This window comes from Tenacibaculum sp. (assembly GCF_050290165.1).
Classification (GTDB): Bacteria; Bacteroidota; Bacteroidia; order Flavobacteriales; family Flavobacteriaceae; genus Polaribacter.
In genome coordinates, this window is sequence record NZ_JBNKHD010000015.1 from 1 (window position 1) to 57,671 (window position 57,671).

Consider the following 57,671-nt stretch of genomic DNA (forward strand, 5'->3'; position numbering starts at 1 on the left):
TGAAATATACTGCAACGATTTAAGGTGATTATCGCAATGGGGCTCACCTCTTACCATTCCGAACAGAGAAGTTAAGCCCATTAGCGCCGATGGTACTGCCACTGGTGGGAGAGTAGGTCGTTGCCTTTCTTTTAAACCTCATTACTAATACAGTAATGAGGTTTTTTTTTATCCATACTTCATGAATTATTAAACCTCGTTGGTTTTAATCCTTTTCCCGTTATTTTTATAATTTTAAAAGAAGTAATTTTGCCTCAAAAGCAAAGAATATGAATAAAGCTATTTATATCGCTGCAAGTGATGCAAACTCAGGAAAGTCTATGTTGAGCTTGGGGCTGATGCAACTGTTACTTCGTGAAAAACCTAAAGTGGGGTATTTTAGACCCATAATTGACAATCCAATAGGTAATAAGAGAGATAATCACATAAACACAGTTCTTAATTATTTTAATTTAAAGAGTAACTATGAAGATTGTTATGCTTTTACACGTTCAGAACTGATTAGAAAGTTGAATGATAATCAAGAAGATGAGATTATCAATAAAATTATTGAAAAGTATAAGAAGTTAGAAGAAGAAAATGATTTTGTGATTATAGAAGGTACAGATTTTTCTGATCATGGAGCTGTCATAGAGATGGATCTGAATGTACTTATAGCGAAAAATATTGGTACACCAGTAATCATAGTTTCAGGAGGAGTGAATAAATCACTTGAGGATTTTATTCAGAGCTTGCGATTAACGTATGATTCTTTTGTAAATAAAGATGTACAAGTTATTGCAGTTGTAGCAAATAAAGTGCAAGAAAATAACATTCCAATTATAGTGAAAGAGGTAGGGGGTAATTTACCAAAGTCAGTTTCTATAAATGCCATTCCTATTGATCAAAAGTTAAACAACCCAACAATTAAGGAGTTTTTAAAGGAGATTGGTGGAAAAGTTTTATTTGGAGAAGAGTACCTAAATAATACTACAGGCGATATTAAAGTTGGAGCAATGCAGCTATCCCACTTTTTGCATCATTTAGGAGATGAAAGTGTGGTTGTAACACCAGCCGATAGATCAGATATATTGTTAGGTACTTTACAAGCGAATATTTCTAGTAATTATCCGTCTGTAGCTGGAATTATTCTTACAGGTGGAATGGAATTAAATTCTTCCATTATTAAATTAATTGAAGGTTTAGAAAAAGTAGTACCTATTCTTTGGGTTAAAGATGGAACATTTAGTGTAGCATCAAGATTAGGGGCTGTTCGTTCTCATATTTATGCTGAGAATGTTGATAAAATAAAAATGTCTATCAGCATGTTTGAAAAATATGTTGATGTTGCAAGCTTGAATGAAAAGCTAGTTAGTTATAAAGGATCAGAAGCATTAACACCGAGAATGTTTCAGTATAATTTATTAAAAAAGGCTAAGGAAGTTCGTAAGCATATAGTATTACCAGAAGGGAATGATGATAGAATTTTAATAGCAGCTTCTCAACTACAAAAAGCCGATGTTGTTAAGTTAACGATATTAGGTAAAAGAGTAAATATAGAAGCTTCAGTTAAGCGATTAAATATTCCTTTTGATTTTGATAAAACTGAAATTATCAACCCAATAGAATCTAAATACTTTGCAGATTTTTCTAATACTTTATATGAATTAAGAAAACATAAGGGATTAAGTCCTGCGATGGCAGAAGATTTGATGGGTGATGTTTCTTATTTTGGAACGATGATGGTATATAAAGGAATTGCAGATGGAATGGTTTCTGGAGCAGCACATACCACACAGCATACGATTAAACCAGCTTTACAATTTGTAAAAACTAAACCAGGTTTTTCAGTAGTTTCATCAATTTTCTTTATGTGTTTAGAAGATAGAGTTTCTGTATTTGGTGATTGTGCTATTAATCCAAATCCTACAGCAGAAGAATTAGCTGAAATCGCAATTTCTTCAGCTGATTCAAGTATTGCTTTTGGTATAGATCCTAAAATAGCTATGTTATCATATTCATCAGGAACTTCAGGAAAAGGAGAAGATGTAGATACTGTTAGAAGAGCGACAGAAATAGTGAAAGAAAAACGTCCAGATTTAAAAGTAGAAGGACCAATTCAGTACGATGCAGCGGTTGATCCTTCCGTGGGAAAAAAGAAATTACCAACTTCAGAAGTTGCAGGTCAAGCAAATGTGTTAATTTTCCCTGATTTGAATACAGGAAATAATACCTACAAAGCTGTACAACGTGAAACAGGAGCTTTGGCAATCGGACCAATGTTACAAGGGTTAAATAAACCTGTAAACGATTTAAGTAGAGGTTGTACTGTTGATGATATTTTTAACACCGTAATTTTAACAGCAATTCAAGCGCAAGAATAACTTGCGTATTAATATAAAAAACATGAAAGTTTTAGTAATAAATTCAGGAAGTTCCTCAATAAAATATCAATTATTTGAAATGCCTCAGCAAGAAGTGCTTTGTTCAGGATTGATAGAAAGAATTGGTTTAGAAATAGGAAAAGTTCACTATAAATCAAACAACAATAAAGTTGAAGAAGAAGTAGCTATTAAAGATCATAAATCAGGATTAGAAAGAGTAGTTGATTTATTATTGGATGATAAAGTAGGAGTGATTTCCTCTACTGATGAAATTAAAGTTGTTGGACACCGAGTAGTGCATGGAGGTAGTACATTTACTAAAACTACTAAAGTAACAGAGGAAGTTAAAAAGAAAATAGAATCGCTATTTACGTTAGCACCTCTACATAATCCTGCAAATTTAGAAGGAATTACAGTATCTGAATCTATTTTTAAAAATGCACAACAAGTAGTTGTTTTTGATACAGCATTTCATCAAACCATACCTGTTGAAGCTTATAAATATGCGATTCCTAATAAATTCTTAGATGAATATAGAATTCGCTTGTACGGTTTTCATGGAACTAGCCATAAATACGTATCGGAAAAAGCGAATGAATATCTTCAAAAAGAAAACTCGAAAATTATTACCATCCATTTAGGAAATGGGTGTAGCATTACTGCGGTTGAAAATGGAAAAAGTATTGATCACAGTTTAGGGTTTGGTCCAGTTACGGGTTTAATTATGGGGACACGCTCTGGAGATATAGATCATTCATTAATTTTCTATTTGATTAATAATCTAGGATACGATGCCAATTATATAAATGACATGCTGCAAAAAGAAAGTGGGATGTTAGGCTTAACAGGTTTTAGTGATTTACGAGATATCGAAGCAGCTGCAGCAAAAGGAGATAAAAATTGTCAGTTAGCATTGGATATGAACGCTTATAGAATAAAAAAATATATAGGTTCATACGTAGCAGCAATGAATGGTTTAGACGCGATTGTATTTACAGCTGGGATTGGTGAAAATTCTGATGTGATTAGAAGATTAGTCTGTACAGATATGGAATATTTGGGAATCGAAATGGATGCTGAAAAAAATGCTATTCGAGCTAAACAGTTCACTGAAATACATAAAAAAACTTCCAAAGTAAAAGTATTGGTAATTCCGACAAATGAAGAGTTGGAAATCGCAAAACAATCGTACGAGTTATTATAGTATGAATTATAAGTATGCTTATTTAGTAGAGTTTCAATATTTAGGATTTCGTTTACACGGTTGGCAAAAACAACCTAATTTAAAAACAGTTCACTTTTTTGTTGATAAGACACTAAAATTTGTTTGTAAAGGAATTCGATGTAAGTCGGTGGGAGTTGGGAGAACGGATGCAAAAGTTTCCTCGACTGATTATTATTTCCAGTTGTTTATTGATGAAAAATTAGATGAATCTTTTTTTATTGAGGATTTTAATCGCAATTCACCTTCTGATATTCGAGTGTTGACCGTGGAGCAACTTCATGATGAAGAGTTCAATATTATTCAACATCCGAAAGTAAAAGAGTATCGTTATTACTTTTCTTTTGGAGAGAAAAATCATCCCTATTGTGCCCCTTTTTTAACTGGATATTTAGATGAATTGGATGTAGAGTTAATGAAAGAAGGAGCACAGTTGTTTGAAGGGTTTCATAATTTTAAGCATTATTGTACGAAGCCATCAGTAGAAACTAGAGTTGAGCGTACCATTGATGTATGTAAAATAGAAGAAAATACTGAATTATCAGCTTCTTTTTTTCCAGAGAAAAGCTATGTTTTAATTATTAGAGGAAGTGGGTTTTTACGTAATCAAATCCGTTTGATTATGGGAGCTCTAGCCGAATTAGGTAAAGGAAATTATGATTTGGATTTCATTAAAAAAAGTTTGAGTCCTGAAAATAGTGATATAGCCTTTATGAAAACCATTGCACCAGCTTCTGGATTACATTTACATGGGGTTGAGTTTGAAAAAGAATAGTAAATTTTGCTAAGATTTTTTCGGAGCTATTTTTAATAAATAAGCATCACCTAACTTAGAATTTCTCGTTTTTGGGTTTAAAAATTTTAAGCTAAGTCTAGTTACTCTAAAATGATCAACTTTGTATTTTTTTTCAATAGTAAATCCTTCTTTTTCAATTCTTTCAAGGGGAATATTACGGATAACAATCCAAACATCTTTATCAATACTTTTTAATTCTCCTTTTGTAATATGCGGAGTGTTTCTTTGTGTATAAAAATCTAAAGGCCAAGAATAATCATTCTCATATAAAAACACATTGTTAACATCAATAGAATTATTTTCATTAATGATTTTAGCAATTTGTAAGCCTCCTTGGTACTGCAATAACTCAGGATAGAAGTAAGCATTGAGTACTACATTCACAAACACCATTAGTAATACAGAATTAACTATTATCTTTTTACTAAAATCTTCTTTTTGAGTTAAATTAATGAGTAATATTAATGATAGAATAGCACTAAACACTAAAATTAAAATAGAAGGAGTGTTAAAAGTGGAACATAAAATTAAAATAACTGCAATAGTTAATACTGTAACCATAAAATAAACAACACCTAAGAACACTTTTAATGTTTTTTGTTGATTGTCTTTTTGAAGATTGTATAAAACTCCAGCAGTAAAAACAGATAATAAAGCTAATAATGGATTTAAATAATGAGGTAATTTAAATTTTGAAAAACTAATAATAAATAATGTAAGTAATACTCCACCTATAGTTAATAGCTCTATACTTTGTACAGGTTTAAATTTGTTTACAATTAACTTTTTTATTTGATAATATAAGCCATAGTACATTAAAAAAGCCCATGGCAAAAAAGTCCAAAGTAATGAGTGAAAAAAGAAAAAATAATCAGGACTATTTTGTGTAAATCCAGTAGCTGTAATTCTTTCCATATTTTGATTCCAAAGAATAAATTTCACTCCATCCATTCCAAATTGAATATAATAAGCATAAACTACAGGAGCAATGGAGAGTAAGAAAGTAACTAGACCGATAAGTATTTTGAAGGAAAATAATGTACTAAATTTTCTAGTATAAATTATATGAGAAAACAGAGCAAAACAAATAATACCTACTCCATAAAATCCTTTGGTAGAAAAAGATATTCCCATACCAATGGCCCCAAGAATAATAGAAATTAGTTTTTTGGTTGAAACATATTCAAATAATTGCCAAATAGCAAAAATAGTAGCGCCAGTTAAAACAGCATCAGTACGAACATCATGGTTGGCTAAAATAATAGATTGACTAGTTAAAAAGATAAGAGAACCAAAGTTAGCAACACTTTTATCATATAGTTTTTTTGTCAATTCATAAACTGAATAAGCTCCTAATAGAGTAAATAGTAAAGAAGGAAGTCGGTAAGCCCATTCATGTAATCCAAATAATTTAAACGAAATAGCAGATAACCAAAAATGCATATGAGGTTTATCTAAATAAGGATTTGGACCTTTTAGCAATTCAAAAAAGTTATCGCTTAAATACATACGCATTGCTATTGTGGCATGTTGTGCAGAATCGTTAGCCATTAAAGGAATGAATAACCCTATAATGTAGACAATTGCAACTAGAAAGTAGAGATATTTAATGTTCTTTTGATGGTAGAAAAAATCCATAAATTATTTGTTAGGTGAAATAATTGCTAATTGCACTTTATTTATGATGAATATCAATCCAACTAATGAAATTAAAGCTGTAATGATGTTAAAAGACAGACCAACACTAGTAGCAATAGTTTCTTGAGTATTTAAGAAAGTTGAAGCCTTTAAGAAAACATATTCTCTTGTCCCAAATCCAGCAAAGGATACTATCGAAAATACAGAGGAAACAAAAAAAATAAAACAATAACTGATATACCCTATTACTTTTAATTGTAAGGCTTTAACTATACAAATGATTACGCCCACTTGTAATAATTGAATCACCATTGAATACCCAAAGCTATTAGTGTAATAAGTGTTACTATTTTTAAAAACTCTTAACATAACAAGTTTTGTTAAGAAAAAAGAAGTTATAGTAATTAAGATTCCTATATAGAATAGAATAGAATTAAAAAAAAACAAATAGCTTCCTATTACAACTAATAAGGTAAAAATTGCAAACAGGCCTATAAGTCTATCCACAAACACACATATGGTAAGTTGTTTTGTTTTCCAACCAAATCGTTTGTTTAAAATATATACTTTATAAGCATCACCTCCAACACCACCAGGAATAAAAAAGTTGTAAAACATTCCTACAAAGTATAGTTTTAAGTTACTAGTTTGACTTAAATAAAATTGATTTTGATGGAAAATATAGTTTAATCGTAAGGAAGAGATAATTTGAGAAGTTATAAATAAAACAATAGCTACTATTAGATACAAGAGATTAGCCCTTTGATATAATTCAATAATTTGATAAATATCAATTTTTATAAAAACGAGGTATAAGAGTAGTAGACTTACACCAATCTTTACAATTGTTTTAATTGTTTTTGTATTCACTGATATGAATTTTTCTAATTGAGTAAGGTCTCTTATTCTGTGATTCGTAATAGGTTCTCATTAATAAATCAGCGATAATACCTACAGTAAAAAATTGTAAACTTATAATAATGAATATTACACCAACAATTAATAAAGGTCTTCCCCAAATATCGTGACCTAAAAATTTTAAAATTAATAGGTAGAAATTAATAGCCAGACCAATAAAAAGAAAGAACAATCCAAAATTACCAAACAAATGTACTGGGCGTTGTAAATATTTTCTTTGGAAGAGAATTAAAATAAGATCATTAATAACTTTTACAGTTCTATTTAATCCGTATTTTGATTTACCATTTAATCTAGGATGGTGTTTTACTGGTGTTTGTGTAATTTTTGCACCATTTAAGTATGCTAAAAGGTTAATAAACCGGTGCATTTCGCCATAAAGCTTAAGATCTTTAGCCGTCTCTTTTCTGAAGACTTTAATAGCACAACCTTGATCTTTTAAGTCTAAATGAGTAGCTTTTCTAATTAAAAAATTGGCAATTTTTGAAGGAAGTTTTCTAATTAAAGAATCTTTTCTGTTAACTCGTACTCCAGTAACTACATCCCAATCTTCAGTTTCTGCTTTTTCAATCATATGCGGAATGTCAGAAGGATCATTTTGTAAATCACCATCAAGTGTAACTATATAATCTCCTCTAGCATGGTCAAACCCTGCTGCTAAAGCTAAGCTTTGTCCATAGTTTTTACGGAATTCAATAAGGATAATATTAGGGTTGTTCATGTTGATGATATTTTTTTTAGTATTGTCTTTAGAAAAATCATCAACAAATATTATTTCGTAGTTGAAACCTTTTAAGCTATCATCAATTCTTTTCGTTAAAGGAATTACATTAGCCTCTTCATTATATACAGGTATAACTACAGAGATGTTCTTACGAAATCTTTTATCTAACATAACGTATCTTTTGTAGTAAATTTACTACAAAAGATTTAAAAAAATAAAAGTTCCTTTTTTAAGGAACTTTTATTTTTATGTATAATATGTAGATTCTATTAATCTCTAATTAAACTTCTTGAGATTACAATCTTTTGAATTTCTGAAGTTCCTTCATAAATTTGAGTAATTTTTGCATCACGCATTAAACGTTCTACATGGTATTCTTTAACGAAACCATTACCTCCATGAATTTGAACAGCCTCAACAGTTTGTTCCATTGCTACTTTAGAAGCATATAATTTTGCCATAGCACCTTCGCGATCATAGTTTTCACCAGCATCTTTCTTACAAGCAGCAGCCATTACTAAATGACGAGCAGCAGCAATTTCAGTATACATATCAGCTAATTTGAAAGCGATAGCTTGGTGGTTACAAATTTCTGTACCGAAAGCTTTACGCTCTTTAGAGTATTTTAAAGCTAATTCGTAAGCTCCAGAAGCAATACCTAAAGCTTGAGCAGCGATACCTATACGTCCACCAGACAACGTTTTCATGGCAAATTTAAATCCGAACCCGTCTTCACCAATACGATTTTCTTTAGGAACTTTTACATCGTTAAATTGTAATGTGTGTGTATCAGAACCGCGAATACCTAATTTGTCTTCTTTAGGACCAACGTGGAAACCTTCCATACCTTTTTCAACGATAAAAGCATTGATTCCTCTATGACCTTTAGCTCTATCTGTTTGAGCAATTACTAAATAGGTATCAGCACGTCCACCGTTAGTAATCCAGTTTTTAGTACCATTTAATAAGTAGTAATCTCCTTTATCTTCGGCAGTAGTAGCTTGAGAAGTTGCATCCGAACCTGCTTCTGGTTCACTTAAACAAAACGCACCGATTTGCTCACCAGTGGCTAACTTGGTTAAATATTTTTGCTTTTGCTCTTCAGTTCCGTAAGCTTCTAAACCGTAACAAACTAATGAATTGTTTACAGAAACCATTACTGAAGCAGAAGCATCAATTTTAGATAATTCTTCCATAATTAATACGTAAGAAACAGCATCCATTCCACTTCCTCCATATTTAGGATCTACCATCACACCTAAAAAACCTAACTCTCCCATTTTGCGTACTAATTCATTAGGGAATTGTTGTTTTTCATCTCTTTCTATAACTCCAGGTAATAATTCGGTTTGAGCAAAATCACGTGCAGCATCACGAATCATCAAGTGCTCTTCTGTAAGGTTAAAATCCATTATCTATTTGTGTTTTATTAAAAAATTCGTAAAAAATGTGCTCAAAGATACTTTTTTAATGGCAATTTTTCAATAGACTTGTTATTTTTACTTTATGCAAGAAAATTATATTTATTGTATTGGATTGATGTCTGGAACTTCGTTAGATGGGATTGATTTAGCATACATAAAAATGAATAAACAATCCTATTGTGATTTTAAGATTTTAAAAGCAGATACGATACCATATTCTAGTGAATGGAAAAAGAAACTACAAGAAGCAATTACATATAAGAAATCAGATTTGGTAACTTTAGATGTTGCTTATGGTGAACTGTTGGGAGGAGTTTTAAATAATTTTGTCGAAAGCCATTCTATTGATAACTTAGACTTCATAGCTTCCCATGGGCATACAATTTTGCATCAACCTGAAAATGGAATTACACTGCAAATAGGAAATGGACAGGTTATAGCAAATCGTACCAAGCAAAAAGTAGTGTGTGATTTTAGAACCCAAGATGTACAATTGGGTGGTCAAGGAGCTCCTTTAGTACCTATAGGAGATAAACTGTTGTTTGCTAATTATGATTATTGTTTGAACTTAGGAGGATTTGCAAATATTTCTTATGAGAAAGACAATCAAAGAATTGCTTTTGATATATGTCCAGTAAATATTGTACTAAATCATTACACACGTAAAATAGGTTTAGAATACGATAATGAAGGGAAAATAGCATCGGAAGGAAAAATTAATACGGAATTATTAAGACGATTGAATGAGCTTCCTTTTTATCAAGAACTCCATCCAAAATCGTTGGGCTTGGAATGGGTGAAAGAGAATATCTTCCCTTTAATAGATCAATATGAGAATGATATTCCTACAATTTTAAGAACTTTTGTAGAGCATGTGGCAATGCAAGTAGGGAGTGTTATAGATAAGGATTCAACAATTTTGGCTACTGGAGGTGGTGCTTTTAATACTTTTTTAATGAATACTATTGAGTTTTATGCGCAAACTACAATTCAACAAGTAAGTAAAGAATTGATTAATTACAAAGAAGCACTAATTTTTGCGTTCTTAGGTTTGTTACGTCTTGAAAATCAGGTTAATTGTCTGAAATCGGTGACAGGAGCAAGTAAAGATCATTCTTCAGGAAAGGTTTTTTTATGCTGTTAAATATTTTAAAGTATTTGAGTACTAATTTTTTTATGGTAAATTTGTTCGGAAACAACTACATAACAAAATCTACACTAAAATGAATCAACTTTAGCTCCCCATGCGGGGAAACAGTAACAAAGGTTTTTTGAAAATGAAAAGGAAATAATATAAAGTTGAAAATCATCTATTACAAAACTAAATAATGAAAGAATTACTTAAACGATACGAAGAAAAACAACCAGAAGTAGTATTTAATTGGAAAGATCCAGAAACCGAAGCAGAAGGTTGGACAGTTATAAATTCGTTAAGAGGTGGTGCTGCTGGTGGTGGTACACGTATGCGTAAAGGATTAGATAAATATGAAGTAATGTCACTTGCAAAAACGATGGAAGTGAAGTTTACTGTATCTGGTCCAGCAATTGGTGGAGCAAAATCAGGGATTAATTTTGATCCTCAAGATCCACGTAAAAAAGGAGTGTTAGAGCGTTGGTATAAAGCGGTAGCTCCATTGTTAAAAAATTACTATGGAACAGGAGGTGACTTAAATGTTGATGAAATCCATGAAGTAATTCCTATTACAGAAGATAGTGGTGTTTGGCATCCACAAGAAGGAGTTTTTAACGGTCATTTTAAACCAACAGAAGCTGATAAAATTAACCGTATAGGTCAGTTGCGTCATGGAGTAATCAAGGTGTTAGAAGATGAAAATTTATCACCTAGTATAGCAAGAAAATATACGGTAGCTGATATGATAACTGGTTATGGAGTTGCTGAAGCTGTGCGTCATTATTATGATATTTATGGAGGAACTGTAGTAGGTAAACGAGCGGTAGTTCAAGGTTTTGGTAACGTAGGTTCTGCTGCAGCTTACTATTTAGCACAAATGGGAGCTAAAGTTGTGGGAATTATCGACCGTGTAGGAGGCGTAATTAAAGAGGAAGGATTTTCTTTTGAAGAAATCCAAGAATTATTCTTACATAAAGATGGTAATACCTTAGTATCGGAAAATATGATTCCTTTTGAAGAAATAAATGAACGTATTTGGAGTTTACCATGTGAGATTTTTACTCCTTGTGCAGCTTCAAGATTAGTTACACAAAATCAGATTGACCAAATGATAAGCTCAGGATTGGAAGTAATTTCATGTGGAGCGAATGTGCCGTTTGCTGACCAAGAAATTTTCTTTGGACCAATTATGGAGGATACAGATAAAAAAGTAAGTTTAATCCCAGACTTTATTTCTAACTGTGGTATGGCAAGAGTATTTGCCTATTTTATGGAGCGCAGAGTAGAAATGACAGATCAAGCTATATTTGAAGATACTTCAAATACAATTAAAAAAGCATTACAAAGAACGCATGCTAAAAGTGCAGCAAAAACTCAAATAAGCGAAACAGCCTTTGAAATAGCGTTAAAAGAATTAATATAAAATTTAATATATGGAATTAGCAATCATAGTAACATTTGTACTTGGATATTTAGCTATCACATTAGAACACAATTTAAAACTAGATAAATTAATACCAGCTCTAGGTATGATGGCTCTTTGTTGGGCTATGGTAGCATTTGGGGTAGATAATTTTACCAATTGGTTCGACTCTGGAAAGCATGCTTTAGTAGAAGGTTTTTCTGCATTGGTGCATGAAGACAAATTGCATTTAATGGAAGAAACCCTGTTGCATCATTTAGGAAAAACGGCTGAAATTTTAGTGTTCCTTTTAGGTGCGATGACTATTGTAGAAATTATTGATTATTTTGATGGATTTGCTACCATTAAAAGCTATGTAAAAACCAAGAGCAAGAAAAGAATACTATGGTTGTTTTCAATTTTAGCATTTACTTTATCTGCCATTATCGATAACCTAACAGCAACGATAGTATTAATCTCTATTCTTCAAAAAATAGTTAAAAGAAGAGAAGATCGTATTTGGTATGCAGGGTTAATAATTATTGCAGCAAATGCTGGTGGAGCATGGTCACCTATTGGAGATGTAACAACGACTATGTTATGGATTGGTAAAAAAGTAACCACAGGAAAACTGTTTTTGTACTTATTTGTTCCTTCTGTATTATGTATGGCGGTTCCATCGTTTATAGCCTCATTCTTACCAGCGTTTAAAGGTGAAATTGAAACGGAAGAAAATGAAGGGAATGAAAAGCCACATAAATATAGTGCAGTAATGTTGTACTTAGGTTTAGGTGCCATTGTATTTGTGCCTATCTTTAAAACAGTAACACATTTGCCACCATATGTAGGAATGATGTTGTCTTTAGCGATTGTGGCAACATTTGCAGAAATTTATTCAAGAAGAAAATTCTCTTTAACAGATTTTGATACAACTGAATCTGATGCACATGCACATCACAGTCCTGTACATCATTCATTATCTAGAATTGAAATGCCAAGTATCTTGTTTTTCTTAGGGATTTTAATGGCAGTAGCAGCCTTAGAATCTTTAGGAGTACTGTTCAATTTTGCAGGATCATTACAAGAAACTATGCCGATGTTAGGTACTGAGTTACACCACGAAGGAGTTTCAGATTTAGTAGTATTGTTATTAGGAGTTGGTTCAGCGGTGATAGACAACGTACCATTAGTAGCGGCTTCATTAGGAATGTTCTCTGAACCGTTAGATAACGAATTATGGCACTTCATAGCATTTTCAGCAGGAACAGGAGGTTCTATGTTAATTATCGGTTCTGCTGCAGGTGTAGTTGCAATGGGGATGGAAAAAATTGATTTCTTTTGGTATTTAAAGAAAATTTCATGGTTAGCACTTGTCGGTTTTATCGTAGGTTCAATAACATTTATGGTAACCAGAAGTTTATTCTAAATACTCCATAAAAAATAAATAAAAAGTCTTCCTTGATTATGTAAATTAAGGAAGGCTTTTTTATACTTGAAGTCGTAAACAATTAAAGAAAAAACAAATCGTTACATAGATAGCGATAAAGTAAATTATAAACCCTAATTTTTTGTATTCATGCTGTTATTTCAAGAAGCTCAAGAACTAGTAGAAGAAATGCCTGAAGAAAAGACATTGTCAATCTATAATTTAATTATGGATGGAGGTGTTGGAGGACAAGTGATCATAGCCATTTTATTTGTGCTATTAGCAGTAGCGCTGTATATTTATTTTGAGCGTTTTTTTGCAATTAAAGAAGCATCGAAGGTAGATGTGAATTTTATGGATCAAATTAGAGATCATGTAACCAGTGGAAGATTAGATAGTGCTAAGTCACTTTGTGAAACTACTAAAAGTCCTACATCAAGATTAATTGGAAAAGGAATTTCTAGAATTGGAAAACCTTTAGAAGATATCAATACAGCAATAGAAAATGCAGGAAAACTAGAAGTATATCAATTAGAAAGAAATGTCTCAGTATTAGCGACGATAGCGGGAGCAGCTCCTATGATTGGTTTTTTAGGGACTGTAATCGGAATGATTGTTGCTATACATGAAATAGCAAATTCAGGAGGGCAGATTGATATTAAAATGTTATCTGATGGATTGTATACAGCGATGACAACTACTGTTGGAGGGTTAATTGTTGGTATTATAGCGTATATTGCTTATAACCATTTAGTAGTTCGTACTGACAAAGTAGTGTATCAAATGGAAGCTAAGTCTGTTGAGTTTTTAGATTTATTAAACGAGCCAGTATAATGAATTTAAGAGGTAGAAATAAAGTCAATCCAAATTTCAATATGTCATCAATGACAGATATTGTTTTTTTGTTATTGATATTTTTTATGTTAACATCCACACTAGTTACGGTTAGTGCTATAGATGTATTGCTGCCAAAAGCTGGAGGTAAAACAGAGAATAGCAAATCGGTTGCTGTAACAATTACAAATGAAGCATCATTTTATATTGATAAAACAAAAGTGAGTGATGCAAATTTAGAAAGAGAACTACTTACTAAGGTAGGAGCAGATAAGAAGAAAACGGTAGTAATTCGTGGTGATCAAAATGTGCCGTATAAAAATGTAATGCAGGTAATTGATATCGCGAATAGGAATAAGTTGAAAATGATTTTAGCTGTAAAAGGCAAATAAATGACAGTTTTAGATACGCAACATAAACGTAAATCAGCAGTTATTACTGCCATTATTCTGATACTTTTGTTATTCGGAATATTCAATTACGGAATGAAATATCTTGATCCGCCTATTGAATATGGATTAGCAATCAATTTTGGGAATTCTGAAGTTGGGAGTGGTGAACCTGTGGAAAAAACAAAAGCGCAAGCAACCCCACAACAAGAAGAAGTTGTGGAAGAGCAGGTTGAAGAAACTCCTGAAGAAACTGTCAAAGAAGAAATTATTACGGATGATACTGCGGAAGAAGTTCCAGTCGTAGAAAAAAAAGTAGAAAAGAAAGAAGCAGTAAAAGAAACACCGAAAGAAATAAAACCTAAAGAAAAACCAAAACCAAAGCCGTCTAAAGAAACTACCGATGCATTGAATAGCTTGTTAAATGGAACTTCGAAAGATGGAGCAACAACAGGGGAAGGGGATGATAAACAAGCTGGTGTAAAAGGAAATGAAGATGGTGATCCAAATTCAGATAAATACTACGGGAATTCCGGAAGTGGCTCTGGTGGAAATTATAATTTAGCAGGAAGAAAGGCTTTGTCTAAACCTATTGAGAAACCTAATTGTCAAGAGGAAGGTACTGTGGTGGTGAGTATTGAGGTAGATCAAAATGGTAAGGTGATTAAAGCAACTCCAGGAGTGAAAGGAACAACTAATACGGCTCCTTGTTTATTAGAACCTGCAAAACAAGCAGCGTTAAGAACTAAATGGAACGCTGATGGAAATGCACCATCAAAACAAAGAGGAACAATTATCTACAAGTTTTCTCTCTCAAAATAACATATCTTTGTTAAATCATTAGAAAGAATAGTTATTCAATGAGGTTATATGTCTGTAAAGTAAATTCAGAATATAATTATTGAAAAATCAATAAACATAAATACATGAAGTTAACTGTTATAGGAACAGGGTATGTAGGATTGGTATCGGGAACTTGCTTTTCAGAAATGGGAAATAAGGTTACCTGTGTAGATATTGATCAAGAAAAAATCAACAAATTACACCAAGGAATTATCCCTATTTATGAACCAGGGTTAGAAAAAATGGTGTTAAAAAATGTAGAAAAGGGAAACCTATTCTTTACTACGAAGTTAGAAGAAGCTATTGAGGAAGCTGAAATAGTATTCATAGCGGTTGGAACTCCAATGGGGGAAGATGGTTCTGCAGATTTACAATATGTCTTATCAGTAGCCAAAGAGATTGGCCAAAAGATGAATCACAGATTGATAGTTGTTGATAAATCTACTGTACCAGTAGGAACAGCTGATAAAGTGAAAGCAGCAATTCAAGCAGAATTAGATAAAAGAAGTGTAGCGATTGAATTCGATATGGTTTCTAATCCCGAATTTTTAAAAGAAGGAGACGCCATCAACGATTTTATGAAACCTGATAGAGTGGTAATTGGTGCAGAATCTGATTATGCTTTTGAAAAAATGCGTCAGTTATATACACCATTTACAATGTCTCGTGAACGTTTTATAGCAATGGATGTTCGTTCTGCAGAAATGACTAAGTATGCAGCGAATGCCATGTTAGCGACAAAGATTTCGTTTATGAATGAAATGGCTAATATCTGTGAGCGAGTGGGGGCGGATGTAAATAATGTACGAGTAGGTATAGGATCAGATTCTAGAATAGGGTATAGTTTTATTTATCCTGGAGCAGGGTATGGTGGTTCTTGTTTTCCAAAAGATGTAAAAGCATTGAAAAAAATAGCTGAAGAAAATGGATATGAAGCACAACTTATCAGATCGGTAGAGGAAGTTAACAATCGTCAGAAATATGTGATTGCTGAAAAAATAATCAAAAGATTTGGAGAAGATTTAACAGGGAAAACTTTTGGTCTTTGGGGATTGGCATTCAAACCCGAGACAGATGATATGCGTGAAGCTCCAGCAATTTATGTTGTAAAAGAGCTAATCAAAAGAGGGGCAAAAGTACAAGTGTATGATCCTAAAGCGATGGAAGAAGCACAGCATTTTTATTTAAAAGATGTAGAAAATATAGTCTATAAGAATGCGAAGTACGAAGTGTTAGAGGAAGCGGACGCATTAATCTTATTAACAGAGTGGAAAGAGTTCCGTTCACCAGATTTTTCTGAAATTGAAAAGCAATTGAAAATACCTGTTATTTTCGATGGAAGAAATCAATACAATAGCTACAATTTAGAAGAAAGAGGCTTTGAATATTATCAAATAGGGAAGAACTAAAAAGAACATCTTACAAATAGGTATATGAAAATTTTAGTTACAGGAGCTGCAGGTTTTATAGGTTTTCATCTAAGTGAAAAATTATTAGCTGAGGGACATACAGTTGTGGGAGTTGATAACATCAACGATTACTACGATGTGAATCTCAAATACGCTCGATTAAAAGAGTTGGGTGTTAACAGGGATGACGCTGAGGTTTTTTATCAAGAAGTTATTAGTACAGCTAATGAGAACTTTAAGTTTGTTAGATTGAACTTAGAAGATAAAGAAGGGCTATTTCAATTGTTTACTTCAGAGAAATTTGATGTTGTTTGTAATCTAGCAGCTCAAGCTGGGGTTCGTTATAGCATCGAAAATCCTGATGTGTATATCCAAAGTAACATTGTTGGTTTTCTAAATATATTGGAATGTTGCAGACATCATAAGATTAAGCATTTGGTGTACGCAAGTAGTTCAAGTGTGTATGGAGCCAATAAAAAAGTGCCTTTTTCAGAAGAAGATAGTGTAGATAATCCTGTGAGTTTGTACGCAGCGACGAAGAAAAGTAACGAATTAATGGCGCATACCTATAGTCATTTGTATAAAATTCCAACAACAGGATTACGATTTTTTACGGTGTATGGGCCATGGGGAAGACCCGATATGGCACCAATCCTTTTTGCGGATGCTATTTCAAATAATCGTCCAATCAAAGTCTTCAACAACGGAGATATGGAGCGTGATTTTACGTATATAGATGATATTGTTGAAGGAGTAAAAAGAGTGATAGAAAAGCCAGTTGAGAGTAGAGAGTTGTATAAAATCTATAACATAGGAAATAACGAATCTATAAAATTGTTAGATTTTATCACAGAGATGGAAACGAGTTTAGGAAAAGAAGCGATTAAAGAAATGTTACCCATGCAAATGGGTGATGTAAAAAGAACCTGGGCAAATGTAGATGGATTAATCAATGATTATGATTACAAACCTAAAGTAAAGGTAGAAGAAGGAGTATGTCGTTTCGTACAGTGGTATCAAGAATATCATAGCTAGTTATATATAATTTCAGTTATAATTTATTTAATGAACTATCAACAAGTATTAGATTGGATGTTTGCTCAATTGCCAATGTACCAACGTCAGGGGCAAACGGCATTCAAAAAAGATTTAACCAATATCATTGCTTTGTGTGATGAACTTGGGAATCCACAAAAGAAGTTTAAAACCATTCATGTAGGAGGGACTAATGGAAAAGGATCTACCAGTCACATGATTGCTTCAATACTACAAGAAGCAGGTTATAAAGTAGGGTTGTATACTTCACCACATTTAAAAAACTTTACAGAACGTATCAGAATCAATGGCAAAGAAATATCAAAAGATGCTGTTATTGACTTTATAGAAAAGAATAAAATCTTTCTGGAAAAACAAGGATTGTCATTTTTTGAAATGACCGTTGGAATGGCGTTTGAAGAATTTGCTAACCAAAAAGTTGACATAGCAGTTATTGAAGTCGGTTTAGGAGGAAGATTGGATTCAACTAACATTATTATACCAGAAGTTTCGGTAATTACCAATATTGGATTAGACCATACACAGTTTTTGGGAGAAACATTACCTGAAATAGCTTTTGAAAAGGCTGGAATCATCAAAAAAAATATTCCAGTAGTTATTGGGGAGCGTCAAAAAGAAACAGAAAATGTTTTTATTGCTAAAGCGGAAGATTGCAAGGCTCCAATAATTTTTGCTTCGGATACAATGCAAAATTATGCCACAGATTTACTAGGAGACTATCAAAAACATAATGTAACCACAGCGGTGACAGCGATTCAACAATTAAAAGAGTATAAAGTTACTGAAGAGAATATCAAAAACGGATTGTTGAACGTAGTCAAGAACACCAATTTAAAAGGTCGTTGGCAAATATTACAAGAACATCCAAAGGTAATTTGTGATACTGCACATAATAAAGAAGGATTATTTTATACCTTACAACAATTAAAGAAGGAAAATTATAAGCAATTACATATTGTCTTAGGAGTAGTTTCAGATAAGAATTTGAGTGAAATTTTACCTATGTTTCCTAAAAATGCCAAATATTATTTCTGTAAACCAAATATTCCTCGAGGATTATCAGCGGACGAATTACAAGAGCAAGCTAATGAGTTTGGCTTAATTGGAGAGGTGTTTGTTTCTATAAATCAAGCTTTTGGGAAATCAAAGATAAGTGCGTCTGATGAAGATGTGATTTATATTGGAGGGAGCACATTTGTAGTGGCAGAAATTTTATGAAAAAAAATGAAAAAAAGTTATTGTCAATCTCTAAAACTATTATATATTTGCATCCGCAATTAACAAGTAAGGGCGCGTAGCTCAGTTGGTTCAGAGCACTTGGTTTACACCCAAGGGGTCAGGGGTTCGAATCCCTTCGCGCCCACAACTCTTACAAAGATTTAATTGCAAAAGGGCGCGTAGCTCAGTTGGTTCAGAGCACTTGGTTTACACCCAAGGGGTCAGGGGTTCGAATCCCTTCGCGCCCACTTAAAGTCTCATCATTTAATGATGAGACTTTTTTGTTTTATAAGCTTTTGTTCATGCTATTTTTTGTAGTTTTGTGGACTTAAAAATACTAAAGAACTACTATTGGATAAGAAAATAGCAATTATCGGGTTGGGGTATGTCGGACTTCCGTTGGCAAGGTTATTTGCTACAAAATATTCTGTAGTAGGTTTTGATATTAATAAAACAAGGGTAAAAGAATTAAACGAAGGTGATGATGTAACTAAGGAAGTAGATAGAGAAGAATTGTTGTCTGTTTTAAGAAGTAAGAATGTTGAAGTAAGCGGATTGTTTTGCACGTCGGAAATAGATGATATTAAAAAATGCAATATTTTTATAGTTACTGTTCCTACACCAGTAGATAAAAACAATAGAGCGGTTCTAACTCCGTTAATTAACGCTAGTGAAACTGTAGGTAGAGTTTTGAAGAAGGGTGACGTCGTTGTGTATGAATCAACAGTGTATCCTGGAGTGACGGAAGAAGTATGTGTTCCTGTGTTGGGAGAGATTTCTGGTTTAGAATTTAATAAAGACTTTTTTGTGGGGTATTCTCCAGAACGAATTAACCCAGGAGATAAAAAAAATACCATCGAGAATATTTTAAAAGTAACTTCAGGCTCAACTCCTAAAGTAGCAAAGTTTGTTGATGAGCTATATAGCTCAGTTGTTATAGCTGGGACTCATTTAGTTTCTAGTATAAAAGTAGCAGAAGCTTCGAAAGTAATTGAAAACTCTCAGCGAGATATCAATATTGCTTTTATGAATGAATTAGCGAAGATTTTTGGGTTTATGAATATCAATACTCAAGAAGTTTTAGAGGCTGCAGGAACTAAATGGAATTTTTTACCATTCAAACCAGGGCTAGTAGGAGGGCACTGTATAGGGGTGGATCCTTATTATTTGGTACAGAGAGCTGAAGAATTAGGGTATCATCCTGGTGTTATTTTAGCAGGAAGAAGGATGAATGATGGAATGGGAGAGTATGTGGTTTCACAAGTCATAAAGTTAATGATAAGTCGGGATATCAAAATAAAGAATGCAGGTGTTTTGGTGTTGGGAATTACATTTAAGGAAAACTGCCCCGATGTTCGCAATACTAAAGTAGTCGATGTGGTACGCTCATTACAAGAATATGGAGCAAATGTAACAGTTTATGACCCTTGGGCAAATGTTGATGAGGTGAAAAAGGAATATGCATTAGAGTCAATGCAAGAATTACCCAAAGAAAAATACGATGCGATTGTATTAACAGTCGGACATAATGAATATAAAGAGTTAGATATTGTTTCTTTAAAGAAGGAGAACTCGGTAGTGTATGACGTTAAAGGAATTTTGTCAAAAAAAGTAGTAGATAAAAGTTTGTAAAAAGTTCTCTTACTTTTTAAGGTTACTAGCCAGTGAAAAATAATAGAGAGAAGTATTTTATAAAAAAAATAAATAATGAAAATAGGAATAACTTTTAGTGCATTTGATTTATTACATGCAGGTCACATTAAAATGCTAGAGGATGCTAAAGGTCAATGTGATTATTTAATATGTGGATTGCAAACAGATCCAACAATTGATAGACCAGAGAAGAACAAACCTATTCAGTCTGTAGTGGAGCGTTACATTCAATTGAAAGGGTGTAAATATGTAGATGAAATAGTTCCTTATGCTACCGAACAAGATTTGGAAGATATATTACAATCTTTTAAAATTGATGTGCGAATATTGGGAGATGAATATGCGGAGAAACAATTTACAGGAAGAGACTACTGTGAAAAGAAAGGGATTGAATTGTTTTACAATAAAAGAGAGCACCGATTTTCAAGTAGCGGATTAAGAAAAGAGGTTGCAGAAAAGGAAAGTTTAAAATAAGCAATACAATAGTTACAGTATAAGGAAATAAGGACTTTGTCAAGTAGATATAAAATGAAGAAAAAGAACTTAATAATTTTTGGAACAAGACCAGAAGCCATTAAAATGGCGCCTTTAGTGAAAGAGTTTTTAAAAAACACTAAAGATTTTGACACAAAAGTATGTGTGACGGCACAACATCGTGAAATGTTAGATCAAGTATTGGAATTTTTTGAAATTTCACCGGATTATGATATGGACTTGATGAAGCCGAATCAAAACCTATACACTTTAACATCTGATATTATTACTGGGCTTAAACCAATATTAGAGGAATTTCAACCAGATTACGTATACGTACATGGTGATACTACGACAACCATGGCGTCTAGTATCGCTGCTTTTTATTCTGGAGCAAAGGTATGTCACGTAGAAGCAGGTTTACGTACCCATAACAAACGTTCACCATTTCCTGAAGAAATCAATCGTCAAGTAGCAGGGCGTATTTGTGATTATCATTTTGCACCTACATCTCAATCAAAACAAAACTTGTTGGTAGAAAATGTAAAGGAAGAGGATATTCTAGTAACCGGAAATACAGTGATTGATGCCTTATTAGATAGTTCTGAAAGAGTTGTTTCAATTGAAAATAAAGAAATAGAGGGACTAAAAGAAATGGTAGATGCTACTAAGAAATTAATTTTAGTGACAGGACATCGTAGAGAAAATCACGGACAAGGATTTATCAATATTTGTGAAGCGTTAAAAGAGATTGCTACCACACATGTGGATGCGCAAATTATTTATCCAGTACATTTAAATCCGAATGTGCAAAAACCAGTACATGAAATATTGACAGGAATCGAAAATATAAAATTAATAGATCCACTAGCATATCCGGCATTCGTATGGTTAATGAACCAAGCCTATATGATTATTACGGATTCAGGGGGGGTACAAGAAGAAGCGCCAAGTTTAGGGAAACCGGTTTTGGTAATGCGAGACACGACAGAGCGCCCAGAGGCTGTAGAAGCGGGTACGGTTATTTTAGTGGGAATAGACAAGCATAAAATTGTACACGAAGCAAATAGTTTATTAACGGATACAAGTCGTTATCAATTGATGAGTGAATTACATAATCCGTATGGAGATGGAAAAGCGTGTCAACGAATAGCAGAATTTATAAAATCAAAATAAAAAAGAAATGTCACAACCTAAAGTAGTAACCATTGGTTTAGGATATATAGGATTGCCAACTTCGGCTTTGATTGCTAACAATCAAATCCCAGTGCATGGAGTAGATATTTCTCAACATGTAGTCGATACCATCAATGCTGGGAAAATACACATTGTTGAACCTGATTTAGATCAAGCAGTTGCAAAAGCAGTTGAAGAAGGGTATTTAAAAGCAGATACCAAAGCGGTAGGTGCAGATACCTATTTAATAGTAGTGCCTACCCCTTTTAAAGGAAAGAACGAACCAAATATCTCATACGTACAAGCAGCTACAGAAGGAATTATTCCATTATTAAAAGAAGGGGATTTATATATCATAGAATCAACTTCTCCAGTAGGGACTACCGAAAAAATGATGGAATTGATTTTTACACAACGTCCAGAGTTAGAAGGTAAGATATACTTAGCATATTGCCCAGAGCGTGTATTACCAGGAAATGTGATGTATGAGTTAGTACATAATGATCGTGTGATAGGAGGAGTAAACACAACCTCTACTGAAAAAGCTTTAGCCTTTTACAAGCAATTTGTAAAAGGAGAATTACATGCTACGAATGCACGTACAGCAGAGATGTGTAAACTAACAGAAAACTCATCACGCGATGTGCAAATCGCTTTTGCGAATGAGCTATCATTAATTTGTGATAAAGCAGATATCAATGTATGGGAGTTAATCAACTTAGCAAACAAGCACCCTCGTGTAAATATTTTACAACCGGGTTGTGGGGTTGGAGGCCACTGTATTGCGGTAGATCCATATTTTATAGTTTCTGACTACCCTATGGAATCTAAAATCATAGGAACGGCAAGAGAGGTAAACAATTATAAATCTTTTTGGTGTGCTGAAAAAATTCAAAATGCTAAATTGCAGTTTGAATTACAAAACGGAAGAAAACCGAAAGTAGCCTTAATGGGCTTAGCGTTTAAACCGAATATTGACGATTTAAGAGAGTCTCCAGCTAAATATATTGTAAACAAAGTTTTACAAAATGATAGTAATGGAGAGTATTTTATTGTAGAGCCTAATATAGAAGAACATAAAGTGTTTAAGTTAACAGAATATAGAAATGCTGTTGATCAAGCGGATATTGTTGCTTTTTTGGTTGCTCATGATGAATTTAAGAATTTAGCAATCGATGAAGATAGAGAAATATTGGATTTTTGTGGGGTTTTAAATAAATAATAATTACATGGATATAGGGAAGTTTATATCAAGACATGTTACTAATAGAGAGGTTAGTATGTTTTTTGATGATATTGAAAACAATGAATCAATATTATCAGAAAGAATAAAAGGACAGTCTGTTTTGGTAATAGGTGGTGCGGGAACAATAGGGAGCTCATTCATTAAAGCATTACTTCCGTTTAAACCAAAATCGTTGGTTGTGGTCGATATTAATGAAAATGGATTAACTGAATTGACAAGAGATATTAGAAGTACTGAAGGTTTCAATATTCCAGATGATTATGTGACATATCCAATGGATTATGCACAGCCTGTTTTTTATAAAATGTTTAAAAAAAGAGGAGGTTTTGATATTGTAGCTAATTTTTCTGCTCATAAACATGTAAGAAGTGAAAAAGACTTATTCTCTGTTGAAGCTCTAATTAGAAATAATGTTATCAATGCAAAAAAGTTACTAGATATTCTAGAGATATATCCACCTAAACATTTTTTCTGTGTATCGACAGATAAAGCAGCAAATCCGGTAAATATAATGGGAGGTAGTAAGAAGATTATGGAGGATTTGATAATGACTTATTCTTCAAAATTTCCAGTTACAACAGCTAGATTTGCTAATGTTGCCTTTTCTAATGGTTCATTACCTCAAGGGTTTTTAGAAAGGATTTCAAAAAAGCAACCGATTTCAGCTCCAAACGATGTTACACGTTATTTTGTTTCACTTGAAGAGAGTGGGCAAATTTGTTTATTGGCTTGCGTATTAGGGAATACAGGAGAAATTTATTTTCCTAAACTAAAAGAGGAGCAAGTGATGACTTTCTCAGATATGGCAGTCAAGTTACTTGAAGAAAAAGGATATGAGATTGACTACTGCTCATCAGATAAAGAAGCAATAAAAAAAGCTTCAGTTAGTTTTGATAATAGATATCCTGTCCATTTTTCTGGTAGTAACACTACAGGTGAAAAACCGTATGAAGAGTTTTATACTGATGAAGAAGAGGTTTCATTAAATCGATATAAGTCATTAGGAGTTGTGGTAAACTTAGAATCAAGAGAAATGTCTGAAGTTAATGAATTGTTTAATTCACTCAACTTAGCTTTTGATAAAGAAGAAACTACCAAAGAAGATATTGTAAGCATAATGAAAGATTTTCTTGTTAATTTTGATCACAGAGAGTTAGGAAAGTCATTAGATTCAAAAATGTAATGTACAAAGAATTAATAAATTTTATTAAAAATCAGTTTAATACTGAAGATTTTATTCCTCTACATGCACCTGTATTTATTGGAAATGAGAAAAAATATTTGAATGAATGCATTGATTCGACATTTGTATCTAGCGTTGGTAAGTTTGTGAATTTGTTTGAAAAAGAAGTAGCGGACTACACAGGGGCAAAACATGCTGTCGTCTGTGTAAATGGTACGAATGCTCTTCATTTAGCGTTACTTGTAGTAGGGGTTAAACCAGGTGATGAGGTAATAACACAGCCTCTCACATTTATTGCTACAACGAATGCGATAGTTTATGCAAATGCAAATCCAGTATTTGTAGATGTAGATCTGGATACTATGGGTTTATCTCCTAAAGCATTAAGAACATTTCTTGAGGAGAATTCAGAATTAAGAAATGGAGAGTGTTATAATAAAATTACGAATAATAGAATCAAAGCTTGCATGCCAATGCATACTTTTGGGCATGCGTGTAGAATTGAAGAAATATTAAGTATTTGTGAAGAATATAAAATAGAATTGGTTGAAGATGCAGCAGAAGCTATGGGAAGTTTTTACAAAGAAAAGCATTTAGGAACTTTTGGTAAAATTGCAGCTATTTCATTTAATGGGAATAAAATTATGACTACTGGTGGCGGTGGGATTATTTTGACTGATGATGATGAGTTGGCTGCAAAAACAAAGCATTTATCCACTCAAGCTAAAGCACCGCACCAATGGGAATATGTTCATGATAATATTGGTTTTAATTATAGAATGCCAAATATAAACGCTGCATTAGGACTAGCCCAATTAGAGAAATTAGATTTCTTTATAGAAAACAAAAGAGAGTTAGCTAAGATATATTCATCTTTTTTTAAAGAAAAGGAAGTTTCTTTTTTTGAAGAAAGAGAAGGTGAAAAATGTAATTTTTGGTTGAATGCAATCCTTCTTAAGGATAGAACAGAAAGAGATGTATTTTTAGAAAAAAGTAATCAATCAGGAGTAATGACGAGACCGATATGGCAGTTAATGAATAAACTTCCAATGTTTAAAAATAATATGAGAGGAGATCTGAAAAATTCGGAATTGTTAGAAGATAGAGTTGTAAATATTCCTAGTAGTGTTAGATTATAATTAAAACGAATGAGTAAACCAGAGCTAGTACTTGTTGGAGGTGGGGGGCATTGTATATCTGTGATAGATGTTGTAGAATTAGAAGGTAAATTCAAGATAAAAGGTGTTCTTGAAGTTAATAGTAACCAGCAAGAAGTTCTTGGATATCCAGTTTTAGGGGGAGATGATTTGATAGAAGAGTTAGTGAGTGAAAAAGTTTTTTTTCTAATAACTGTAGGACAAATTAAATCATACAGAATAAGAGAGGAAATTTCAGAGAGGTTAACAAAAAATAAAGCTCAATTAGCAACGGTAATATCACCTAGAGCTTATGTGTCAAAACATTCGTTTATTGAACAGGGAACTGTTGTAATGCACGATGTTGTAGTGAATTCTGGGACTAGTGTAGGAAAACATTGTATCATTAATACCAAAGCTAACATAGAGCATGGAGTTTGTATTGAAGATTTTTGTCATATATCAACTTGTACAGTTGTAAATGGAGATTCTATTGTAAAAAGAGGAACATTTGTGGGAAGTAACGCAACGATTTCAAACGGAATAATAATTAAAGAGAACAGTATTGTTAGTGCTGGGGAATTTATTAAACGATGAACAGGACACTTATTATAGCAGAAGCAGGTGTAAATCATAATGGTGATATTAACTTAGCTGAAAAATTAATTGATGTAGCAGCAGAAGCAGGTGTTGATTATGTCAAGTTTCAAACCTTCAAAGCTAGTAAACTTGTTACGAAAAAAGCAAAACGTGCAGAATATCAGGATGTAAATACTAAGAATAATGACAGTCAATTCGAGATGCTAAAAAAACTTGAGTTATCTCAAGAAGACCATTTACACTTAATAGAGTATTGTAAAAATAAGAGTGTTAAGTTTTTGTCTACAGGGTTTGATTTTGAGAGTGTTGATTTTTTATATGAAATAGGAATACGCTTAGCAAAAATCCCATCAGGTGAAATTACAAATTTGCCTTATCTAATAAAAATAGCAGGTCTGTTTCCAGAAGTAATATTATCAACAGGGATGGCAGATATTAAAGAGATTAAAGATGCTGTTGAGGTGCTTTTAAAAGGTGGAGTTGAGAAGGATAAATTAACAATTTTACATTGTAATACTGAATATCCAACACCAATGAGCGATGTTAATTTAAAAGCAATGCTTCATATAAAAAAAGAGTTAGGGGCAAATGTAGGATATTCTGATCATACTTTAGGTATTGAGGTGCCAATAGCAGCAGTTGCTCTAGGCGCTAAAGTAATTGAAAAGCACTTTACTCTTAATCGAAATATGGAAGGACCAGATCATAAAGCTTCTTTAGAGCCTGATGAGTTAAAATTAATGGTTGACTCAATACGAAACATTGAGAAGGCTCTAGATGGTTCAGAGATAAAAGAACCTTCAAATTCAGAACTAAAAAATAAAGAAATAGCAAGAAAGAGTATTCATTTAAGAAATGCTTTAAAAGCAAATTCAATAATAAAGAAAGATGATATTATATCTCTAAGACCAGGAGATGGTATTTCTCCAATGAACTGGAATCAGGTCATTGGAAAAAAGACAATTAAAGATTTATCTGAGTTTCATAAATTAAATTGGAATGATTTATTATGAAAATAGGAGTTTTAACGAGTTCGAGAGCAGATTACGGTATTTATAAACCGCTTTTAACCAAACTATCTCAAAGAAATGATGTTGATTTGACATTGATTGTTTTTGGTATGCATCTTCAAAAACAACATGGTTATACTATTAATAATATTAAAAGAGATGCTTTTGGTGAGATTCATGAAATAGAAGGAATGCCAATTAATGATGATGTAATTGATATTTCTGAAGGCTATGGAAATGTTTTAATTAATTTTGCTCAATACTGGAATAATCATTCATATGATTATGTATTTGCGTTAGGTGATCGATTTGAGATGAGTGCAGCAGTACAAGCAGGTATTCCATTCCAAATTAAGTTTGCTCATTTACATGGAGGGGAAACTACTCTTGGGGCAATAGATAATATTTATAGAGATCAAATTACTTTAGCATCTAAGCTGCATTTTGTTTCGACTCAAAAATTTGCTGACAGAGTTGAGTTGATTACAAATAAAATAGATTCAGTTCATAATGTAGGAGCTCTTAGTTTGGATGGAATAGAAAATTTAAAATTACCAAGTTGGGATTCGGTAAGAGAAAAATTTAATATTCCAGATAAAAAGTTTATTCTAGTAACTGTACATCCTGAGACAGTAGCAATTGAAAAAAATGAACTTTTTTCAAAAGAGTTGTACAAGGCATTAGAATCATTGTCAAAAAAATACCTAATAGTTATTACTTCATCTAATGCGGATACCTTAGGGAAAATTTATAGAGATTTAGCCTTTTTGTTAAAGAAAAATAACCCTGAAAATATTTGTCTTATAGATAGTTTCGGGAAGGAAAATTATTTCGCAGCTATGGAAGCATCTGAGTTTCTTTTAGGGAATACTTCTAGTGGAATTTTAGAAGCAGCGTCTTTTGGTAAATATGTAATTAATTTAGGTGATAGACAGGCAGGCAGGTTAAGAAATGAAAATGTGATTGATGTTAAGTTTGATAAAGAAGATATTTTAAAATCTGTAAAAGAAATTATAAAAAAGGAAACTTATAGAGCTGGTAATTTTTACTTTAAAGAAAATACAGCAGATAACATAATAAAAATAATTTTTGAATGAAAAATTTTGAAAAATATTTGATTTCTAAAAAATCAAATATTAAAGAGGCACTATTAAAATTAGGTGATTTAGAATCAGAAAATGTTTTATTTGTTGTTGATGAAAACTCAAAACTTATAGGTAGCTTGACTGATGGAGATGTAAGAAGAGGTTTAATTAGAGGATTGAATACCGAAGAAAGTTTGTTAGGGGTTATTAATGACTCTCCAAAATATCTTGTTATTAACTCATATTCTTTATCAGATTTAATATTGTTTAGAGAAAATAATTACAAAGTTGTACCAGTAATTGATAAAAATGGAATTGTTAAAGCTATGCTCAATTTCAGAAAACAAAAATCTTTATTACCAGTAGATGCTATAATAATGGCTGGAGGTAAAGGTACAAGATTAAGACCTTTAACTGAGAGTACACCAAAACCACTATTAAAAGTTGGAGATAAAGAAATTATTTCATATAACTTTGATAGATTATTCAAATTTGGTATTACTAACCAAAATATTACTGTAAACTACCTTGGAGAGCAATTAGAAGAATATTGTAAGGCTTATCATAATAAGAATATAAATTTTAATGTTTTTTATGAAAAGGAATTTTATGGCACTGCAGGATCTATTTCATTGATTGAAGATTATAAAAATGAGGATATATTATTAATGAACTCAGATTTATTGACAAATATAGATTATGAAGATTTTTATAAATCATTTAAAGAAAAGGATGCTGATATAATGGTAGCATCAATTCCTTATGATGTTAATTTACCATATGCTGTTTTGAATACTACACAAGAAAGACAAGTAACATCTTTTCAGGAGAAGCCTACTTATACTTATCATACAAATGCGGGTATATATTTAATAAAAAAATCTGTACTTGATTTAATTCCTAAAAATAAATTTTATAATGCTACTGATTTAATGGAAGATGTTATCAAAAGTTTAAATGGAAAGTTAATGCATTACCCAATAAGAGGCTACTGGCTAGACATTGGTAAGCATAAAGATTTTGAAAAAGCACAAAGAGATATTTATCATTTAGATTTTGACTAATGAAAAACTCTGAGAAAATATTAGCTATAATACCAGCAAGAAAGGGAAGTAAGAGAATAAAAAATAAAAATACTATTGACTTTTGTGGTAAACCATTAATTCAGTGGACTTTTGATTCTTTAAAAGATATAGAATTAATAGATAAAATTGTATTAACTACAGATGATAACGAGGTTATAAAGTTAGGAGAAACACTTGATTATATTGAGGTTCCTTTTATTAGACCAGACCATTTGTCAGGGGATACTGCTAAGAGTATTGATGTTATTAATCATGTACTGGATTTTTACAGAGAAAAAAAAGTGTTCTTTGATTATATAATGCTTTTACAACCTACTTCTCCTTTAAGATTAAAAGAAGATATCGTCGGGGCAATAAATATGATTCTAAAAAAAACAAATGAAATAGAAGCTGTTGTCTCTGTTTGTGAATCAGGACACTCACCTTTATGGATGAACACTTTGCCAGATGATTTATCGATGAAAGAATTTATAAACACTAAATTTACAACTTCTAGATCTCAAGATCTTCCAAAATATTATAGACTTAATGGAGCAATATTCATATCGAAAATTAGTAGTTTTGAGAAAAATTTAGGTTTTTATGGTGAAAAGACATTTGCTTATAAAATGCCTATTAGTAGATCAATAGATATAGACACAAAAATAGATTTAGAACTGGGAAAAATTTACATGAATGAAAACAGTAAGGATAATTCCTAGATTAGATGTTAAAGGACCTAATCTAGTTAAGGGTATACATTTAGAAGGGTTAAGGGTTTTAGGAAAGCCTAATGACTTTGCTAAACATTATTATAAAAATGGAGCAGATGAATTAATGTATATGGATGTAGTAGCAAGTTTGTTTGAAAGAAATAGTCTTTCTGATATTATTTCATCAACTGCTAAAGAAATATTTATTCCTGTTACTGTAGGTGGAGGGATAAGAACACTTGAAGATATAAAAAATATTTTAAGATCTGGTGCTGATAAAGTTTCCTTAAATACAGCGGCAATTAAAAATCCTGAATTAATTAGAGAAGCTTCAAGAATGTTTGGGTCTTCGACAATAGTTGTTGCTATTGAAGCAATTAAACAGGATGATGGAACATATTTAGCTTATACAGATAATGGTAGAGAATGGACAGGAAAAGAGGTTAAAGAATGGGCAAAAAAAGTAGAGTCTTTAGGAGCTGGTGAACTTGTTGTAACTTCAGTAGATAGAGAAGGTACTGGAGAAGGTTTTGATATTGATCTTGTTAAAATGATTTCTGAATCTGTTTCAATACCAGTTATTGCTCATGGAGGAGCAGGGTCAATGGAAGATATTTTACGTGTAATTAAAGAAGGTAGAGCTGATGCAGTATCAATAGCTTCAATTCTTCACTATGGCGTAATTGAAACCAATAATTTTAAAGGAGGAGAAAAAGATGGTAATACTGAATTTTTAAAGAATGATAGAAAGTTTAAAAAAATTACTCCTCAAGACTTAAATAAAATTAAAGAATATTTACAAGAACATAATATTGAGTGTAGACATTAATATGAAAAAAGTAGCCATAATAGATTTTAAATTAGGTAATATATACAGTGTAGTTCAAGCATGTCAAGAAGTAGGCTTAAATGTGTCAATAACCTCTAATTATGATGAGATTTTAGCTGCCGATGGCGTTATATTGCCAGGAGTGGGAGCATTTGGAGATGCAATTAATAATTTGAAAGAATTAAATTTAGATAAAACAATAAAAGATTTTGTAAACACAGGAAAACCATTTATGGGAATTTGTCTTGGATTGCAATTATTATTTAGTGAAAGTGAAGAGTTTGGAGATTATGAAGGGTTAGGTTTAATTGAAGGTAAAGTAGTAAAGTTTGATAATTCATCTTTTAAAGTACCTCAAATTGCATGGAATCGAATTAATGAAAATGAAGTTCTATGGATAGATACACCTCTAAATAAAACTAAAAATGGTGAGTTTATGTACTTTGTTCATTCATATTATGTAATCCCTGATAATCCAAATTACATTCTGACAACAACAAATTATTGTGGAGTAAATTATTGTTCATCAATAAAAAAAGATAATATATTTGCCACTCAATTTCATCCAGAGAAAAGTGGTGAAAAAGGACTAGAAATATATAAAGAGTGGAGTTTAAAATTATAAATAATGAAAGATAAAGAACTAGAAGCATATTACGGACTTCCTAACGAAGTTAAGTTTTGTAAGAAGTGTTTAATGTCTAATCAAAGACCGACTTCTGCTGTTGAGTTTAAGCATACTATAAAGAGTAAAAAAACAACAATGAACTTTGATGAGAGCGGAGTTTGTGATGCTTGTAGAACTTCAGAAGAAAAAGAGAAGATTGATTGGAAAGAACGTGAAGAACAATTAGTTAAGCTCTTAAATAAGTATCGTAAAAATGATGGTAGCTATGATTGTCTTGTCCCTGGAAGTGGTGGTAAAGACAGTGCTTATCAAGCCCATATTTTAAAATATAAATATGGGATGAACCCTTTAACGATAACGTGGCCTCCTATTTTATATACTGATTATGGTCTAAAAAATTGGCAAAACTGGATTGATGTTGGTGGTTTTGATAATTATTCTTTTAGAAGAAACGGTAAAGTAATGAAATTACTTACTAAGCTTTCTATTGAGAATTTATTTCACCCGTTTCAAACTTTTATTTTAGGTCAAAAGAATTTAGCACCTAAGTTTGCTGCAAAATTTGGTATCGATTTAATTTTTTATGGAGAAAACGAAGCAGAGTATGGAAATCCAATTGCAGATAATTCTACTTCGTTAAGAGATAAATCTTATTATAGTTTTAATAATTTGGATGATATTTACCTAGGAGGTGTATCAATAAAAGAGTTACAAGAAAACTATAATGTAAGGTTATCTGATTTGATGACCTATTTACCACCAACAGAGAAGGAGCTTGCAAAAACAGATATTCAAGTACATTATTTAGGTTATTATTTGAAATGGACGCCACAAGAAGTATATTACTATGCAGTAGATAATACTGGTTTTAAAGCTAGACCATTTAGAACTCAAGGAACTTACAGTAAGTATAATAGTATTGATGATAAGATTGATGATTTACATTATTATACTACTTTTATAAAGTTTGGAATTGGTAGAACCACATATGACGGTTCTCAAGAAATAAGAAATAAACATATAACCAGAGAGGAAGGTGTTGCTTTAGTGAACAGGTTTGATGGAGAATTTCCAGATAAGTATTTTAATGAAATCATGGAATATTTAGATATCGATCCTGATTATTTTAAGAACGATTTATCAGATAAGTTTAGATCACCTCACTTATGGAAAAAAGAAAATGGTATTTGGAAATTGAGGCATAATATAATGGGAACAGGTACGGATGATTAAAATAGCATTTGTTGATAGTTGGTCGGTTGGTTTTGGTATAGTAGAACCTCTTATTAAAGAGCTTAGAGTAAATGAAAATTATGAACTGTTGTTTGTTCATTATGATTCATTACACAAGAAGTATCCAGATAAATTGGTTCTTTCAAACTTAAATGGAGCACCAGAAAAATTAAAAAAATCACAACTAATTGAAGGTGTTGATTTTAGTAAATACAACTATTCAGCTAAAACATTTTATGAAATAGAGAGTCCAGATTTATTAGTTTTTATAAGTATACATAATTTAGAACAAAGATATTTTTTAAATATTGCTAAGAAATTTAATATACCAAGTATTCTTGTAATGCATGGTGTAATTTTAAAAGATAAAATAATAAAGAAAAAAAGAATAGTTGACAAGCTTTATTACCCTTTTACTAAGATCAATAGATTACGTTATTATAGAAGTTTGTTTAAGTTTTTTGTGAATGACGTTAAAAGCTTGAAATTAGAGAATAATACTGCCAAATATTATCAACTTTTATTTAAGATAATTTTTAAAAGAGAAGAGTATGTTAATAGGATAAGCGAATTTGACTCTTTCAAAGTAAATACTATTTGTACTATTTCTGATACAGATGAAGATTTTTACCGCAAACTCTATAATCAAACTCCAGAGAATACAAAATATAAATTAGTGGGACATATGGACTTACATAAACTTAGTAGGTATTACAAGGATAATAAGAATCAAATTCCAAAAGAAACTAATGAAGTTGTTTTTTTCTCGCAACCGTATGTCGGAGAAGGGGTGATTTCTGCTAAAGATTACATCCAATCGCTTAATGTAATTAATAAAACGTGTAATGATTTAGGTTTGAAATTTATAGTAAGACCACATCCAAGGGATGATATGAGTTTCATCAGTAAAATTAAGGATGACTATAACATGATTTTAAGCAATAGATCTCTTGAAGAAGATTTGATAAGGTCGGTTTGTGTAATTGGTATTAATTCTACAGTATTACTAACAGCTAATCTAATAGAAAAGAATATAATAATATTAGATTTTGGTTTTTCCGAAGATTTTTCTTTAGCTGAAAACGAGAGGATAAAAGTTGTAGGTTTTCGCGAGATTAAAGTCATCAAAGAAGCTCTCAGTTCATTGAATTTGAGTGAAAGTAAATCTAAAAAATTGAACTTGCAAGACCCAGTAAAATTAATTAAAGAAGAAATAGATTTATTAGTTAATGATTTTAAATAATAAGTTAAAAGATACTTTATTATATATCTTTTTTGAAGGGCTAAGTAAAGGAGGAAATACTCTCATATTTTTACTAAGTGCTACAATTTTATCCAAAGATGAGTATGTAAATCTTCTTTTACTGTTTTCATTAGAGGGCCTGTTTATAATACTTTCTCCTTTATATTATACTGATGTTTTATATAAACTAAGAGATGAATATTCTTTTTCAAGAATTAAAGATAATACATTCAAAATTGTACTTATTTATGGTTTATTATTGTTTTTAGTTTTTTTTCTTTTCCAAAATCCTATTAAAGAATTTTATAATGTGGATAACTTTGTTGTTATTGTCTCAATAATTTTTATTGTAATATTTAGACTTACATTTCAAATACAGTCTGTAAATTATCAAATTAGTGAAGATCACAATAATGCCATTAAAAATAAAGCTTACCCTTTTTTATCCTCGTTTGTTCTAGGTTTGTTTTTTTTCATTTTTTTCAATGACAAAATATTAGGTTTTTTTCTGGGGAGATTTACTGGATTTCTTTTGATGTTTATGTTGAGTTCTAGAAGATTCATTATTGAATTTAATTTAAATTTTGATTATAATTTCTTGTTGGACTTTATTAAAAGAGCTGTTAATTTAATTGTTATAGGACTTGGAGGATGGTTTTTAGGTTATGGTATGTTAAATATATTAAAGGAATTTTACAGTCAAGAAATAAATTTCAATGTTGGATTGATGTTGAATTTATGGTCTATACTATTATTAGTGGCAAATGGAATTAATGGAGTATATTTTCCAGCGTTTAGGAAAGAATATTTAAATAACAAGGCTGGGGTTAAAGTATTGTTTAATAAGGTTTTATATTTGTATTTGTTTGTGTTGTTGGTAATTTTAATATTATTTTTGTTTTTTAAAGATTTGACAACAATTAACTTTTTCGGTTATTCAGTTGCTGTAAATAGTTATTTAAATATTATCCCCTTTGTCTTATTAATTTTTTTAGCTCAGATTTTTCAGTATGTTTCTATGCCGTACTATATAGTTCAAGATGAATTTAAGAAGCTTTCATTTATAGGGATTGTAACAAACTTTATATCCATACTAGCTATTTTTACACATCATTTTTATAGTAACTATATAATGATTGACATAATTTGGATTATAATATTGTCTTACTATATAAAATCGATGCCAATATATCTCTTAAAAAATAAAATGGTTTAATACAATGAAGTTTGTAACATTTTTGGCTGGTTTAATTGCCGCTTTACCATTTGTAATTGCTGTAGAACCCTTTTACTCTGGTTATATAAGTTTTTTATTATTGATTTTTGTTTCAGATTTAAAGAAAATAAATTTAAAAAGACTATCGTATTACTTATTCTATGTATTTACAGTATGTATTTCATTAGTAAATGTAGATTATTATTTCGAAATTAAGGAGTTGCTAATTGGATTGTTGATTCCCATTGTATTTTTGTTTTTTGATTTAAAGATTGATTATGATTCGTTTTTTAAAGGTGTTAATGTTGGAATCGTAATAGTAACATTATCACTATTGTATTTATCAGTTGAAAAAAATTTAATAGGAAATTATATGACTTTTTTCACTTCGGAAAGAGATTGGGGTAATGATAGTTTATTTTATGGGAATGGTACTGCATTAGTATTAACACTCATATCATCTTATTATTTAATAAAGGATCAAATATTAAAATCTATAATAATAAATATTGGTGCTATTTTAACTACTTCAAGGGTTCCTTTAATAATGTTTGCATTTATTTTTATTTATATTCTTTTAATCAGTAATGTAAAGAAAATATATAAAGCTCTCCTAACATTTATTCTTATGGGGTTAATTATTTATGCAGCTATTTTTATATTAAAAGAAGAAAGCTTAATCAATAGATTTACAAGAACAGGGGATAGACAATATATTTTTGATTATTCGTTTGAATTATTTAAAAAGAATATTTATTTAGGTTTTGGGCCAAAAGACATCCCAATTTATCATCACCTGCATAATTCTTTTTTCGAAGTATTGTTTAGATATGGTATTATAACATTTATATTCTATTTAATCCTTTTGCTTAAAGGAAATCTAGTAAATACTAGATTAATTTTTATCTTTCTTACAGTTTTCTTTTTTACTTTTACTCAAATTAATTTACATAATATTAATTATGTTGTTATTTTGAGTGTTATAATTTCTAATTTTAAAAATCTTCAAAATGACGATTCTCTTAAATGCATCGCAACTTAAAATGGCGGGAGGGTTAAACGTTAGTTTAAACATTATTAAGAATTTTTGTGAAATATTAAATAATAATAAGTATATAATTATTTGTCCTAATATAGAAGAGTATAGGGCTTTAAAATATTTAAACTTAGTTAAAATTTATATCCCGGAGAAATATGACAGTTTTGAGTATAAATTTTTTTTAGGTGTTTGGTTGAAGAAAAAAATAGAAGAAGTAAATCCAACGGTTGTTTTTAATTTATGTAATACTCCACTGAAGGTAAAATATAAGCAATTAACAATGCTTCATTGGCCTTACGCTGTTTATCCTGAGAGTAAGGTTTGGGAAATGATGACGCTGAAAGATAAACTTATAAGAAAATTTAAGCTTTATAAGTTTAAAAAAAATATAAATCAACACTCTGTTTTTACAGTACAGACTGATGTTATGAAAAATAGATTAGTAAAGCTTTATAAACTTAAAAATGTTTTTGTTGTACCTAATTCTATTAATATAGAATATGCTACAAATTCTATTGATAGTCCTTCTAGTTTACTACAAAAGGATAATAGCTATAAATACTTTTTATATCCCACTAAATATTATCCCCATAAAAACATTGAAATATTAATAGATGTAGCTAAAGAAATTGTAAAAAATAAAAATAAATTTATAATAATTTTAACACTGAATGAAAAAGATAAAAGAGTGAAAAAAATAATAAATGAGATTAACTCTTTGAAGCTAAGTAATGTTATAATAAATGTAGGTTACCTTAATTTTAAAGAAATTCATTCAGTTTATAATTCTGTAGATGCGATTTTAATGCCTACTATTTTAGAAACTTTAGGATTACCTTATTTGGAAGCTATTAGTTTGAAAAAACCACTTTTTACTTCAGATTTGGATTTTTCACGATCACTATGCGGTGATTACGGGATTTTTTTTAATCCTTTTTCATATGTTGATATTTACGAAAAAATGAAATTAATTCAAAACAACGATGTTATTTCCAAAAAGATAACTTTTGCTGAATCTGTAATGGAAAGGTATACAGGAGATTGGAGTGAAGTAGTAAAATTATATAATACAATTTTGAAGACATTATAATCATAAATGAAACAAATTATACAAGACCTTAAAAAGGGTGATACCATATTAGAAGAAGTTCCTGTTCCATTGGTGAAAAAAGGGCACGTGCTTATAAAGACTTCTAAATCATTAGTTTCTCTTGGGACTGAGAAAATGCTAGTAGAATTTGGTAAAGCGAATTTTATTCAAAAAGCTAAACAACAACCTGATAAGGTGAAAATGGTTTTAGATAAGATTAAAACCGATGGTTTAAAACCAACAATAGATGCTGTCTTTAATAAGTTAGGTCAACCATTGCCACTAGGTTATTGTAATGTAGGAGAAGTTGTAGCTGTTGGGAATGGTGTTTCAGAATTTAAAATTGGAGATCGAGTTGCGTCTAATGGAAATCATGCAGAGTATGTTTTAGTTCCTAGAAATCTCGTTGCAAAAATTCCAGATAACGTATCAGATGAGGAAGCTACATTTACAGTAATTGGTGCAATTGGTTTACAGGGTATTAGGTTGCTTAACCCTACATTTGGAGAGACAATTGTAGTAGTTGGATTAGGACTTATCGGTTTGGTTACTGCTGAACTTCTAAAAGCTAACGGGTGTAATGTTATAGGATTCGATTTTGATCATGAAAAAATAAAAATAGCAAAATCTAAAGGTATTACAGCTATAAACCCATCAGAAGGAACAGATCAGGTAAAATTTGTAGAAACTTTTACAAACGGAGTAGGAGCAGATGGTATTATTATTACTGCGTCAAGTAAGAGTAATGAGATTATCTCTCAATCAGCACAAATGTGTCGAAAACTCGGTAGAATTGTTCTTGTAGGTGTAATAGGATTGGATATTAGTCGAGCAGATTTTTACAATAAAGAAATATCTTTTCAAGTTTCATGTTCTTATGGACCTGGAAGATATGATGAAGAGTATGAGCAAAAAGGAAATGATTATCCCATAGGTTACGTTAGATGGACAGAAAAGAGAAATTTTGAAGCTGTATTAAACGCTATTTCAGTTGGTTCGTTAGATGTTAATCCACTTATAACAGAGAGGGTTCCTCTAAAAGAGTTCGAAACTATATACGGAGATATGTCTTCATCTAAATCTATAGCATCAATTTTAGAGTATAATTCAAACGAAGAGCCAAAAAATACAGTTATATTAAACGAAAAGTCGTTTGGAGGTAATAAAGGAATTATTGGCATAGTTGGTTCTGGGAATTTTACAAGCGCCACGATTTTACCAAGTCTGAAAAAATTAAACGCAGATATAAAATACATTGCGAGCTCTGGAGGTTTGTCGTCTACAACAATGGCAAAACAGTATGGAATTACTAATTCCACAACAAATTATAAGGAAATACTTACTGATAAGGAAACAGATTTAGTTTTTATTACTACAAAACATAACATGCATGCACCAATGGTACTTGAAACATTGAGGGCAGATAAAAGTGTTTTCGTTGAAAAACCATTGGCCTTAAATAGAGATGAGTTAGATGAAATTATAGAAGAGTATAACTCACGTAATGTTTCCATATCTGTTGGATTTAATAGACGATTTGCTCCTTTAGCTAAGCAAATGAAAAAGGTTTTGGGTAATGATAATACATCTATGAATATTGTAGCTACAATGAATGCAGGGTTTATTCCTGCTGATGTTTGGGTTCATGATATGGAAATTGGAGGAGGAAGAATAATTGGAGAAGCATGTCACTATATAGATTTATGTACTTATTTGGCTGGAAGTAAAGTTAAATCTATATGTATGAATTCTATGGGGATTAATCCAGAAGAAAATACAGATAATGCTAGCATCCTTTTAAAGTATGAAAATGGTACGAATGCTGTTATTAATTACTTTGCCAATGGTTCAAAGGCCTATTCAAAGGAGAGAATAGAGGTATATTCCCAAGAAAGAACATTGGTAATGAATAATTGGAGAAAATTGAGAGGATATGGCTTTAAGAAATTCTCAAAATGTTCCTCTAAGCAGGATAAAGGTCATTATAATCAATTTAAAGAATTGATTAGTAGTCAAAAATCAGGTGGAGAATCAATTATACCATTTGAAGAAATTGTAAATACGACTAAGGCGTCATTTGCAGCTATTGAATCTTTGAAAGAAGGAAGATGGATAGAAGTAAAATAATTACATTATATCATACAATAAAATACTTAAAGCCTGTTCAAGTTTATTACAGGCTTTACTATTTAATACGTAATCGTTTTTTTAAGAAGTCTTATAGTAAAAAGGCAATAAATAGAACTTTAGAATTAGATTGGAGAGATGAAGTTTTTAATTATGAATCATATTTCGGATCTAAAGATTTCGAATTTTTGAATTTTCAAATTAGCTTTGAGAATAGAATAAATTGGAATTATTCTGACTACGGAAAATTGTGGACTTATAACTTGAACTACTTCGATTTTTTAAATCAAAAAGAAATAGATGTAAGTGACGGATTAGAACTGATAAAAAATTATATCAGTCAAGATTCAGAATTATTAGATGGAAAGGAACCTTATGTTATTTCTTTAAGAGGAATTAATTGGGTAAAGTTTTTATCAAAGAATAAGATTAAAAATAAAACTATTGATGAAACGCTATACTATTACTATCAAGTTTTATTAGATAACTTGGAGTATCATCTATTAGGAAATCATTTACTTGAGAATGGGTATTCTTTACTATTTGGAGGATATTATTTTCAAGATCAAAAATTGTTAAGTATTGCTCAAAAAATTTTAAAGACAGAATTAGAAGAGCAAATTTTAAAAGATGGAGCTCATTATGAACTTTCTCCAATGTATCATCAAATCTTACTGGGACGTCTTTTAGATTGTATTCAATTAATAAAACGAAATGAGAAAATTGATGATAAAAATTTATTAGGTTTTCTTGAAGAGAAGGCTTCTAGCATGTTGTCATGGTTATCAAATATTACTTATAAAAATGGTAATATCCCTCTATTAAATGATAGTTCTGTTGGAATAGCACCAGCATCAAATGAATTATTCAGTTATGCTGAATCTCTAAATTTAAACTGGAAAAATATTAAGTTATTTGATTCAGGTTATAGGAAATTTGAATCAAATAAATTAGAGGTTTTAATAGATGTTGGGAATATTCAACCATCCTACCAACCAGGACATGCTCATTCAGATACATTTAGTTTTGAATTATATTCTGAGAATATTCCAATAATTATTGATCCAGGTGTATCTACTTACGAAAAAAATGAAAGAAGACAGAAAGAAAGAGGAACTTACTATCATAATACTGTTCAATTAGGGAATTTAGAGCAAACTCAAGTTTGGGGAGGATTTAGAGTTGCGAAAAGAGCTAAAGTATTTGGTATAATTGAAGATGAAAATAAAATTTTAGCCAAACATGATGGTTATAAAAGTGAAGGAATTATTCATGCCAGACAATTTCATCTAGATGGAAACAATCTAATAATAAGAGATTCTTTGGAAGGTATATCTTCCCTAGATAAAAAAATGATTCTACATCTTCATCCTGATGTTAAAATAAATGAAATCAGTAAATCTGACTTTTATTTAAATAACTTAAAATTAAACTTTATAGGAGAGTTTGACAAGGTAGTTATTCAAGATTATGAATTTAGTATAGGATTTAATAAAACAAGAAAAGGAAAAAAAATAGTGGTATTTTTCAACGGTGAGTTGGAGACACGTATTACCGAAATATAATTATGAAAATATTATTCTTAACATTCTATTATGAACCTGATTTGTCAGCCGGATCTTTTAGAAACACTTCCTTATTTAAGGAACTTTTAAATCACCTAAATGATGATGATACACTTGAGGTAATTACAACACACCCTAATAGATATGACTCTTTCAAAGCAGATGCAAAAGATAAAGAGGAAATTAAAAAAGGAGTAGTGGTTAACAGGATTAAAATTCCTGAGCATGGAAGCGGAATTATTGGACAAGTTAAGTCATATAAAGAGTTTTATTTTAGAGCTTTAAGTCTTACTAAAGATAAAAAATATGATCTAGTTTATGCTTCTTCCTCTCGTTTATTTACAGCTTTTTTAGGAGCAAAAGTAGCAAGAAAGAAAAAAGCAAAATTATATTTAGATATTCGAGACATTTTTAGAGAAACGATTACAGATTTATATAAAAATAAGATTATCAATTTAGGTTTAAACTTAGTTTTAAAACCTATTGAGAATTACACTTTTGGAAGAGCTGGGCATATAAATTTAGTTTCAAAAGGATTTAAGAGTTATTTCAAAAACTACAAAAAGGCAGAATATTCATTTTTCACAAATGGTATTGACGAGTTATTTTTATCACTCCCGACCAATAATACAGAAGAGAAAAAGAACGAAGTTAAAACTATAATTTATGGTGGTAATATAGGAGAAGGACAAGGATTAGATTTGATTATACCAGATATTGCTAAGAAATTATCGGGAACACATAAATTTCAAATTATTGGTGATGGGGGTGGTAGAGAAAAACTAGAGGAAAAATTAAAAGTTAATAATGTTGAAAATGTAGAAATGATTCCACCAGTTAGCAGAAATGAGTTGATAAATTACTATCAAAAAGCTGATTATCTATTTTTACATTTAAATAAACATAAAGCTTTTGAAAGAGTATTACCATCCAAACTTTTTGAATATGGGACTTTTAATAAACCCATAATTGCTGGAGTAGATGGGTATGCTAAAGAATTTTTAAAAGAGAATATGTCGAACTTAATTTTATTCGAGCCAACTAATGCAGAGGAACTTTATAACAGGTTGACGAATTTTATATACAAGAACGAGGAAAGAATAGAATTTAAGAAAAATTTTAGTAGAGCGGAGATTAATAAGAGAATGACAGAGTCAATATTACATTTTTGGAATGGCTAACAATGTTTTAATTAGTGGAAGAACAGGATTTGTTGGGTCAAATTTATTTAATTATCTAAAAAAAGATTATAGAGTTCAAGGAGTTTCTAGAAGAAAAGCAGAAGATTTAATTTCTTATGAATCTCTAGATAAGGAAGTATTAAATATTAGTAAAGCTTTTATCCATTTAGCAGGAAAAGCACATGACTTAAAGAGTATATCAAATGATGATGAATACTTTAAAGTAAATACTGAGTTAACAAAAAAACTTTTTGATAAGTTCTTAAAAAGTGAATGTGAAGCTTTTATCTTTATGAGTTCTGTTAAGGCTGTTGCTGATGAAGTAGAGGCTGTACTTGTTGAAAATGTTACTCCAAACCCTATAACCGCATATGGTAAATCAAAATTGGAAGCCGAGGAATATATACTTAGTAAAGAAATTCCAAAAGATAAAAGAGTTTATATTTTAAGACCTTGCATGATTCATGGTCCTAATAATAAAGGAAATCTAAATTTATTATATAGTTTTGTATCAAAAGGTATACCTTATCCATTTGGAAGGTTTAAAAACCAACGTTCTTTTTTATCTGTAGAGAATCTATGTTTTGTTATAAAAGAATTGATAGAAAATAAAAATATTTCGTCGGGTGTATATAATATAGCAGATGATGAATCTTTATCAACAAATGAATTGGTGAAAATAATAGGTGTAGGAGTTAATAAAAATGCGAGGATATTTAATACTCCTAAAGTATTCATTAATATGTTAGCAAAACTTGGAGACATATTATTACCATTTCCAATTAATTCAGAAAGAGTTCAAAAATTGACGGAGGATTATGTGGTTTCAAACAAAAAAATAAAAAGTGCTTTAGGAATTGATGAGTTTCCTTTGAGTATTAGAGAAGGAATAATAAAAACAATTAAAAGCTTTTCGGAATAATTATGACACGATTTTTTGATTTTATATTTTCATTTTTTGGAATTCTAGTTTTATGGCCAATAGGATTGGTTATATATATATTGGGATTATTTGATACTGGCTCCCCTCTTTTTAAACAAGAACGAGTAGGGAAAAATCAAAAGCCATTTATACTATTGAAGTTTAGAACAATGACAGTAAATACTCAATCAGTAGCAACACATTTAGCAAATAGTAGCTCAGTAACGAAATTAGGTTCTTTTTTAAGGAAATCAAAATTAGATGAATTACCACAACTAATCAATGTGTTAAAAGGGGATATGAGTTTAGTAGGTCCTAGACCCAATCTTTTTAATCAAAAAGAATTAATTCAAGAGAGAAGTAATAGAGAAGTATATAGCTCTTTACCAGGAATAACCGGTCTAGCTCAAATTAATGAAATAGATATGTCAACACCAAAAAAATTGGCTGAAGTTGATGCAGAAATGCTAGAATCTTTAACACTAAAAAAATATTTTCAATATATTTTTGCGACAGTTGGAGGTAAAGGGTCTGGTGATAGAATAAAAAAATAGTTTTTATGAAAGGAATTATACTAGCAGGCGGGTCAGGAACACGGTTATATCCGATTACAAAGGGAGTATCAAAACAGTTGCTTCCAGTGTATGATAAACCGATGATTTATTATCCGTTATCAGTATTGATGTTGGCAGGAATTAGAGATGTTTTGATTATTTCTACCTCAGATGATATGCCAAGTTTTCAAAAATTATTAGGAAATGGTAATGATTTGGGAATTCACTTAAGTTATGCAGAACAACCTTCTCCGGATGGATTAGCTCAAGCATTTATTATTGGGGAAGAATTTATAGGTAATGAGGATGTATGCCTCATCTTAGGCGATAATATTTTTTATGGTCATGGATTGCCTGAAATGCTACAATCGGCAATTAACAATATTAAAAAAGAAAATAAAGCAACTATTTTTGGGTACAATGTAAAAGACCCTGAACGTTATGGTGTGGTAGATTTTGATGCTAATGGGAATGCTATTTCTATTATAGAAAAGCCCGAGAGTCCAAAATCAAATTATGCAGTGGTTGGCTTATATTTTTATCCAAATGATGTGATCCAGGTAGCAAAAAATGTGAAACCTTCTCAAAGAGGAGAGTTAGAAATTACTTCTGTAAATCAGCATTATTTAGAAAACGGACAGTTAAAGGTTGAGTTAATGGGGCGCGGTTTTGCGTGGTTAGATACTGGGACGCACGACTCTTTATTGGAAGCAAGTCAGTTTATTGAAACTATTGAAAAACGTCAAGGTTTAAAAGTAGCTTGTATAGAAGAAATAGCATTGTATATGGGCTATATCAATAAAGAGCAAGTAAAAAAGTTAGCTGAACCTTTGAAAAAAAACAGCTATGGACAATACTTGTTAAACTTAGCAAAAGAATAATAATGATTTTTACGAAAACAGCCATTCCTGAAGTTGTAATTATAGAACCGAAAGTTTTTGGAGATCAAAGAGGGTATTTTTTTGAGTCTTTTAATCAAAAAGAATTTGAAGAAAATATTGGACACGTAAATTTTGTTCAAGATAATGAGTCGAAATCGACTTATGGTGCTTTACGAGGATTACATTTTCAACAACCACCTTTCGCACAGGCAAAGTTGATACGTTGTATCCAAGGAAAAGTGCTAGACGTAGTGGTAGATGTGAGAAAAAATTCACCTAGCTATGGAAAGCATATAGCTTTAGAGTTATCTGAAGAAAATAAAAAACAATTATTTATACCAAGAGGTTTTGCACATGGATTTGTGACTTTATCCAAAGAAGCAATTTTTGCATATAAGGTAGATAATTGGTATGCTCCTGAATATGATTCGGGAATTATATGGAATGATACTACTTTAAATATTGATTGGAGAATTGAAACAGAAGAAGTGATAATTTCTTCAAAAGACAAACAACTTGCTACTTTTTCAGTATTAGAAACTCCGTTTATTTATTAGTAACTTTGAATTTATACACAAAACTTTCATGAGGAATATATTAATTACAGGAGGAGCTGGCTTTATAGGCTCACATGTTGTAAGGTTGTTTGTAAACAAATATCCTGACTATAATATTATTAATTTAGACCTTCTTACTTATGCAGGAAACTTAGAGAACTTAAAAGATATTGAAGGAAAATCGAATTATACGTTTGTTAAGGCTGATATTTGCGATTATGATATAATAGCTAGTATTTTTTCAAAATATAAGATAGATGGAGTAATTCACTTAGCTGCTGAATCACATGTAGATCGTTCGATAAAGGATCCTTTTTCTTTTGCAAGAACTAATGTAATGGGAACATTGAGTTTATTACAAGCAGCTAAAAACTATTGGGGAGATAACTTTGAAGATAAGTTGTTTTATCATGTATCAACTGATGAGGTTTATGGTTCTTTAGGTGATGAAGGCTTTTTTTTAGAAACGACAGCTTATGATCCTCATTCTCCATATTCAGCATCTAAAGCTTCGTCAGATCATTTTGTAAGAACTTTTTATGATACTTATGGCTTACCAGTAGTAATTTCTAATTGCTCAAATAACTATGGAGCAAATCAGTTTCCTGAAAAATTGATTCCGTTATTTATCAATAATATCTGTAATAATAAGGCTTTACCTGTTTATGGAAAAGGAGATAATGTGAGAGACTGGTTGTTTGTGGAAGATCATGCTAAGGCAATTGATGTTATTTTTCATAAAGGAATAATTGGAGATACATATAATGTAGGAGGTTTTAATGAATGGAAGAATATTGATTTGATTAAGGTACTTATAAAAACAGTAGATAAGTTTTTAGGAAGAGAAGAAGGAACATCAGAAAAACTAATTACTTATGTAAAAGATAGAGCAGGTCATGATTTTCGTTATGCTATAGATGCATCAAAACTTAAAAACGAGTTAGGCTGGGAACCTTCATTGCAATTTGAAGAGGGTATAGAAAAAACAGTAAAATGGTATTTAGAAAATGAAGAATGGATTCAACATGTAACAAGTGGAGAATATCAAAAATATTACCAACAAATGTATGAGCAATAAAAAAAGTCGAAACAATTTTGTTTCGACTTTTTTTATTTTTTATGATACAGTAATTATTTGAGTCTGCTTAAACTTAAGTCTTTATTGTATTTTACAATAAATAATCCTTCATTACTACTGCTGCCAAACATCTTTTTACGATAATCGAATTTGTTTTCAACACGTAATGAAACTCCTTTCTTAAAAGTACTACTTAGATTGTCACCCGAAGCTAAACGCATTAAAATATCATAGGTAATATCGAATCCTTTAATAGCATACTCTGACGGAATAGTATTGTTTTTTGCTAAGAATTTTTCGTTAAAAACTTTTGTTTCTATAGCATCTTCATCAGCATAGGTGTTTGAAACATAAGTAAAATTAATGCTAGCTAATTTATTGTTATCAATCTTATTGTAAGCACCATTTTTATCAGCTGAAAATACTTGAACTTTAATTTCGTCAGGTAAACTAATCATACTATTCAAAGCATCTGCAACTACTACATTATCGTTAGAAGCAATAATTACCCAGTTATGTCTTTTAGAAGACATTTTTTTGGTGAAACGTTCTCTTTTGATATATCCATCTTCAGGCTTTAAAATATGGATATCATTTATGCTATCATGTTTTCTTAGCTCAGAAACAATTTTTGAAACTTCATCATTCGTAGTACTCTTGTCATCACCAACAATAAAAATCTCTTGATCTTTATAACTGTCTTTTAAGTATGAAGCTAAGTATTCTATATATCTACTTTTTTCAGGAGAAGTTTTAACCAATTTTGAAGATGAAAATTTATTTTGTTTACTTGAGTAATGTGGAAATATTACAGGAGCATCTACGCCTTTTGCGACAACTTCTGCTTTGTCAGAGTAAAAAGGTCCGATAACAACATCAATATTTTCTAGTTTCTTATTTTCTAATATGGCAGGGATATTTTTTCCTCTGTTTCCAGTATCAAAAACATCTACATATACACTTACTCCTTGTTTTTTAATAGAATCAATGGCAATTTCAGCACCCATGTAAAAATCAGTAACCATGTTGGTAAGTTGATTTCCTTCAAAAATATTTTTACTGGATTTATCGCTATACTCCTGAGCTTTAAAAGGCAATAAAATAGCGAGGTTTATAGATACATCTTCTTGAATACTATCTTTATAAAAAGCATAATTCTCACTTCCTTTTACTTCTTCTATAGGCTTAATTTTTAACAATTGACCTATTGATAATTTGTTGTCAACTAAATCTGGATATTCAGGGTTTAAGCGAATTAAATCTTCTTTTGAAACATTGTAAAAGCGGGTTAAGCTATACATGGTTTCTTTACTCTTAACGGTATGCGTTAAAAATTTTTTTAAAACCTCGTCTTTATCTATCGTTATAGTCTTTGTAATAGCCTTAACCTTTAATACTTGCCCTATACTTAAGTTATTACTTTGGATGTTAGTGTATTCAGGATTGTATTTTATTAAGTCTTCTTTAGTAATACCATATTGTTTGGTAATGCGGTATACTGTTTCTCCTTTTTCTACGGTATGAGTTTCGTATTCAACAATTGTTTGCTGAAATACGGTATCATCTACATCATTTGTGTTATTTGTAGTAGTGTCTTCATCTGTAGTATTATCAGTGGTTTCTTCTTTAGCAGAAGAGGTAGATGAAGAAGCGTTCTTTTTAATATTTGGAATTACAATTACTGTATTTGCTTCAGGTCTTCTTCCTACATCAGGATTTAAACGTAGTAAATCTTTTGTTTTCATGTCCAAGCGATCTGCAATGTCTCGCATTGTTTCTCCTTCTTGGACTTTATAAGACACATAACGTTTTTGTTGACCGCAAGAAACGGCAAAAGTTAAAATACAAACTAATAGTAAAAATTGTAATTTCTTCATCTACTCTTTTTTTATTATATGGGTTTTATTCCCATTCGATTGTTGCAGGTGGTTTAGAACTGATGTCATACACAACTCTGTTCACACCTTTTACATTATTTATTATTTTATTTGATGTTTTTTGTAAAAATTCATATGGTAAATTCACCCAATCAGCGGTCATACCATCAGTGCTTTCAACAGCGCGTAGAGCTACTACCTTTTCGTAGGTTCTTTCATCTCCCATAACTCCAACAGAGTTTACAGGTAATAAAATAGCTCCTGCTTGCCATACTTTATCATATAGTCCGCTTTCTTTTAATCCGTTGATGAACACAGCATCTACTTCTTGTAAAATACGAACTTTTTCTGCTGTAATATCTCCTAAAATCCTAATTGCTAAACCAGGCCCTGGGAATGGATGGCGACCTAACAATTCTTTATCAATTCCCATAGAAGCTCCTACACGACGTACTTCATCTTTAAAAATCATACGTAAAGGCTCTACTACTTTCAATTTCATAAAGTCAGGTAAACCACCTACGTTATGATGACTCTTAATTGTGGCAGAAGGTCCGCCATTTACAGAAACCGATTCAATCACATCTGGATAAATAGTTCCTTGTGCTAACCATTTTGCATCTTCTATTTGATGTGCTTCATCATCAAAAACATCAATAAATACTTTCCCAATGGCTTTACGCTTATCTTCTGGATCACTTAAACCTGCTAATTCGCCCAAAAAGCGTGCCGAAGCATCTACACCTTTAACGTTTAATCCCATACCTTCGTATTGTTTTAATACATCAGTAAACTCATTTTTACGTAATAATCCATTATTTACGAAAATACAGTGTAAATTATTTCCAATAGCTCTGTTTAATAATACTGCCGCTACAGTTGAATCTACTCCTCCAGATAATCCTAATACAACTTTATCATTACCAATCTTTGCTTTTAACTCAGCAACCGTTTCTTCAACAAATGAATCTGGTGTCCAAGTTTGAGCAACTCCAGCTATATTAACTAAAAAGTTTTGTAATAATTGTTTTCCATCTGTAGAATGATATACTTCTGGGTGAAATTGTATTGCATAGGTGGTTTCTCCTTCAATTTTATAAGCTGCATTTTCAACATCGTGAGTGCTCGCTAATAAAGTTCCATCAGTAGGTAATTCTTTAATAGTGTCTGAATGACTCATCCAAACTTGACTTCCTTCAGAAATCCCTTGAAAAAAATCTTCTCCTTCTTTGATAAAAGATAAGTTAGCTCTACCATATTCACGAGTATTAGAAGGAGCTACTAAACCACCTGAAAAATGAGCTAAGTACTGTGCTCCGTAGCATACTGCCAATAAAGGTTTTTTACCTCTTATTTCAGATAAATCTGGGTGAGGTGCTTCTTTTGAACGAACCGATGAAGGACTTCCAGAGAGGATTACAGCTTTAAAATCGTTTAAATTTTGTGGTATTTTGTTGTAAGGATGAATTTCACAATAAATGTTTAATTCTCTTACGCGGCGCGCAATTAACTGCGTGTATTGCGATCCGAAATCTAATATAAGTACGTTGTGTTGTTGCATGCGCAAAAATAGTACTTACATTTTAGATTTGCGATAATATTTAGCAAGAAATTCTTCTACTTAACAAACTATTAATACTTGTAAACAATTGCATTGATATTCATACCTGCACCCACCGAGGCAAGTATAATTATATCACCTTTTTTTACTTCTTGGTTTTCAATATTTCCTTTTAAAACCAAATCGAGCAGGGTAGGTACTGTAGCGACTGAACTATTTCCTAATTTGTGAATGCTCATAGGCATTACACCTTCAGGAATAGGTTTTTTATATAAACGGTAAAAACGTTTAATAATAGCTTCATCCATTTTTTCATTAGCTTGATGGATGAATATCTTTTTTACATCATCAATAGCTACACCACTTTTTTCTAAAGCAGTTTGCATAGCTTTAGGTACATTGTTTAATGCGAACTCGTAAATTTTTCGTCCGTGCATTTTTATATAACGCACATCTCGATCTTTACTTTTGTCGTAGGAATTTCCAAAGAATAAATAATAGGCTTCATCTTTGGTAAAGGTTTGTGAAGCATGACTTAAAATACCACTGTCATTTTCATCAGAAGCTTCTACAATACAAGCACCAGCGCCATCACTATAAATCATAGAATCTCTGTCGTTTATATCAATAACTCTCGATAAAGTTTCACCACCAATAACCAAACACTTTTTTGCTATTCCAGCTTTGATAAAAGCTTGTGCTTGAATAAGACCTTCAATCCAACCAGGACATCCAAATAAAATATCATAAGCAACACAATTTGGATTATCTATTTGTAACAAATGCTTTACACGTGTTGCTAAACTTGGAAGAATATCACTTTGTATGGCGTCTTTTTTTACATCTCCGAAGTTATGAGCAAAAATAATATAGTCTAATTCTTCAGGATTGATATTTGCGTTCTCTATTGCTTTTTTTGCTGCAAAAAAACCAAGATCAGAAGCTTTGTATTCAGGTTTGGCATACCTGCGTTCTTCAATGCCTGTAATAGACTTAAATTTTTCAATAATTACCGAGTTTGGATTGTCGAAAGTTGTTCCATCGGTATTTAAAAACACATCGTTATCAAACTTATAGTTTTCTTTTGTGATTGACGGGATGAAAGAACCTGTTCCTGTAATTACTGATAGCTTCATTAGATTTAATGATTTTTTAATGTTGAGTAATTACAAATAAAGTGTTTTTATTGACTACAACCTCTTTATTTACAGTCAATTTTATAAAATTATGATATTCTTAAAAAACAAAGAATATTTTTAGGTATTATAAAAATGAATAAGTCTTTTTTAAGGTTTTTATTCTATTAGTTATTATAAATAAGAGCTGTCAAAAGAAAAAGGGAGTAAAGAGAGTAAAGATTCAGTTTTTACAATTTGACCAACTTCTCCCATGAATAGTATTTGAATAGGTTCTTTTTGGTTGATTTCGTATTCTGACAATGTTTGACGACAGGCTCCACAAGGTCCAACAGGTTTATCGACCTTAGAATTTTCAGAAGCAGCAGTAATAGCTATCTTTTTTACCTTCATATTTGGATATTCTGATCCAGCTTTCCAAATAGCTACACGCTCAGCACACATACCAGAAGGGTAAGCAGCACTTTCCTGATTATTACCTAATATAACTTCACCGTTGTCAAGTAATATAGCAGCACCTACATTAAATTTTGAGTAAGGAGCATAGGCTTTATGTCTTGCTTCTACAGCTTTTTGAATTAAAAAAGCATCTTCTACAGATAATTGAGAAATATCATCAAATAAAAGAGCCTCCGTATTTATATTAATTTTCTTCATAGTAAATATATTAGTCAAAAAAAGCAGTCGAGTAGACTGCTTTTATATTCTGATGCGAATTTATAAAAAAAATATTGTTCCTTAGTATACTTCATATAGTTCTCCTAAATCAAAAGATAAAGAAAAGCGTAAGGTATTTTCTAACGGATTGTTAACACTTGAAGTGTTAATTAAATATGATAAATCCAGTGTGAATGCCTTAGAAGTAAATCCTGTACCTAGAGTAAAATACTGACGTTGTCCTTTTTCTTCACTTTCATGAAAATATCCTGTTCTTAAAGCAAAGGCTTTATTGTATAAGTATTCAGCGCCTAAGGCCCAAGTAGTTTCTTTTAGCTCTTCACTAAAGCTTCTGTCTCCTAAAGAAGTAAACATACCCTCAAACCATCCTCTTTCTGAGTTTGGACTAGATGGAACTAATAACTTTGTGAATTCTAAGTTAAGACCTAGTGTATTGTAGTTGTCAAAGATGAAGTCAAATCCACCACCTATTTTACCATTAGTAGGAATAAAGTTTTCAACTCCCGGTGTGTATTCAACTTTAGGTCCAATATTAGCAATATTAAAACCTAAACGATAGCGTCCATTAAAGTTACCAAAGTTTTTTTCTTCAGATTGATAATACCCTGAAATATCTACAGCAAAAGAGTTTACAGTTTCTAAGCTAGAATCGTTACTTCTAATTTTATAGTTAGAGTTAATGTATTTTAAACCAATTCCCATCGAAAAGGTTTCACTTAGTTTTAACGAGTATATACCTGTGATGGCAAGTTCGTTAGGAGTTTCAGTTCCTGTTGGATTATTAAGGTCATCTCTTAAGGCAACTTCGCCTAAAGAAAAATATTTTAAATCTACCCCCCAAGCAGATTTTTCACTATATCTATTCACATAGGATGCTCCACCTACAAAAATATCGTCGGTTAAATTTCGTAGCCATGGTGTATAGTTAACACCAACACTTATTCTGTTTTGATTAAAAACTGTTTTAGCTGGGTTGTGAAAAATTGAGAAAGCATCAGCCGATGTTGCAACACCAACATCCCCCATACCTCCAGCACGAGCATCAGGTGTAATCAATAAAAAAGGCATTGCCGTAGTATTTATTGATGTTTGAGCTTGTACTTTATTTTGAAGGGTAAAGCACATAAATAATAGTGCAATAGATAATTTTTTCATGTAAAATTTGATTAATTGTTTAGCAAATATATGATTTTCTTAAAGCATTATTTATTTTTTTAATGCTTTTAGATATCAGGTTTCTATACATTAAGGGGAATTTTACTTACTAGATAACGATGTTAGTCCAGAAATATTATATGTGAACTTAATATTTAAAATACTATTCTATATACTTGAAAAAATGTCACATCATAATAATGCTTATTTTAATCTTTTTCTTAGTTTCGTAATACTAAAGTTAAAAAACTGTCGTTTGTAATCTTGCATGAGCAAGGTTGCTAAATGTGAAATTGTAGATAATTTAGTTGTAAGAAATTAGAAATATTGTAAATTGCGGCACCCTTAAAAAACAGTTTAAAATACATGAAAAGTACGTTGAAATTATTTAGTTTATTGGCAATCACCGGTTTATTAGTTGCTTCTTGTAAGAGTAACGGAGGTGGGTCAGGTAAATCCTCGTTAACAGGTTGGAATTTTAATGACCCTAGTTATGGAGGTTATATAAAAGGGAAATATAAAGAAGGAAAAAACGTTCCTCCTGGAATGGTTCATATTGAAGGAGGTACCTTTACTATGGGACTTGTACAGGATGATGTAATGTTTGATTGGAATACAACTCCTAAGAAAATGCATGTACGTACCTTTTATATGGATGAAACAGAGGTGACAAATGCAGAATACGGTTTATTCATGCAGTATACAAAAGACGTTTTTCCAGCGGAAGATCCTCAGTTTAAAAATATATACCCATCAATCTTACCAGATACATTAGTTTGGAGAAAAGGATTAGGGAATACAAATTTATTATCTGAGAGTTACTTAAGACATCCATCTTATGCAGAGTACCCAGTAGTTGGAGTTAGTTGGATTCAAGCAAATAAATATTGTAAGTGGCGTACTAATGCTGTTAACTTAAAAATCTTAATGGATAAAGGTGTGATTAAAAATATCTTTAAAGATGATTCACTAAGTTTTAAAGGAGAAAATAATTTTGACACCGATACGTATTTTACGGATCCTTATGCTATATTCGATGGAGATTCTACTATCTATAAAAAAGGAATTCCTGTACCAAAAGTAAAAGGAGAACCTAAACCAGCTAAGGGGTCATTTACTGGAAGACAAGTTACTTCGTCAGATGGTATTTTGTCACAAAAGTTTAGATTACCTACGGAAGTGGAGTGGGAATATGCAGCAAAAGCGCTTTTTGAAAACCGTGAATATAATAATATTAGAGGTAGAAAAAAATATGCTTGGAGCGGAAAATATACTCGTGATAGAGATAAACGCAGGAGAGGAGATCAACTAGCAAACTTTAAGCAAGGAAAAGGAGACTATAGTGGTATTGCAGGTTGGAGTAGCGATGGTTCGGATATTCCTAACGCGGTGAGAAGTTATCCACCAAATGCATTTGGTTTATACGATATGTCTGGTAACGTAGCTGAATGGGTTGAAGATGTTTATAGACCTATAATTGATTCAGAAGCAAATGACTTTAATTATTTTAGAGGGAATATTTTCACCAAGAAGTTAATTAATGAAGAAGGTAAAGTAGTTATCGTAGGAGATGGAGAAGTTGAGTATGATACTTTAGAAAATGGTAGAATTGTACCTAAAGATTTACCTGGTAGTGTTAAGTATATTCCTATTACAAAAGAAGATACTTATATGAGAAGAAATTATAACTTGGCCAATAACTCTAGTTTAGGAGACGGTGACCAAGCTTCATCTAAATATTACGGATTAGATAAAGATCAGTTAGATCGTTCTTCAAGAATGTATAACTCACCTCAAAAACCTGAAGCTGAAGTGGATTCTTTAGGACATGCTATAGACAATTATAAATACGATAGTAAAAGAAGAACTACTTTAATTAGTGATAAGTCTAGAGTATATAAAGGAGGTTCTTGGGCTGATAGAGAGTATTGGTTAGATCCAGCACAAAGAAGATATTTCCCAGAATATATGGCAACTAATTATATTGGGTTTAGATGTGCTACAGATAAAATGGGACCAATGGTGTTAAACAAAAGAAAAACTGCCACACCAGATAAAGTTAAATAAGAATTTACTTTAATAATACAGAAAAACCTCATTGAATCTCAATGAGGTTTTTTTATTTTTACAATATGAATATAGAAGATTTATATAAGTTGTATATCACTCACGGTTTAGTTGATACAGATACTAGAAATATTAGAAAGAATACTATGTTTTTTGCCTTAAAAGGAGAAACTTTTAATGGAAATAAGTTTGCTGAAGAAGCAATAGCTAATGGAGCTAGCTATGCTGTTGTGGACGAAGCTATATATAAAACCTCTGAACAAATTATTTTAGTTGATGATGTTTTGCAAACACTTCAAAAATTGGCAAACTATCATAGAAACCAATTGAAATTACCAATTATTGCTTTGACAGGGAGCAATGGGAAAACAACGACGAAAGAATTAATCAATGCAGTTCTTTCAAAAAAATATAAGACAACTGCAACTGTTGGGAATTTGAATAATCATATTGGTGTTCCGTTAACTCTGTTGTCAATGAATAAAGATACAGAGATAGGTATTGTTGAAATGGGAGCCAATCATCATAAAGAGATAGCCTTTTTATCAGAAATTGCTAATCCAGATTATGGTTATATAACAAATTTTGGAAGTGCACATTTAGAAGGTTTTGGATCGTTAGAAGGAGTAGTGAGAGCAAAATCTGAGTTGTATGATTTTCTTAAAAATCATAAAAAAAAGGTGTTTGTCAATCCCAATGATGCAATTCAAGTTGAAAAAACAAGAGATATTGAAACAATAATGTTTGCTAAAGATATTCAGTTTGTAGATGCAGATCCGTTCGTGAAATTATCTTATAGAGGTAAAGATATAAATAGTAATTTGATAGGTGTTTATAATTTTGCAAATCTTTCTGTAGCTATAACTATCGGAGAATATTTTAATGTCACATTAGAACAAATTAAGGAGGCAATCGAGAATTATATTTCGTCAAATAACAGATCTCAGGTAATTAATACAGAAAGGAATAAAATAATATTGGATGCATATAATGCAAATCCAACTAGTATGAAAGCTGCTTTAGAGAGTTTTAAAGAATTAAAAGCGACAAATAAAACAGTTATTTTAGGAGATATGTTTGAGTTAGGAGAATATAGTTCAGATGAACATCAAACAATAACTAATTTAATACAAGACCTTAATATTGATACTGTTTTCTTGATAGGGAAAAACTTCCATAAAACAGTAACAAAGAATACTAAATTCGAAACATTTGATGAGCTTAAAGAACATCTGATAACTAATCCAATAGAAAATAGCACAATTCTGATAAAAGGTTCAAGAGGGATGGCTCTAGAAAGAGTTGTTGAGCTTTGTTAAAATGAATTATTTCGATGAAATTCAACTAAATTATCAATGGGACGTTGAATAACATCTGTAACAGTTAAGTTATTTTTGGTTGCTACTTTTTCTAAAATATCTCTAAAGTAGTAAGCAACAGAACCAATAAAGTAAATTGGGGTTTTAGAATCCTTTTTAAAAGGCAGTATTCTATAGTAAAAGAAATTTTGAAACCCTTTTTTTATCATTTTCCTAATGTATTTTTCATCTTTATAGTCAAACATAAATTTAGCAAAAGAAGCCAAATACATGTTTGGATTTGGTTTTCTGTATAAATTCATTTTTACCAAATCAGTATCAAGGTTAAAAGAGTCTTGAAAGGCAGAAGCTATTTTTTTAGGCATTTTATTGTAATAAAAATCACGAAGTAATATTTTTCCGAAGTAATTCCCACTAGCTTCATCCATAATTGAATAGCCTAAAGAGGGCGCAGAAGTATTTATGTTTTTACCATCATAATAGCAGCTGTTAGAACCGGTTCCTAAGATACACACAATACTAGGTTTTTTTCCTGAACTTGCATAAACTGCACCCAAAGTATCTTCAGAAATGAAAACTTTAGAATTATTGAAAGTAGTTTCTAAAACCTCTTGTAAGTTTTTAGCTGCTTTTGGAGTGCCACAACCAGCCCCATAGAAATGAATTTGCAAAACATCATTTTTAATATTTAAAAGTTCTTGAGAACTTAAAATATTATCAGTCATTTCATTTTTAGAAAGAACAGATGGATTTATACCAAGTGTAGTGGTTCTAAAAATTTCTTTTTTGTTTTTATCAAGTGCTATCCAATCAGCTTTCGTAGAACCACCGTCAACAATTAAAATCATTTCTAACTTATTTCTTAATAAGCCAAATATATAGCTATCAAAGTTAATTGGCAATCATAAGAAATAGAAAAGGAATAAAATTTGTTATAGTACAGTAAATTTATTAGTTTAAATTTGTGCCAAACAGATATATTTCACCTACTATGTTTTTTTTCAAAAAAAAAGAGATTCCTCTACAAGAAGTTTTTCCAGAGGGTTTTGTTGATATTCATTCTCATTTATTACCAGGGATTGATGATGGAGCAAAAGATATTGACCATTCGATTTCATTAATTTCGAAAATGTATTCTTACGGAATTAAGAATTTTATTACTACTCCTCATGTATTGGGAGATGTGTATCCAAATTCATCTGAAACAATAAAAAATAAATTAGAAGAAGTAAGGGCAAAGTTGAAGGAACAAGGTTTTAAGGATGTTTCTATTAATGCAGCTGCTGAATATATGATGGATGAACGCTTTGTTGAAAGGCTAAAAGCAAATGATGTTTTAACATTAAAAGATAATTATATTTTGGTTGAAATGTCTTATTTCAATGCACCTTACAATTTATATGATATACTGTTTGAAATTCAACTGAAGGGATATAAGCCTGTATTAGCACATCCTGAGAGATATAATTTTTATCACAATGACTTTCAGAATTTTTATAAACTAAAAAAAGCAGGTTGTGTTTTCCAGTTAAATTTATTGTCTTTAACGGAGCAGTATGGTAAAGGTGTGCAAAAAACAGCACAAAAATTACTTAATGAAA

General features: G+C 31.1%; 51 protein-coding genes, 2 tRNA genes and 1 rRNA gene (1 of these 54 running past the window's edge). 44 read left to right on the plus strand and 10 right to left on the minus strand.

The window, feature by feature from the left end:
• Window positions 1-20: 20 nt before the first annotated feature.
• The 4 genes from rrf to ACQY6M_RS11015 all read left to right on the plus strand — a co-directional run bounded on the left by rrf (window position 21) and on the right by ACQY6M_RS11015 (window position 4,360).
• Window positions 21-129: ribosomal RNA gene (gene rrf / locus ACQY6M_RS11000) — 5S ribosomal RNA — on the plus strand.
• 140 nt (window positions 130-269) lie between these two features.
• Complete coding sequence (gene pta / locus ACQY6M_RS11005; protein ID WP_428741949.1) at window positions 270-2,363, plus strand: phosphate acetyltransferase; 2,094 nt, start codon at window positions 270-272, stop codon at window positions 2,361-2,363.
• A 22-nt stretch (window positions 2,364-2,385) separates the two neighbouring features.
• The gene (locus ACQY6M_RS11010) at window positions 2,386-3,567 is read left to right on the plus strand and encodes an acetate/propionate family kinase (protein ID WP_428741950.1); all 1,182 of its coding nucleotides are present in this window, start codon (window positions 2,386-2,388) and stop codon (window positions 3,565-3,567) included.
• 1 nt (window position 3,568) lies between these two features.
• Window positions 3,569-4,360 carry a tRNA pseudouridine synthase A gene (locus ACQY6M_RS11015; RefSeq protein ID WP_428741951.1) on the plus strand — a complete coding sequence of 264 codons (792 nt, stop codon included), beginning with the start codon at window positions 3,569-3,571 and terminating at the stop codon, window positions 4,358-4,360.
• A 9-nt stretch (window positions 4,361-4,369) separates the two neighbouring features.
• Here ACQY6M_RS11015 and ACQY6M_RS11020 read toward each other — a convergent pair whose 3' ends face one another.
• From ACQY6M_RS11020 to ACQY6M_RS11035, 4 genes are all read right to left on the minus strand, one after another.
• Complete coding sequence (locus ACQY6M_RS11020) at window positions 4,370-6,019, minus strand: ArnT family glycosyltransferase (RefSeq protein WP_428741952.1); 1,650 nt, start codon at window positions 6,017-6,019, stop codon at window positions 4,370-4,372.
• Between the two features lie 3 nt (window positions 6,020-6,022).
• A complete protein-coding gene (locus ACQY6M_RS11025; protein WP_428741953.1) occupies window positions 6,023-6,889 on the minus strand; it encodes a lysylphosphatidylglycerol synthase transmembrane domain-containing protein in 867 nt (288 codons plus the stop codon).
• A complete protein-coding gene (locus ACQY6M_RS11030) occupies window positions 6,870-7,832 on the minus strand; it encodes a glycosyltransferase family 2 protein (protein ID WP_428741954.1) in 963 nt (320 codons plus the stop codon). The genes ACQY6M_RS11025 and ACQY6M_RS11030 overlap by 20 nt, the downstream gene beginning before the upstream one ends.
• A gap of 98 nt (window positions 7,833-7,930) precedes the next feature.
• Complete coding sequence (locus tag ACQY6M_RS11035; RefSeq protein ID WP_428741955.1) at window positions 7,931-9,073, minus strand: acyl-CoA dehydrogenase; 1,143 nt, start codon at window positions 9,071-9,073, stop codon at window positions 7,931-7,933.
• 94 nt (window positions 9,074-9,167) lie between these two features.
• Here ACQY6M_RS11035 and ACQY6M_RS11040 point away from each other — a divergent pair, with 94 nt between their 5' ends.
• The 37 genes from ACQY6M_RS11040 to rfbB all read left to right on the plus strand — a co-directional run bounded on the left by ACQY6M_RS11040 (window position 9,168) and on the right by rfbB (window position 46,277).
• Entirely contained in the window at window positions 9,168-10,229 is a 1,062-nt protein-coding gene (locus ACQY6M_RS11040) for an anhydro-N-acetylmuramic acid kinase (RefSeq protein WP_428741956.1), read from the plus strand.
• A gap of 184 nt (window positions 10,230-10,413) precedes the next feature.
• The gene (locus ACQY6M_RS11045) at window positions 10,414-11,640 is read left to right on the plus strand and encodes a Glu/Leu/Phe/Val dehydrogenase dimerization domain-containing protein (RefSeq protein ID WP_428741957.1); all 1,227 of its coding nucleotides are present in this window, start codon (window positions 10,414-10,416) and stop codon (window positions 11,638-11,640) included.
• A 10-nt stretch (window positions 11,641-11,650) separates the two neighbouring features.
• Window positions 11,651-13,045, plus strand: coding sequence for a sodium:proton antiporter NhaD (gene nhaD, locus ACQY6M_RS11050; RefSeq protein ID WP_428741958.1), 1,395 nt, complete (start codon window positions 11,651-11,653; stop codon window positions 13,043-13,045).
• 150 nt (window positions 13,046-13,195) lie between these two features.
• Window positions 13,196-13,879: a MotA/TolQ/ExbB proton channel family protein gene (locus tag ACQY6M_RS11055; protein ID WP_428741959.1), complete on the plus strand. Its 684-nt coding sequence runs from the start codon at window positions 13,196-13,198 to the stop codon at window positions 13,877-13,879.
• A complete protein-coding gene (locus ACQY6M_RS11060; protein WP_428741960.1) occupies window positions 13,879-14,271 on the plus strand; it encodes an ExbD/TolR family protein in 393 nt (130 codons plus the stop codon). The genes ACQY6M_RS11055 and ACQY6M_RS11060 overlap by 1 nt, the downstream gene beginning before the upstream one ends.
• Window positions 14,272-15,090: an energy transducer TonB gene (locus ACQY6M_RS11065; RefSeq protein WP_428741961.1), complete on the plus strand. Its 819-nt coding sequence runs from the start codon at window positions 14,272-14,274 to the stop codon at window positions 15,088-15,090.
• A gap of 104 nt (window positions 15,091-15,194) precedes the next feature.
• On the plus strand, window positions 15,195-16,520 hold the full coding sequence (locus tag ACQY6M_RS11070) for a UDP-glucose dehydrogenase family protein (RefSeq protein ID WP_428741962.1): 1,326 nt from the start codon (window positions 15,195-15,197) through the stop codon (window positions 16,518-16,520).
• Between the two features lie 24 nt (window positions 16,521-16,544).
• Complete coding sequence (locus tag ACQY6M_RS11075; protein WP_428741963.1) at window positions 16,545-17,555, plus strand: NAD-dependent epimerase; 1,011 nt, start codon at window positions 16,545-16,547, stop codon at window positions 17,553-17,555.
• A 30-nt stretch (window positions 17,556-17,585) separates the two neighbouring features.
• On the plus strand, window positions 17,586-18,794 hold the full coding sequence (locus ACQY6M_RS11080) for a bifunctional folylpolyglutamate synthase/dihydrofolate synthase (protein WP_428741964.1): 1,209 nt from the start codon (window positions 17,586-17,588) through the stop codon (window positions 18,792-18,794).
• 70 nt (window positions 18,795-18,864) lie between these two features.
• A tRNA-Val gene (locus tag ACQY6M_RS11085) sits at window positions 18,865-18,939 on the plus strand.
• Between the two features lie 28 nt (window positions 18,940-18,967).
• A tRNA-Val gene (locus ACQY6M_RS11090) sits at window positions 18,968-19,042 on the plus strand.
• 103 nt (window positions 19,043-19,145) lie between these two features.
• Window positions 19,146-20,426, plus strand: coding sequence for a nucleotide sugar dehydrogenase (locus ACQY6M_RS11095; RefSeq protein WP_428741965.1), 1,281 nt, complete (start codon window positions 19,146-19,148; stop codon window positions 20,424-20,426).
• A gap of 75 nt (window positions 20,427-20,501) precedes the next feature.
• Window positions 20,502-20,921, plus strand: coding sequence for an adenylyltransferase/cytidyltransferase family protein (locus ACQY6M_RS11100; protein ID WP_428741966.1), 420 nt, complete (start codon window positions 20,502-20,504; stop codon window positions 20,919-20,921).
• A 54-nt stretch (window positions 20,922-20,975) separates the two neighbouring features.
• The gene (gene wecB, locus ACQY6M_RS11105; RefSeq protein WP_428741967.1) at window positions 20,976-22,097 is read left to right on the plus strand and encodes a non-hydrolyzing UDP-N-acetylglucosamine 2-epimerase; all 1,122 of its coding nucleotides are present in this window, start codon (window positions 20,976-20,978) and stop codon (window positions 22,095-22,097) included.
• A gap of 7 nt (window positions 22,098-22,104) precedes the next feature.
• Window positions 22,105-23,319 carry a UDP-N-acetyl-D-mannosamine dehydrogenase gene (gene wecC, locus ACQY6M_RS11110; protein WP_428741968.1) on the plus strand — a complete coding sequence of 405 codons (1,215 nt, stop codon included), beginning with the start codon at window positions 22,105-22,107 and terminating at the stop codon, window positions 23,317-23,319.
• A 7-nt stretch (window positions 23,320-23,326) separates the two neighbouring features.
• The gene (locus tag ACQY6M_RS11115) at window positions 23,327-24,526 is read left to right on the plus strand and encodes a UDP-N-acetylglucosamine 4,6-dehydratase (protein ID WP_428741969.1); all 1,200 of its coding nucleotides are present in this window, start codon (window positions 23,327-23,329) and stop codon (window positions 24,524-24,526) included.
• Complete coding sequence (locus ACQY6M_RS11120) at window positions 24,526-25,665, plus strand: LegC family aminotransferase (RefSeq protein ID WP_428741970.1); 1,140 nt, start codon at window positions 24,526-24,528, stop codon at window positions 25,663-25,665. Before ACQY6M_RS11115 ends, ACQY6M_RS11120 begins: the two co-directional genes overlap by 1 nt.
• 9 nt (window positions 25,666-25,674) lie before the next feature.
• Window positions 25,675-26,259 (plus strand): NeuD/PglB/VioB family sugar acetyltransferase, encoded by a 585-nt coding sequence (locus ACQY6M_RS11125; RefSeq protein ID WP_428741971.1) that lies wholly within the window; start codon window positions 25,675-25,677, stop codon window positions 26,257-26,259.
• Window positions 26,256-27,275 carry an N-acetylneuraminate synthase gene (gene neuB / locus ACQY6M_RS11130; protein WP_428741972.1) on the plus strand — a complete coding sequence of 340 codons (1,020 nt, stop codon included), beginning with the start codon at window positions 26,256-26,258 and terminating at the stop codon, window positions 27,273-27,275. The genes ACQY6M_RS11125 and neuB overlap by 4 nt, the downstream gene beginning before the upstream one ends.
• Window positions 27,272-28,369 (plus strand): UDP-N-acetylglucosamine 2-epimerase, encoded by a 1,098-nt coding sequence (neuC, locus tag ACQY6M_RS11135; protein ID WP_428741973.1) that lies wholly within the window; start codon window positions 27,272-27,274, stop codon window positions 28,367-28,369. The genes neuB and neuC overlap by 4 nt, the downstream gene beginning before the upstream one ends.
• Window positions 28,366-29,421 (plus strand): sugar phosphate nucleotidyltransferase, encoded by a 1,056-nt coding sequence (locus ACQY6M_RS11140; protein ID WP_428741974.1) that lies wholly within the window; start codon window positions 28,366-28,368, stop codon window positions 29,419-29,421. The genes neuC and ACQY6M_RS11140 overlap by 4 nt, the downstream gene beginning before the upstream one ends.
• Window positions 29,421-30,143, plus strand: coding sequence for a cytidylyltransferase domain-containing protein (locus ACQY6M_RS11145; protein ID WP_428741975.1), 723 nt, complete (start codon window positions 29,421-29,423; stop codon window positions 30,141-30,143). Before ACQY6M_RS11140 ends, ACQY6M_RS11145 begins: the two co-directional genes overlap by 1 nt.
• A complete protein-coding gene (gene hisF, locus ACQY6M_RS11150) occupies window positions 30,118-30,963 on the plus strand; it encodes an imidazole glycerol phosphate synthase subunit HisF (RefSeq protein WP_428741976.1) in 846 nt (281 codons plus the stop codon). Before ACQY6M_RS11145 ends, hisF begins: the two co-directional genes overlap by 26 nt.
• A gap of 1 nt (window position 30,964) precedes the next feature.
• Window positions 30,965-31,588, plus strand: a complete 624-nt coding sequence (gene hisH, locus ACQY6M_RS11155; protein WP_428741977.1) for an imidazole glycerol phosphate synthase subunit HisH — start codon at window positions 30,965-30,967, stop codon at window positions 31,586-31,588.
• A 3-nt stretch (window positions 31,589-31,591) separates the two neighbouring features.
• Entirely contained in the window at window positions 31,592-32,824 is a 1,233-nt protein-coding gene (locus tag ACQY6M_RS11160) for an N-acetyl sugar amidotransferase (RefSeq protein ID WP_428741978.1), read from the plus strand.
• A complete protein-coding gene (locus ACQY6M_RS11165) occupies window positions 32,817-34,067 on the plus strand; it encodes a polysialyltransferase family glycosyltransferase (protein ID WP_428741979.1) in 1,251 nt (416 codons plus the stop codon). Before ACQY6M_RS11160 ends, ACQY6M_RS11165 begins: the two co-directional genes overlap by 8 nt.
• Window positions 34,054-35,283, plus strand: coding sequence for a hypothetical protein (locus ACQY6M_RS11170; protein ID WP_428741980.1), 1,230 nt, complete (start codon window positions 34,054-34,056; stop codon window positions 35,281-35,283). The genes ACQY6M_RS11165 and ACQY6M_RS11170 overlap by 14 nt, the downstream gene beginning before the upstream one ends.
• A gap of 4 nt (window positions 35,284-35,287) precedes the next feature.
• Window positions 35,288-36,325, plus strand: coding sequence for an O-antigen ligase family protein (locus ACQY6M_RS11175; RefSeq protein ID WP_428741981.1), 1,038 nt, complete (start codon window positions 35,288-35,290; stop codon window positions 36,323-36,325).
• Window positions 36,294-37,412, plus strand: a complete 1,119-nt coding sequence (locus ACQY6M_RS11180; protein ID WP_428741982.1) for a glycosyltransferase — start codon at window positions 36,294-36,296, stop codon at window positions 37,410-37,412. The genes ACQY6M_RS11175 and ACQY6M_RS11180 overlap by 32 nt, the downstream gene beginning before the upstream one ends.
• Before the next feature lie 6 nt (window positions 37,413-37,418).
• Window positions 37,419-39,539, plus strand: coding sequence for a bi-domain-containing oxidoreductase (locus ACQY6M_RS11185; RefSeq protein WP_428741983.1), 2,121 nt, complete (start codon window positions 37,419-37,421; stop codon window positions 39,537-39,539).
• Window positions 39,521-41,104, plus strand: a complete 1,584-nt coding sequence (locus ACQY6M_RS11190; RefSeq protein ID WP_428741984.1) for a heparinase II/III domain-containing protein — start codon at window positions 39,521-39,523, stop codon at window positions 41,102-41,104. Before ACQY6M_RS11185 ends, ACQY6M_RS11190 begins: the two co-directional genes overlap by 19 nt.
• 2 nt (window positions 41,105-41,106) lie before the next feature.
• The gene (locus ACQY6M_RS11195) at window positions 41,107-42,285 is read left to right on the plus strand and encodes a glycosyltransferase family 4 protein (RefSeq protein ID WP_428741985.1); all 1,179 of its coding nucleotides are present in this window, start codon (window positions 41,107-41,109) and stop codon (window positions 42,283-42,285) included.
• Window positions 42,278-43,207, plus strand: coding sequence for an NAD-dependent epimerase/dehydratase family protein (locus ACQY6M_RS11200; RefSeq protein ID WP_428741986.1), 930 nt, complete (start codon window positions 42,278-42,280; stop codon window positions 43,205-43,207). Before ACQY6M_RS11195 ends, ACQY6M_RS11200 begins: the two co-directional genes overlap by 8 nt.
• A gap of 2 nt (window positions 43,208-43,209) precedes the next feature.
• Window positions 43,210-43,761 (plus strand): sugar transferase, encoded by a 552-nt coding sequence (locus tag ACQY6M_RS11205; protein ID WP_428741987.1) that lies wholly within the window; start codon window positions 43,210-43,212, stop codon window positions 43,759-43,761.
• 5 nt (window positions 43,762-43,766) lie between these two features.
• Window positions 43,767-44,642 carry a glucose-1-phosphate thymidylyltransferase RfbA gene (gene rfbA, locus ACQY6M_RS11210; protein WP_428741988.1) on the plus strand — a complete coding sequence of 292 codons (876 nt, stop codon included), beginning with the start codon at window positions 43,767-43,769 and terminating at the stop codon, window positions 44,640-44,642.
• Between the two features lie 2 nt (window positions 44,643-44,644).
• A complete protein-coding gene (rfbC, locus tag ACQY6M_RS11215; protein ID WP_428741989.1) occupies window positions 44,645-45,199 on the plus strand; it encodes a dTDP-4-dehydrorhamnose 3,5-epimerase in 555 nt (184 codons plus the stop codon).
• A gap of 28 nt (window positions 45,200-45,227) precedes the next feature.
• Window positions 45,228-46,277 carry a dTDP-glucose 4,6-dehydratase gene (gene rfbB / locus ACQY6M_RS11220; RefSeq protein ID WP_428741990.1) on the plus strand — a complete coding sequence of 350 codons (1,050 nt, stop codon included), beginning with the start codon at window positions 45,228-45,230 and terminating at the stop codon, window positions 46,275-46,277.
• 53 nt (window positions 46,278-46,330) lie between these two features.
• Here rfbB and ACQY6M_RS11225 read toward each other — a convergent pair whose 3' ends face one another.
• From ACQY6M_RS11225 to porV, 5 genes are all read right to left on the minus strand, one after another.
• Window positions 46,331-48,154 (minus strand): LysM peptidoglycan-binding domain-containing protein, encoded by a 1,824-nt coding sequence (locus tag ACQY6M_RS11225; protein WP_428741991.1) that lies wholly within the window; start codon window positions 48,152-48,154, stop codon window positions 46,331-46,333.
• Between the two features lie 25 nt (window positions 48,155-48,179).
• Complete coding sequence (gene guaA / locus ACQY6M_RS11230; protein WP_428741992.1) at window positions 48,180-49,715, minus strand: glutamine-hydrolyzing GMP synthase; 1,536 nt, start codon at window positions 49,713-49,715, stop codon at window positions 48,180-48,182.
• A gap of 71 nt (window positions 49,716-49,786) precedes the next feature.
• Window positions 49,787-50,851, minus strand: coding sequence for a 3-oxoacyl-ACP synthase III family protein (locus ACQY6M_RS11235; RefSeq protein WP_428741993.1), 1,065 nt, complete (start codon window positions 50,849-50,851; stop codon window positions 49,787-49,789).
• 174 nt (window positions 50,852-51,025) lie between these two features.
• Complete coding sequence (gene cdd / locus ACQY6M_RS11240; RefSeq protein ID WP_428741994.1) at window positions 51,026-51,508, minus strand: cytidine deaminase; 483 nt, start codon at window positions 51,506-51,508, stop codon at window positions 51,026-51,028.
• 81 nt (window positions 51,509-51,589) lie between these two features.
• Entirely contained in the window at window positions 51,590-52,684 is a 1,095-nt protein-coding gene (gene porV, locus ACQY6M_RS11245; protein ID WP_428741995.1) for a type IX secretion system outer membrane channel protein PorV, read from the minus strand.
• A gap of 366 nt (window positions 52,685-53,050) precedes the next feature.
• On the opposite strand from porV, the gene gldJ reads away from it, so the two are divergent.
• Together gldJ and ACQY6M_RS11255 are read left to right on the plus strand one after the other, a co-directional pair.
• Window positions 53,051-54,751: a gliding motility lipoprotein GldJ gene (gldJ, locus tag ACQY6M_RS11250; RefSeq protein WP_428741996.1), complete on the plus strand. Its 1,701-nt coding sequence runs from the start codon at window positions 53,051-53,053 to the stop codon at window positions 54,749-54,751.
• 65 nt (window positions 54,752-54,816) lie between these two features.
• Complete coding sequence (locus ACQY6M_RS11255; protein ID WP_428741997.1) at window positions 54,817-56,070, plus strand: UDP-N-acetylmuramoyl-tripeptide--D-alanyl-D-alanine ligase; 1,254 nt, start codon at window positions 54,817-54,819, stop codon at window positions 56,068-56,070.
• On the opposite strand, the gene ACQY6M_RS11260 is transcribed toward ACQY6M_RS11255, so the two are convergent.
• Window positions 56,067-56,918, minus strand: coding sequence for an N-acetylglucosamine kinase (locus ACQY6M_RS11260; protein WP_428741998.1), 852 nt, complete (start codon window positions 56,916-56,918; stop codon window positions 56,067-56,069). The genes ACQY6M_RS11255 and ACQY6M_RS11260 overlap by 4 nt on opposite strands.
• A 143-nt stretch (window positions 56,919-57,061) precedes the next feature.
• Here ACQY6M_RS11260 and ACQY6M_RS11265 point away from each other — a divergent pair, with 143 nt between their 5' ends.
• Window positions 57,062-57,671 carry the 5' portion of a tyrosine-protein phosphatase gene (locus ACQY6M_RS11265; RefSeq protein WP_428741999.1) on the plus strand. 128 nt of this gene lie beyond the right edge of the window, so only the first 610 of its 738 coding nucleotides appear in the window; its start codon is at window positions 57,062-57,064; the stop codon falls past the right edge of the window.

What these genes read in the sequence shown, in the direction of transcription:
- guaA (WP_428741992.1), bottom strand. Translation starts at nt 49,715, where the DNA reads ATGCAACAACACAACGTACTTATATTAGATTTCGGATCGCAATACACG.
- ACQY6M_RS11145 (WP_428741975.1), top strand. Translation starts at nt 29,421, where the DNA reads ATGAAAAACTCTGAGAAAATATTAGCTATAATACCAGCAAGAAAGGGA.
- ACQY6M_RS11175 (WP_428741981.1), top strand. Translation starts at nt 35,288, where the DNA reads ATGAAGTTTGTAACATTTTTGGCTGGTTTAATTGCCGCTTTACCATTT.
- wecC (WP_428741968.1), top strand. Translation starts at nt 22,105, where the DNA reads ATGTCACAACCTAAAGTAGTAACCATTGGTTTAGGATATATAGGATTG.
- hisF (WP_428741976.1), top strand. Translation starts at nt 30,118, where the DNA reads ATGAAAACAGTAAGGATAATTCCTAGATTAGATGTTAAAGGACCTAAT.
- ACQY6M_RS11010 (WP_428741950.1), top strand. Translation starts at nt 2,386, where the DNA reads ATGAAAGTTTTAGTAATAAATTCAGGAAGTTCCTCAATAAAATATCAA.
- ACQY6M_RS11115 (WP_428741969.1), top strand. Translation starts at nt 23,327, where the DNA reads ATGGATATAGGGAAGTTTATATCAAGACATGTTACTAATAGAGAGGTT.
- rfbA (WP_428741988.1), top strand. Translation starts at nt 43,767, where the DNA reads ATGAAAGGAATTATACTAGCAGGCGGGTCAGGAACACGGTTATATCCG.
- ACQY6M_RS11180 (WP_428741982.1), top strand. Translation starts at nt 36,294, where the DNA reads ATGACGATTCTCTTAAATGCATCGCAACTTAAAATGGCGGGAGGGTTA.
- ACQY6M_RS11060 (WP_428741960.1), top strand. Translation starts at nt 13,879, where the DNA reads ATGAATTTAAGAGGTAGAAATAAAGTCAATCCAAATTTCAATATGTCA.
- rfbC (WP_428741989.1), top strand. Translation starts at nt 44,645, where the DNA reads ATGATTTTTACGAAAACAGCCATTCCTGAAGTTGTAATTATAGAACCG.
- cdd (WP_428741994.1), bottom strand. Translation starts at nt 51,508, where the DNA reads ATGAAGAAAATTAATATAAATACGGAGGCTCTTTTATTTGATGATATT.
- ACQY6M_RS11120 (WP_428741970.1), top strand. Translation starts at nt 24,526, where the DNA reads ATGTACAAAGAATTAATAAATTTTATTAAAAATCAGTTTAATACTGAA.
- ACQY6M_RS11185 (WP_428741983.1), top strand. Translation starts at nt 37,419, where the DNA reads ATGAAACAAATTATACAAGACCTTAAAAAGGGTGATACCATATTAGAA.
- ACQY6M_RS11020 (WP_428741952.1), bottom strand. Translation starts at nt 6,019, where the DNA reads ATGGATTTTTTCTACCATCAAAAGAACATTAAATATCTCTACTTTCTA.
- ACQY6M_RS11080 (WP_428741964.1), top strand. Translation starts at nt 17,586, where the DNA reads ATGAACTATCAACAAGTATTAGATTGGATGTTTGCTCAATTGCCAATG.
- ACQY6M_RS11195 (WP_428741985.1), top strand. Translation starts at nt 41,107, where the DNA reads ATGAAAATATTATTCTTAACATTCTATTATGAACCTGATTTGTCAGCC.
- ACQY6M_RS11100 (WP_428741966.1), top strand. Translation starts at nt 20,502, where the DNA reads ATGAAAATAGGAATAACTTTTAGTGCATTTGATTTATTACATGCAGGT.
- ACQY6M_RS11235 (WP_428741993.1), bottom strand. Translation starts at nt 50,851, where the DNA reads ATGAAGCTATCAGTAATTACAGGAACAGGTTCTTTCATCCCGTCAATC.
- ACQY6M_RS11200 (WP_428741986.1), top strand. Translation starts at nt 42,278, where the DNA reads ATGGCTAACAATGTTTTAATTAGTGGAAGAACAGGATTTGTTGGGTCA.
- ACQY6M_RS11030 (WP_428741954.1), bottom strand. Translation starts at nt 7,832, where the DNA reads ATGTTAGATAAAAGATTTCGTAAGAACATCTCTGTAGTTATACCTGTA.
- neuC (WP_428741973.1), top strand. Translation starts at nt 27,272, where the DNA reads ATGAAAATAGGAGTTTTAACGAGTTCGAGAGCAGATTACGGTATTTAT.
- ACQY6M_RS11045 (WP_428741957.1), top strand. Translation starts at nt 10,414, where the DNA reads ATGAAAGAATTACTTAAACGATACGAAGAAAAACAACCAGAAGTAGTA.
- ACQY6M_RS11070 (WP_428741962.1), top strand. Translation starts at nt 15,195, where the DNA reads ATGAAGTTAACTGTTATAGGAACAGGGTATGTAGGATTGGTATCGGGA.
- ACQY6M_RS11035 (WP_428741955.1), bottom strand. Translation starts at nt 9,073, where the DNA reads ATGGATTTTAACCTTACAGAAGAGCACTTGATGATTCGTGATGCTGCA.
- porV (WP_428741995.1), bottom strand. Translation starts at nt 52,684, where the DNA reads ATGAAAAAATTATCTATTGCACTATTATTTATGTGCTTTACCCTTCAA.
- ACQY6M_RS11255 (WP_428741997.1), top strand. Translation starts at nt 54,817, where the DNA reads ATGAATATAGAAGATTTATATAAGTTGTATATCACTCACGGTTTAGTT.
- wecB (WP_428741967.1), top strand. Translation starts at nt 20,976, where the DNA reads ATGAAGAAAAAGAACTTAATAATTTTTGGAACAAGACCAGAAGCCATT.
- ACQY6M_RS11225 (WP_428741991.1), bottom strand. Translation starts at nt 48,154, where the DNA reads ATGAAGAAATTACAATTTTTACTATTAGTTTGTATTTTAACTTTTGCC.
- ACQY6M_RS11140 (WP_428741974.1), top strand. Translation starts at nt 28,366, where the DNA reads ATGAAAAATTTTGAAAAATATTTGATTTCTAAAAAATCAAATATTAAA.
- ACQY6M_RS11040 (WP_428741956.1), top strand. Translation starts at nt 9,168, where the DNA reads ATGCAAGAAAATTATATTTATTGTATTGGATTGATGTCTGGAACTTCG.
- ACQY6M_RS11015 (WP_428741951.1), top strand. Translation starts at nt 3,569, where the DNA reads ATGAATTATAAGTATGCTTATTTAGTAGAGTTTCAATATTTAGGATTT.
- neuB (WP_428741972.1), top strand. Translation starts at nt 26,256, where the DNA reads ATGAACAGGACACTTATTATAGCAGAAGCAGGTGTAAATCATAATGGT.
- ACQY6M_RS11165 (WP_428741979.1), top strand. Translation starts at nt 32,817, where the DNA reads ATGATTAAAATAGCATTTGTTGATAGTTGGTCGGTTGGTTTTGGTATA.
- ACQY6M_RS11205 (WP_428741987.1), top strand. Translation starts at nt 43,210, where the DNA reads ATGACACGATTTTTTGATTTTATATTTTCATTTTTTGGAATTCTAGTT.
- ACQY6M_RS11125 (WP_428741971.1), top strand. Translation starts at nt 25,675, where the DNA reads ATGAGTAAACCAGAGCTAGTACTTGTTGGAGGTGGGGGGCATTGTATA.
- pta (WP_428741949.1), top strand. Translation starts at nt 270, where the DNA reads ATGAATAAAGCTATTTATATCGCTGCAAGTGATGCAAACTCAGGAAAG.
- ACQY6M_RS11160 (WP_428741978.1), top strand. Translation starts at nt 31,592, where the DNA reads ATGAAAGATAAAGAACTAGAAGCATATTACGGACTTCCTAACGAAGTT.
- rfbB (WP_428741990.1), top strand. Translation starts at nt 45,228, where the DNA reads ATGAGGAATATATTAATTACAGGAGGAGCTGGCTTTATAGGCTCACAT.
- ACQY6M_RS11260 (WP_428741998.1), bottom strand. Translation starts at nt 56,918, where the DNA reads ATGATTTTAATTGTTGACGGTGGTTCTACGAAAGCTGATTGGATAGCA.
- ACQY6M_RS11055 (WP_428741959.1), top strand. Translation starts at nt 13,196, where the DNA reads ATGCTGTTATTTCAAGAAGCTCAAGAACTAGTAGAAGAAATGCCTGAA.
- ACQY6M_RS11075 (WP_428741963.1), top strand. Translation starts at nt 16,545, where the DNA reads ATGAAAATTTTAGTTACAGGAGCTGCAGGTTTTATAGGTTTTCATCTA.
- ACQY6M_RS11170 (WP_428741980.1), top strand. Translation starts at nt 34,054, where the DNA reads ATGATTTTAAATAATAAGTTAAAAGATACTTTATTATATATCTTTTTT.
- ACQY6M_RS11190 (WP_428741984.1), top strand. Translation starts at nt 39,521, where the DNA reads ATGGATAGAAGTAAAATAATTACATTATATCATACAATAAAATACTTA.
- hisH (WP_428741977.1), top strand. Translation starts at nt 30,965, where the DNA reads ATGAAAAAAGTAGCCATAATAGATTTTAAATTAGGTAATATATACAGT.
- nhaD (WP_428741958.1), top strand. Translation starts at nt 11,651, where the DNA reads ATGGAATTAGCAATCATAGTAACATTTGTACTTGGATATTTAGCTATC.
- gldJ (WP_428741996.1), top strand. Translation starts at nt 53,051, where the DNA reads ATGAAAAGTACGTTGAAATTATTTAGTTTATTGGCAATCACCGGTTTA.
- ACQY6M_RS11065 (WP_428741961.1), top strand. Translation starts at nt 14,272, where the DNA reads ATGACAGTTTTAGATACGCAACATAAACGTAAATCAGCAGTTATTACT.